The sequence below is a fragment of the Methanosarcina soligelidi genome (assembly GCF_000744315.1).
Classification (GTDB): domain Archaea; phylum Halobacteriota; class Methanosarcinia; order Methanosarcinales; family Methanosarcinaceae; genus Methanosarcina; species Methanosarcina mazei.
In genome coordinates this window covers 230,687-287,621 of the sequence record NZ_JQLR01000001.1, presented here as the reverse complement: position 1 = coordinate 287,621, position 56,935 = coordinate 230,687, and the positions used below count along the sequence as shown (strand labels likewise).

Genomic DNA, 56,935 nt, shown 5'->3' with positions numbered 1-56,935 from the left:
GTGAGCATGTGGATGGGCAGCTTGGCATCCTTTCTGTAAATGTACTCGGGAGTTTTATGCTGGGTATGATAATGTATGATGCTGAGTACCTGAGCTTCATAGGTCCTAAAGGAAGACTGGCATTTGGGACCGGTTTCATAGGGGCGTTCACAACCTTCTCGACGTTTGCAGTCCAGTCTTTCAGTATGGCTTTTCTTCCTGCCCTTGGAAATATCAGCGCCAACCTATTTCTTACCCTTACAGGTGTATTCTTTGGCAGGAGCTTTATAAAAGCTCTCTCAAGCAGGGAGATTTGATCCATGCTTCCTGCGGCAAACATCGGAGATCTTTTTTTGATAGGCACGGGCGGTTTTATAGGGGCGTCTCTTCGCTATACTATTTCAAGCCGAATGCCAAAAATCCGGAGTATCCCGGCAGGAACCCTTACAGTAAATTTTCTGGGAAGCATTGTGCTTTCCCTTCTTACTTTTTCCTCTGAGCCCGAGTCCGTGGTCTATCTGGTAAATATAGGGATTCTCGGCTCCTTCACGACCTTCTCAACCTTTGCTTACGAAACCTTCAAGCTACTGGAAGACGGACAGAACGTTTCATTTTTTCTGAATATTTTCCTCAATGTTATCCTCTGTCTTCTGGGAGTAGGCATCGCATACTTTGCTCTCAGGCTTTGATTTTGAATTTTTAAAGCGTCAGCTTTTGAGAGCAGGAATCCAAAACTCCATATCGAGAATCAAAAAAGCTATTTTTAATCAAAAATATCATTTTTACTCAACAAAATTATTTTAATCAAAGAACTATTTTTTTATAGGCAGGGCTGGTAGAAATAACCTTCCAGTGATAGAAAAAGACCTGAATTGATTAAAATTCAGTGACCTAAAAAAAATTGATAATTAAAAATGGTAAAATGAAAAAGCCCGATTATTTTACAAGGGCTTTTGCAGATCTTCTTATGAAGCGCCTCTTGTGGCCTGAAGAGGTGAAGCGCTGTGCAGGTCCGGGGTGTGCTTTCTGTGATTTTGATTTCTGGACCTTGATTACTTTGCCTTTTCTGCCTTTTACCTTTACCCAATCAATGCTGCCGGTTTTGCCCATTATCATTCCTCGCTGATTTTGATTTGAATTTATCTATATTTGCTTTAATTCATTGATGATTTATTCACATACCGTATCCGCCTTCTCGCCTATCGCTGCTGTTTGCCGCGGATTTTTTCCTTCAGCAGCGATTTGGCAAAAAGGTAATCTGATTCGATGATTATCAAATAGGTAATCTTTCAATGATCTTGATCGGAATATCTGATATTCCTTAAAAAGCCTGAAGTAAGAGACTATGGTTTAATCAAGCCTTGAGTTTATCATAAAGAGAAATGCTACTAGTTAAATGTTACGGATATCCGGAGGAATTCAGGCATAAAAAAATGGCAGATATACGTAAGGTATAAATAATTCCGAAGATGCGTATAAATCCGACTGAAACTGGCTTGAACCTTAAAAGCTCTTCTGAAAGCCATATTCTTTTTCTGGAGAGGTGATTCCCGTAAAAAATGACCCAATTGACACCAGGCTTGCCGAAATGCACGAGGAACTTCGGGATTTAAGAAATTTTCCTGACTCCGAATTTGTCGGCATAATCAGGGAACTAGGGTTCAAATGTGAACTCTGTGCCCGCTGCTGCACCAGAGAGTTTAACGACCATGTGTTCCTGCTGGACTCGGACCTGGAACGAGTAAGAAGCATAGACCCTGATGCCGTCACTCCTGCCCCGTATTATGAGTTTTGCGACCAGAACGGCAGGTTCTATGTATCAGGCTATGCCCTGAAAACAAAACCTGACGGCTCCTGCATTTTCCTTGAAAATAAAAGATGCAGGATTTATGAAAGCCGCCCTTCAATCTGCAGAGTATACCCACATATGCTGCACAGGGAAGCCGATGAAACCGGAAAAGTGGACTGGCGGCAGATAAGCGGCTTAAACGAGCACGGGAGTTATCACTCAGATCTCGACGATCCGGCATGTAAAGAAATTGCACTGGAGACAAGGGCTTATGAAGAAGCTTATCTCCAGCAGGTGATTGGCTTTTTCGAAGCTGTGAAGGCTCATTTCAGGACAAATGGTTTAAAACACATCCAGAGAACCTATGACCGAAAAATGCGTGAATTTCTTAAAGGTGAATGTGACCTGGAAATTTTTGTATATTGCAAAGGCGGGTTTGAAAAACAAAAACTCGCAAAAGAGTCTGAAAGATAAGGCATAACTGATGCCGAAAAAGGCAATTTTGTAAACATAAAAAAAGAGAATATTTTTAAAATAATTCTATGAAAATAAGAAAAGAGAGTACTTTTAAAATGATTCTATAAAAAAGGTTTTCAGTTCTTCTTCCCTTTGACCTTCCACTTCAGAAGTATTCCATCTTCAATTTTTTCAGCTGAAGACAGTTCAAGCCCGAGGAGTTCGTTTTCTGTAAAACCTTCCCCGTCAGTAAAGGTTGGAGCTGTTTTCCCTCCTATGATAAGGTTTCCAACAAAAGTATATACCTCATCAACAAGACCTGCGGAAAGCATGCCCCAGTTCAGGGTTGCGCCTCCCTCGACCATGAGGCTGTTTATACCCATTTCCTTTAATTTTGCTGCAAGCTCGGTAAGGTCAACTCTAAAGGCTCCTGTTTTTATGACAAGGGCTTTTTCTTCCAGCATCCTGATTTTTTCTTCAGGGGCGGAATTTGAAACAGCAATTATCCTGAGCCCTTCACCTTTTTTGAAGATATCGGCATTAAGAGGTGTCCTTGCTGAGCTGTCAACAACAACCCTTACGGGATTTTCACTTTTTCCGGCAGCTTTTCTGGCTGCCTTTCTTTCAGGGGATTTTACTGTCAGGCTGGGGTCATCGGCAAGTACGGTCCCTATTCCCACCATAATCGCATCTGCATGAGCCCTGAGTTCATCCATTCTCTCAAAATCAAGTTTTCCGGAGATCTTTACCTGCTTTCTTTCCTTTGTTGAGAGCTTGCCGTCAGCTGACATAGCAGAATTTATAAAAATAAAGGGCCTGTCCATTTTTTAGCTCCTGAAAAAAAGTATTGAATTGAGAGTCACGTAATTGAGAATCACGTTTTTATTTTTTAGCTGTTTAATTTTTTAGCCATTTAATTTTTTAGCCGGGCAGGTTTGAACAGGGGAAATGATATCTCCTCCCCCGGCTCAAAACTGTCTTTTACCACTATTCAGGCTTCTATAAGGGGCTTCAGCAGGTCGTGGTCTCTTAAGAGCCCCTGAAGCTTGCGGTTTGAATTAATTATCGGTATCTGGTCGATCCTGTTACGCTTCATTTTTCTTGCACAGTCGCTTATAGAGGCAATATAAGTAGCAGTGATCGGTTCCCGGATCATAATGTCGCTTCCTATCAGATTGGGGACTTTGATTCTGGATACGCTGTAGTAAATACTCATGGTATCTCTCATGGACTCCCATGTCCAGGCATCGTCGTCCTGACCTGCGGACATGTCTGACATCTCAACGCTGTCCTCAATAACGCTGGCAGAAATAATGTCGCGGTCCGAGATAATTCCTATGAGTTCAAGGGCAGCATCAAGTACAGGTACAGCCTTGACACAAGCCAGTTCCATGATCCTGGCTACTACAGGCAAAGGTGTTTCACTGAATATTGCCACCACTTCCTTTTCCACATAGTCTTTGATAGGAGTGTCTATATTCATATCCGCAATTGCGCCCACAACATCAGCAACCGTTACAAGCCCCACGAGCTTTCCATCGTCTACTACCGGAAGCCTTCTGATTCCGTGCTGAAGGAGCAGGCGGGCAGCGGACTGCAGGTCCGATCCAGGGGATATGGTTATCGGGTCCCGTGTCATAAGAAGGGCAAGCTGTTCTTCTTCGGGGTTCTGCAAGAGGTTTGTCCTTGTCACTATCCCGACCACTTTGGAATCTTTGAGTACAGGAACCCCCGAGATGTGTTTGTTCTTAAGGATTTTAAGAACCTCGTCCCTGGAACCAGGCAGGGTTGCGCATGCGACGTCCCTTACCATGATATCTTCTATGAAGATGTTTTTTGGCATATGATCTACACCTGTGTTATCCTCTGAATCCTGGATTTTCTTTTATCATTTCTCTACGGAGGGCTTCAGCTCAGCTCTCTTCTCCACTCCGAACGACCATTACCGGAACCTTTGAGCCCCTGGCAACTTTTTCTGCAACGCTTCCGAGAAGGAACCTGTCAAGTCCGGTTTTTCCAAGTGTTCCCATAATTATCAGGTCAACATTGTTATTTTCTGCGAATTCGATAATTGCACTGCTCGGGTTTCCTTCAAGGACAACTTCTCTTACTTCTACCCCTGCTGCTTCTCCCTGGCTCTTTACGGCAGAAACTGCTTTTTCACCCTCGGACTTCAGGATCTCGTACATCGCTTCCCAGCCGACTTCCGAGCTCATAGGTATTGATGAAAAAGAAGATATGTCCACCACATAAAGTGCGTGAATCGTAGCCCCGCTGAGTTTTGCAATCTCAATTCCGTGAGATATTGCCTTCTGGGTATTCTCGGATCCATCTGTTGCAATTACTATGTTCCGGTAAAATTCGCTATTCATGTTTCGTTCTCCATTTGATTTACGAATGAAGTACCGCTAATATATCATCGGGCCTTGCCCGTTTTGTAATTCCACCTACAGGGTCCTGTATACCTGCAAGATTATTAGAATCCCCGTTCAGGATCATTAAATTGGCTTTATTCCCCTTTTCGATAGAACACATGGAATCTGGTCCCATTACAAAAGAACCATTAAGTGTGCAAATTTTAAATACTTGCCTATCATCTATAGAAAATATTTTTGACATAAATTCCATTTCAGCAAACATATTTACAGAATTTAACATTACATTATCTGTCCCGGCTGCTACCCGAATACCCGCTTCAAGCATTTCAGCTATTGGAGCCATCCCTGCCCCTGTTACGAAGTTTGACCTCGGGCAGACAACAACCGGAATTTTTGCCTGAGCAATTTCATCGAGGTCTTTTTTTCCTGCATGTGTTAAATGAATTAAAAGGTCCGGCTCAAGAGAAAGGGCTTTTTCAATGTCGCTTCTATTCTTTTCACCTGCATGGATTGCAAAAAGTTTTTTTCTTTCCCGGGTGCAGGCTGTAATCTCCTGAAGGAGGTTCATGTCGAGGTCATTTGCTCCACTCATTCCGAGCCCATCGGAACGAAGTAAAATCCTTCTTACTTCGGAAAGTACTACTTGCAGAGGTAGATCCGGTTCTGCAGGTCTTCCGAATATCAATGAACGCAGCTCAAGTCCTTCAAGGGCTTTATTCAGAGCTGCAACCCCCAAAAACCCTCCTTCCCTGAAATCAGCAAAAGCACAGGTCCCGGTATCTATCATGTCCAGTAAAGACCTTCTTATGTGCCCTACAAGGGTTTTATAGGGAGTTTCCCTGAGAATCCTGTGTTTTAATCCGTCAGGCGGCTTTACAAGAGAGTCAAGGTCTCTCTGGACCCGAAAACCGGAAGTTTTTCCAAGTACAGGGTCTTTACAAACGGAGTCCCCAAGATGAGTGTGAGCATTGACAAAACAGGGAGCTATTATATTTTTTGAATTTGTACGTTCTTCTCCAATTTCCGTAATTATTCCATTTTTTACACAGATGTACCCCTCTATGGGCAAAATCTCGGGACCTGCAATAATTGTTCCGGAAATTATTTGTTCAGTGCCGTACATCTATAAGCACCTCTGCTGTTTATCAACCTTCTGTGCTCAGCTTATGGAGACCAAACATATACATCATATATAATCTTTCCTTAAGCCTTTTTATATTATTCAGGCATTTTTTCTTCTATTCTGGGCACGCTGGAGTATTTTTTTCGTCTTTTTGGTTAGAAGTTTCTGAATATATATACAAAACAAAAATTCTTTTCACCGACATATTTATTAATTATCAAATATATATATGGGTTTCAGTCGCATTGTATAGGTCCTTGCACGAGATAATGGAAAATCCTGACTGTGAGTGTACAGACAACCCCAATGCGATACATCGATAGTGTGATATTGCCCGGCACGAGGGTAACTGAAAGGGACTGCGGAAAACCAGAGTATGATCTTTCGGAGTTAGTGCGTCCGGGTTACAGCACTATTTTATGTTAATTTATTTTTATAACTCGAGTTTATAATTTATTTCATACCTGGTGTTTTTATATATGGAAAAATTCAGTACCTGCCCAGCCGTCCAGGGTTCGCCATTCCATGCGTGGTTATAACTTATTCATTTCGGCTGCTTTTTATTTATCCTCTGCCTTTTGCTAATGGCTCTTATTACAAATTCCCAGGTTTCGTCACTAATTTATATAATATATTTTAAAAGATGAGATCCATGTCCTTTGAAGAGGCAATAAAATCTCTGGATTCCGGTATTATTGTGGATATCGAAGTCACTCCGGGTTCCAGGTCGCTTTCTGTCCCGAGTGGCTATAATGAATGGCGAAAGAGAATTGAAGTAAAGCTGACCAGAAATGCCCAGAAAGGAAAGGCAAATGAGCAGCTTATTGAAAGCCTTGCAGAGCTTTTCAGCATAAGCAGTTCTGATATCCTTATAAGTAGCGGAGCCACAAGCAGCAAGAAATCCTTGCTGATAAAAGGGGTATCCTATCAGCAAGCTGTTCTGGTTTTCGGGAAACACTTAAAGGGTTGAAGCCAGGAGTTTTAGACAGTTTTCCTGACTGGCAGGCTTTCTTACCACACTTCCTGTTTAACGAAAAAGGTTGAAGAATAACGTGACTGATGTTGATGTCTACAGAAAAAGGCTGGAAAGGATTGAAGAACTGCTTCTGGAACTTTCAGAATCTGCGGAAAGAGGGGCAGTAATTATCGTAGAAGGAAAAAGAGATATTCTTTCCATGAAAAAGCTCGGTATTAAAGGCAGCTTCGAGCTTGCAACCCGGCATTCTCTTTTTAATTTCTCAGAGAGGATAGCCAGCCTCGGCTGTGAGGTTATCATACTTACGGATTGGGACAGGAGAGGTGACCTGCTTGCAGCCAAACTCTCGGAATATTTTGAAAATTTTGGGGTAAAGCCTGACCTTCAAATCCGAAATAAGTTGAAACTGATTTCCCAGAAAGAAATCAAAGATATAGAAAGCCTGTATACTTATGTTTCCAAACTCAGGGTAAAAACAGGTTCTTCTCTAAACTCCGAATATGAAACGAATCTGGAATTTGAAAGATAGTAACGTTACTATCCGGTAAAGTGCCCTTATTCTCAATATATTTTAAAAAAGAAAAAATGAAGATTTGAAGATTATTTGAAGATTAATACTTACATCCGGTTAAAAAACTTTTATCCCTTATGCGTTGGATGATTCTCCTTTCTCCTGAATCATATCCAGGCCTTGAGGGTTCTTTTGATGATTGAATGTCCTGTCAAATTCCGGATATTTTGGAAATTTGCCAGCCAGTTCTTCAAACATTTTATGTCTTGGACTGATAATTATTATATGCGCAGGGGGGTGGATCTTCTTCAACCTGCTTATCGCCGCTCCCGCGTGGTTATTTAACTCTACAAGGGCTGCAGAGTTGCATTTTGACTTGAGTGATACGCCCATTACACTCACAAGAAGTTCATCAGCATAATTTGGCTCAATACATTTAGGAGTCGCTGAAAATTGAATATGTCCGTATCTTTCTAGGTCATGTAATGCTATTTTTACTTTATCCGAGTCGTCTGCCCGGACTAACGCGAATGATTTCATTTTTTACACACCACCAATCTATAAAGTTATCCCCATTTCGATATGGATTTACCCCTATAATAAACTTTGTGTATGAAATGGCTTAGCAGGCGACCATTATTCCCTTGCGAATGCGGCGTCCTCATCATATTATTTTAACTAAAAATGGTCATTTACGGAGTCGTAATATATTGTACGCCTTTCTCCTATACTCAAAAATTACAGGGCTATTCCATAATTGTCTTTTTTCAAGATTTAGTATGCGTCTCCATGATATGAAGCTGCGTATTCTATACTTATATGCATCGTATATATATTCGTTTTGAAATAATATTTCTTCTCAAGAAAACTTTACTTAAAGTTTTTTTAGTTGCGTTTTTTTAAAAAATTACTTTTTTTCTTTTATTAATATATTATTATTTTTTATTCCTCTCTGCCTATTTTAATATGTCCTGATTCAGCATGATGAATTTTTCACAAAATCAATCACTGACCAGAGAATTTTTTATCCTCAATTTATTTTATTGACTTATTAAATATCATTTATAATTAAATAAATACTTTAATATATTATTTTTTCCAGCCTGATGTTACTACAGGACCGGAATATACTCCCTCAAATGGTATCTTTTATTTAGGACCTTACCATATCATATACCTAAACAGTATACAAAAATATTTATCCCAGGACTCCCTGTGTCCTTTTTTCATTTCCATCTATGAAAAAGCTCAAATGTTTCGGGACTAAGTCCTTACCCCTTAATTCAGTTTAACTCCATGATTCAGTTAATTATATCTTATATAGCCCTTTGATTTTCAGGTCTGAATAGATAATTGAATCTGGTCCAGAACCTGTTTCAGGCTTATGTGGGCAAAGCCCTCGCAATTATTGCAAAGACGGTGAGTATATGGCTAATGATATTGAATCTAAAGTAATTAAAGCAAAAAAAGCTTCAATTGAGCTTGCCAGTGTAAGCTCCGAGGTAAAAAACAGGGCTCTTGAAGCTATGGCGGAAGCCCTTGATAAAGAGAGAAAAATCATCCTTGAAGCGAATTTAAAGGATCTTGAATATGCAGCCCAACTGAAAAAAGCCGGAAAGCTTACTCAGGCTCTTGTAGACCGGCTTAAGGTTACGGACTCAAAAGTTGACGGGATGATTGCAGGAATCAGGGACGTAATAAAACTTAAAGACCCTGTGGGAGAAACCCTTTCCACTCTTGAACTCGATGACGACCTGATCCTCTACCAGGTCAGCTGCCCTATAGGTCTTATAGGGGTAATTTTTGAGTCCAGGCCTGACGTGGTGCCCCAGGTAATGTCTCTCTGCCTGAAAAGTGGCAATGCAACCATTTTCAAAGGAGGAAGCGAAGCCAGGGAGTCTAACCGTACTATTTTCGATATTCTTGTAAGAGCCATAGAGTCCACCGGGGGCATGCCTGAAGGGGCGTTCCAGCTTATGGAAACCAGGGAAGAAATCATGAGCCTTCTGAGCCTTGATGCGTATGTCGACCTCCTTATCCCCAGAGGGTCCAATGAATTTGTCAAATTTATCCAGGACAATACAAAAATCCCTGTACTCGGGCATACAAGCGGCATCTGCCACATCTATGTGGACGAATTTGCAGACCCTGATACAGCCTGGAAGGTCTGTTTTGATGCCAAAGTCCAGTACCCCGCAGTCTGCAATGCCATAGAAACCCTTCTTGTGAACCGCAATATTGCAGAAGTTTTCCTGCCCAAAATGGCTGAAATGTATCTAAAGGCAGGGGTTGAACTGCGCTGCGATGAAGGTAGTTATTCTCTGCTCTCAGAAAAAGGGCTATCTCCCCTTTCAAGAGCAACTGATGAGGACTGGAGCCTTGAATACAATGACCTTATCCTCTCAATAAAACTCGTAGATACCATTAAGGAAGCAGTTGACCACATAAACACCTTTGGTTCCCATCACACAGACGGGATAATCACGGAAAACGCTTCCCGCAGGAAGGAGTTCATAGGGCTTGTTGACTCTTCAAGCGTTATGGTGAACGCTTCAACACGTTTTGCTGACGGTTACAGGTATGGAAAAGGTGCCGAAGTCGGGATCAGCACAAATAAGATCCATTCGCGCGGGCCTGTCGGTATGGAAGGGCTGTTAATTTACAAGTATATCCTCATGGGTAAAGGGCAGGTTGTTGCAGACTATGCAGGAAAAAATGCAAAACCCTATACTCACAGGAAGCTTGACCTTAAGTTCGAGGATGTGAATTAACACATCCCTGATAATTTCTGATATGTTTATATATTTGAATCGAAATACCAGCGCAGGTTAAGTGCAAAAACCGGAAACCCGGCTGTTACAGAGATCAACTGCAGCCGCTTTCCAAATAACTTTAAGAGGCACTTCTATTGACAGAAAGAGAACAATTTTTCCGTGATGTTAGTAAAATCGTCATTAAGATCGGAACTTCTTCAATTACCAGAAAGGGCTGTGACCATACCAGGGAAAACTGCAATATTGACCCGGCATTTATGGAAAGCATAGCCTTCCAGGTCTCAGAGCTCCGAAAGCAGGGGAAAGAAGTAATTATTGTGAGTTCGGGAGCAATAGGTGTCGGGCTGAATGAGCTGGGCATAGCCCCCAAACCCCGTGAGATCCCTATCAGACAGGCAGCTGCAGCGGTCGGGCAGAGTATGCTGATGCAGGACTGGAGCAGAGCTTTTTCCAGATACGGAATGAAGGTTGCCCAGATCCTTCTTACCTATGAATTCTATTCTGATAGAGTAACTTATCTCAACCTGAGAAACAGCATCTCAACCCTGCTGGAGTATGGTGTTGTCCCGATAATAAACGAAAACGACTGTACCTGTACAAACGAGATTGAAGCAATCTTCGGGGACAATGACAAGCTCTCCGCAATGGTTGCGAGCAAAATCGATGCTGATCTTCTGATTATCCTTTCGGATATTGATGGGCTTTTTGACAGGAACCCGAAAACTCACATTGACGCAAAGCTTCTGACCATTGTGAAAAAGATCACGCCTGAGATTGAAAGTTATGGGGGCGACCCTACAAGCTTCAAAGGCGTTGGCGGGATGCGGACCAAAATAAAAGCTGCAAAAATCTGCAGTATGGCAGGCTGCTATGTAGTTATTGCAAACAGCGATGTAGAGGACGTCATCCTGAAAATAGCCTCAGGGGAAGAAATAGGGACCCTTTTCCTTGCTGAGCGGCATATCCAGAAAAACCGCGCTCGCTGGATTATCCTTGCCAGGGCTTCAGGAACGGTCCGTGTAGATGCCGGAGCAAAAGCTGCTGTCCTCGGGAAAAATAGCCTTCTCCCGGCAGGCGTTGTGGATGTGGAAGGGACATTTGATAGGGGAGATGTCGTGAAACTCGAATGTGACGGCAAAATATTTGCAAAAGGGATTACCGACTATACCTCTGAAGAGTTAATTAAAATAAAAGGAGTTCATACAGACCAGATTGAAAACGTTCTGGGCTACAGTAATTACAACAACGTGATAAAAAAGGAAAATATCGGCATACTGGAAGAGTTAAATTGAGCATCGGGTTTGTAAGAGTTTCAGGACCTTCTGGTTCTTTACAGGTAATTTACGGTAATTTAAGGTTTATTTAAGTTTATTTAAGTTTATTTTTCTGGAAATAAGGAGATTTTATACATGATAAATCGAAAAATAGGATTCATCGGGGCAGGGAAAATGGGTTCTGCTCTCATGCAGGGCATAATTAAAGCCGGAATCGTGCAGCCTGAAAATATCGGTGCAAGCGATGTATACGAGCCTTTTTTAAAAGAGCTTCAGACAAAGCTGGGGATCAGGGTATCAACCGATAATACCGTTATTGTCCGGGAGTCGGATATCCTCATTCTTGCAGTAAAGCCCCAAACGCTTGGTTCTGTGCTTGAAAACCTGAAAAATGAAATTACTTCCGAAAAACTCGTAATATCAATTGCTGCAGGAGTGCCTCTTTCAACTTACGAGGGCGCTCTTCTTGAAGGCACCAGGGTTGTCCGTGTCATGCCCAATATAGCAGCAACAGTTTCGGAGGCTGCTTCGGGAATTTCCCCCGGGAAGAACGCGACCCCTGAGGATATGAAAGATGCTCTTACTATCTTTTCTGCGGTTGGTACTGCAGTTCAGGTTCCTGAATCCCTGATGGACGCAGTTACAGGTCTTTCCGGCAGCGGGCCTGCTTTCATTTTCCCTGTCATAGAGGCTATGGCTGACGGGGCTGTACTGGAAGGCATGGACAGGAAAAGCGCTCTTACCCTCGCAGCCCAGACCGTGCTCGGAGCCGCAAAAATGGCACTTGAAACAGGCATGCACCCCGGAGAACTCAAAGATATGGTTACATCTCCTGCCGGTACCACTATTCAGGGAGTTCATGCTCTCGAGGAAGCAGGAATCAGGGCAGCTTTTATGAATGCAGTTATAAGAGCAAGTGAACGCTCAAGAGAACTTGGGAAGAAGTAATAATATCGGTTTCTTCCTTTTCTTAAATCCTCTTCCTTCATCTTTAATTCCTTTTCATCCTTTTTCTTTTTTATAAGTCTTCAATGCGTAAATTTCTTAAGACAAATTTTGCTTTCTAGACAAAAATTCCTTTCTTTTCGCTTTCTAGCGTCCTTTGTGCTATTTACCTCTTATTTTCTTAGTTATAGTTCATGATTATTTGTTATAAATTTGGGTAAATTTTATATATCAGTGGAATCAATATTATTTTCTACCTGATAAAAGCTGAGCATGCATAAATGGAGCTAGTGGGGGTCATAGTTCCTGTCCCATGCCTTACTCTCGTTTATGAGATGTTCCAGTCCGGGATATCCTGTATAAGTTCTCTAAAACTGAGGATTTTTCACCTATATTGTATTCATCGGTGAACCCGGAAAATCATGCTTAATTTGAAAATAAGAAGCGAATAAATTACGATAAATTATGGTGGAACGGGGTACTGGACCTTCTCTGTTCGCCATGAGGGGGATCTCTTATAGGGGGATAGGAGATTCCTCTCCAGACCCCTCTTATTCTCGCCTGAAAGATTATTCGCTACAGGCTTTTTATCTTAAAAAATAGCAGTGTATTTTATGTATTTAATAAATAAACTAATGTTTTTAAAAAAGTAAAATAATGTTTTTATTGTACCCAAATTATTTCTGGGTATCTTTTTTCAGGCACATAAACCAGTCAAGGCAGCGCTTTCCTTCCTCTTCTTTTCCCATCCTTTCTTTTACTGCTTCCATTGAACTGGGAGGTGGAATGATAACGTCTTCTCCTGGCTGCCAGTTAGCCGGGGTTGCAACTTTTTCGGCTGCATTTTTCTGCAGGGCGACTACTATTCTCTTGATTTCCTGCATATTCCTTCCGGTTGACTGCGGATAGTAGAGTATTGTCCTTATTTTCGCCTCTGGGTCGATAATAAATACCGCTCTTACAGCCTGGGTGGTTGAGGCTTTTGGCTGTACCATGCCGTATTTCTTTGCAACATCCATCTTCAGATCTTCTATCACCGGGAATTTGATCTCCAGATTTTTCATTCCTTTATATTCTATTTTCTCTTCAATCCTCTTAAGCCAGGCGATATGGGAAAAGACGCTGTCTATGGAGAGCCCTATAAGTTCCGTGTTCATGCTCCTGAACTCTTCCTGCATACTGGCAAAAGTCATGAATTCAGTAGTGCATACAGGTGTAAAGTCTGCAGGGTGGCTGAACAGAATGACCCATTTTCCTTTATAATCATCCGGGAATTTGATAATTCCCTGTGTGGTTACTGCAGTAAATGAAGGGGCATCGTCTCCAATGAGAGGCATGTGTATCTGTTCTGACTCTGTTTCTATTATGTTCTCACCTCATTTTAGTTTGCAATCTTTTTCCGTTATCCGAAGTACGATGTCAGGCACTGGTGCTCGAACCCTAAAAAGCACTATCCGTTCCCTCTATCGTCCCCAACAACTACCTTACTATTATTTTCCATTGTTATAAATCATTTACTGATTACTGAAAAAAATCTTTGTTTCTGGAAATACTGCTTTTAAATTCTTTTTATTTTCTATATTTTGTTTGGCATGAAAGTACTTCCAGATACTTTCATTTTTTGGGCATGTTATTCCAGGAATATCATGAGCGTTTTTTATTTTTCTTATTCTTTATATCTTATTTTTTATCACTTATTTTTACATTCTTTCTATATTTTACATCCTTTCTATCTTTGCATTCTTTTTATATTATCATCACTTATTTTTTCAGTAAGTCGCATGATCCTTTTTGTCTGGAAAACAATTTATCCAAGTAACTCCTTTTTGTATGGGGGTTAAATGAGAGAGTTTTCTCGACCGAAGATTGTAATTAGCAGGTGTCTTGAGTTTGATCACTGCCGATACAATGGAGATATGATCAGCAGTCCTGTGGTGGTAAAACTCAAAAAACACGTTGATTTCCTGCCCGTTTGTCCTGAAGTGGAAATAGGGCTTGGAGTACCAAGAAACCCTGTGAGAATAGTCCTTGATAAAGGAGATCACAGGCTTGTCCAGCCTTCAAGTGGGAAGGATGTAACTGAGGATATGAAATCTTTCTGTTCCAATTTTCTTAATTCTATAGACGAAGTTGACGGTTTTATTCTTAAATTCAGGTCTCCTTCCTGCGGTCTCAAGGACGTGAAGGTTTACCCGTCTGCAGGGAGTCATGGAGGTGCAGTTGAAAAGATTTCCGGATATTTCGGAGGTGCTGTTCTGGGAAGGTATCCTTTCCATCCTGTTGAGGACGAGGGCAGGCTCAGAAACGCCCGGATAAAAGAGCATTTCCTTACGAAACTCTTCACATTTGCAGCTTTTCGGAAAGTAAAGTCCGAGGGCAGTATAAAGGATCTGATAAATTTCCATGCGCAGAACAAGTTTCTTCTTATGGCTTATAATCAGGCTGAACTCCAAAAATTAGGAGAAATTGCTGCAAACCGAGAAAAAAGGCCCTGGAAAGAGCTGATTTCCGATTATGAAAATCACCTGTACAGCGCCCTTTCCAGAGCTCCAAGGTACACTTCAACCATAAACGTGTTAATGCACGCTCTCGGATTTTTTTCAGACCAGCTTTCAAGCCGTGAAAAAGCCCTGTTTTTTGATTGGGTTCAGAAATACAGGGAAGGTAGGGCTTCGGTCTGTCCTGCAATAAACATGATCAGGTCATGGATTGTACGGTTTGAAGACGGCTACCTCATGAGCCAGACTTTTTTCGAACCGTATCCTGAGGATTTAATAGAAATAAATCCTGTAGAATCCCACCTGAGGGAAGATCTCTGGAAATAAAGTTTTATTAAGATATTTCTGGACGGAAGTAAATCATGAAAGCTAGAATTAAACTGACTTTTATTTTCTTACTCGTATATATGGCTGCAGTTCTTTTTTTCTGGCCTTTTTCTGAGGGATCCGCAGTTTCTGGCAACAAAAAGATAGATAAAAACCTGCCTCGAGAAACGGGTGGTAATTATAACTCTTCTGAAGCTCTGGTTACGGAAGAACTCATAGAACCAGGGAAATCTTCCAGATCTTACTCATGGAATTATGAGGGATACCGGTGGCACCTTACTCTGCTGCTTGATGATAAGCTGTACAGTGCATATGAGTCAAGGACACGCAAAAGAGACTATGACCTCTTCGCTTCCGACCCTTATGATGACTGGTTAATAAAGAATATCGCAGATACTCTTATTTCTCTTTCAAATGAATACGGGCTTGAAGAAAAAAAAATACCCGGGCTTTGTGTTTCTTTTATCCAGTCCCTTAACTATACTTCAGACCTTACAAGTTCGGGATATGACCAGTACCCCCGTTTTCCTTATGAGACTCTCTACGATAACGGAGGAGACTGTGAGGATACTTCCATCCTATCGGTGGCAATTCTTCAGGAAATGGGCTATGATGTTGTCCTGCTGGAACTTCCGGAGCATATGGCTCTGGGAATAAAATGCAGCCCTGAAACAAGGGGCAGGAGCTTTGAATACAATAATAATCATTACTACTACCTGGAAACTACAGGGAGCAACTGGGAGATCGGGGAAATGCCTGAAGAATATAAGGATGAACCGGTAGAAGTTATCCCTGTATATAGAAGGCCCCTTGTTAACCTTGATTTCAGTGCTCAGTGCGAATACTCCCAGAAAGAAGGGGTTGTGGACGTTAATGTTACTCTGAGAAATGTGGGCTCCGAGGTAGCAGAAAATACAACTGTTTATGTTGCCCTTCAGGCAGAGGACGGGAGTAAAATATGGGACCAGATCGAGAGCGACCCTGTAATAATAGAGCCTGAGGGAGCCTATCAGTTCACCGCAAAAGGACTCAGAGTCCCTGGAGGCAGGACCTTCAGGGTATATGTGAGAGCTCTCGGGGAAAACCTGTTCTCTGAAGAAATTACGAGCGAATGGGTGAGTATCTGATGGAGATGGTGGAGTATCTGATGGAAATGGTGGAGTATCTGGTAGAATGGGTATGTATCTAATATAAATGGGAAAGTATCTGATAGAAACATTTCCCCTTATTCATGCAAAGGGTTAAGCGCACAGGGTTAAAAACTGAAACAAACTCTGAAAAATGGAGAGTTACTTATAAATCGTATATATTTAATCCATTATATACGGGAAATCAGGCAAAATTCGGAACAACCAAAAAATCTGATATCCTTCAGATGACTCAGGTATTTTTCTGGAGTGGAGGCACTGATATGAAGAAACTGTACAGGTCAAAAAGAAACAAGATTATTGCCGGAGTATGTGGGGGTATAGGCGAGTACCTCGGCGTGGATCCTACGCTAGTAAGGCTTTTATGGGTGCTACTTTCTTTGCAGGGAATTGGAATAATCGGTTATGTCATAGCCTGGATCATAATCCCTGAAGAACCTTAAAATCCGGAAGCTTTCATATTTCTTAATTTCTTCTTCCTTTTTTCATATTTCTTAATTTCTTCCCTTTTTCTACTTTTGCAGTAAACCCGTAAAAAAATGCTGCAATACCATTTTTGTAATTTATTCTATTATTTTTCAGTAATTGAGTTCCCGGAAGCGGTTTCCCGGGAATTTTCTTTTTACTGATATTTCCGTTTGTGACCGGTTTCAGTTTACTCATATCTATCCTGAACATTCCTCATCACAAATCGGGCATGGAAGATTTATGACTGCCCGAAAAGCTGATCTACAAACCATTCGGGTTCGAATTTTTTGAGGTCTTCATATCCCTGGCCTACTCCGAAAAAGAGGATCGGCTTGCCTGTGATGTAAGCAATGGATATGGCAGCTCCTCCCTTGGCATCAGCATCAATTTTTGTCAGGATGGACCCATCGATAGGGACAGCGTCATTGAACTGGGCAGCCCTTTCCACAGCATCGTTTCCGGCTACGGCTTCGTCCACGAAAATAATAAGGTCAGGGGAGCTTACCCTGCAGATCTTTTCCATCTGGGCCATGAGGTTCATATTTGTATGCATACGTCCTGCCGTGTCAGAGAGGACAAAATCGATATTATGCGCTTTTGCATACTGGACAGCATCATAAATAACTGCTGCAGGGTCGGCTCCTGCCTGGTGCTTTATCATCTTTACCCCGAGCCTGTCCGCATGAATCCCCAGCTGGTCAATAGCACCTGCCCTGAAAGTGTCTCCGGCAGCAAGCACCACAGAATAACCCGACTTAAGCAGTCTGTGCGTCATCTTTGAAATGGACGTCGTCTTTCCTGTCCCGTTAATTCCTACAAAAACAATATGTACTGGCTTTGGCCGGTTTTTGACATACTCATCAAAATCAAAGGTATTGGCAGATACCACATCAAGAATCGCTTTCTTCAGGGCTTCTTCAACTATATCTCCGGTATTGCTCCCAATCCTTTTTGTCGTTCCGGTGAGCTGGTTCTTCACGGACTCAACAATTGCCTCAGATACCGATACCGCAAGATCGCTTTCAAGGAGGCCCATTTCAAGTTCCCAGAGGGGTTCTTCAAGGTCTTTTTCATCCAGATATACTTCCCTGTTAAACACAAGGGCTTTGGCTTTCTGGGTAAACCCGACTTTCGGGGCAAGCTTTTTGAAAAAAGACTTTTTCTCTTCAACGGGTTTTACTTCTTCTTTTTCCTCTTTTTTCTTCTCTGCAGCCTTTTTTCTGTCTTCAACTTTTTTCCTGTATTCAGCTTTCTTCAGGTCCTCTACCGAAACATGGGAGATTACCTCAGGAACAGCACCCTTTTCGGGAATTTCTTCTTCAAGAGCAGCCTCGATAGTCTCTTCCTCTATTACGGGCTCGATTTCCTCTTCGAGGCTTTCTTCGCTTTCAGGCACCTGCTCGATGATTACCGGCTCGACTTCCACTGCTTTCTCATCAATCGTTTTGCTGAATGCCTTCTTAAAACTACCAAGTTTCTCTTTAAATTTATTGAACACAGGATCCATCCCGAAAAGATCAGTAAAAAATAGGTAAATAAAGTTCACGAATGATTGAAATTATCAATAATTCGAGTTAGTTAAGTTTACGAACTAATTAAAGTTAATGATATTATTCGATCATTGAATGTGGCTTCCGGATTCCTGCAATCCGTGACCTTTTCCTGAGCCAGGGCTTATTTATGCCTGGCCAGGTTGAATTTTTGCAGCTTCTGTTTCAAGGGCCTGCATTCCCTGTGCAATTTTAGTCAGTGAAGCATTCATCTGCTCAAGGATTTTTGTAAGCTGCTCCTTGCGGCGATTAAGAGTCTCAACAGCTGCCTCTGCAGTTTCTTCTGCACTGAAACCCGCTCCGAGATTTACAACAACCTTATCCGGATTCTTAACCTCAGCATAAACGTAAGAGCCAAAACCCACCGGTACCATGGTCTCTGCAGCCCTGCCAGCTTCTGAGGCTGCTTTCAGCTCATTTATCGTTGCAATGGCCTGGTCGCAGCTGGCAATGGAAGCCTGTACCATGCTCATTTCCTGCCTGAGCGCTTCAGCCTGCCTCTGGAACTCCTGATGCCTGGCTGCCAGATTCCTGATCTCTTCACTGACTTCTGCCATATCCTTCACTCCTCAGCTACGCTTTCGATCTGGATCTGGTTTCTTTTGACGCCGTGCTTGCTTCCGAAGATCGAGTATGTCTTATCTGTTGCGTTCTTTTCGTTCTGGCTTTCGATCTTCTTTGTGAATTTTTCCCAGGAATTTCCTGCTTTAAATTTACCTTTAACAATAAAACTCTTCATCATTACCACTCTCTTGCTGTAACTTTTTTCTGGAACAGATGGATGATGATGCTCACTCCAGGAACCCAAGGGCTTCTTCAATTCTTCCGAGTTCCGGTCCTGTTGTCTCTGAGCCCGCTACAAAGTTCTTTGAATTTGCAAGCAGACCTGAACCAAGCATCTGGGTTCCGAAATTAGTAGTCCCTATATTTACCGGAAGCCCAAAGATCTCTTCCAGAGCCTCTCTTTCCGAAACGGTCACTTTAGGGTGTACAAGAAGCCCTTTATTTGTAACGACTCCTGCCATTCCTACATTCTTTATCCCGGCAATTGTTCCCCTGTAAACCTCTACCTTGAGGGTTCTGGCGATAATTTCGAGAGCTCTGTCTGAAAGCTCTGGGTGAACAAGGGCTGCAGAGTCGTTTGCAAGCACAATGTTTCCAACTGCATTCAGCCTGTCCGGAAGTATGCCTGCAGGAACACCTGTCCTTTTCTGCATCTCCTCGACACTGGACCCGTATGGAAGTAAAAACCCATTTGAGTTGCCCCTTGAAAGGGCTCCTACCACAGTGCTTCCGTTTATAAGAGTTTCAACTACCCTTACATCCAGAGCCTCTTCGAGTATAGTGCAGACCTCCGGCTTTGTAAGAGGAGGAACGAGAGCAAGATCTTCTGTACAGGTTGCAAATACCCCTATAATCGAGGTATCGTAGATATCCACTGTTCGAATCATATTCTTTGATTTTCGCTTTAACGGTTATTTACTGGGCAAGCTCTGCCTGTACTTCACCATCTGCGAATTTGACAGCCCTTACCCTGATTGATAGAGGGGGCTTTTCGCAGCCCTTTTCCCAGAGGCATTCATTGATGGTTTTGTCAAGCTTAACCTGCTCAGCTTCGGTCTTCATGTGCCTTACAAGAAAACCTCTTACTTCTTTAACTGCCCTGCCGGCTCTTTTCCATGCAGGGACCTTCCTTACTTCTCTAAGTGGAATTGTATATATCTGTTCTTTTACCATGTCGTCTGCCATTTTTCCCACCATCCTCGCTTACTTCACATCCAGGCTTCCTCTTCTCCAGTGCCTGCGCCTGGGATGACTTACTACCTTCCGGTTAGTTTTTACTATAGCCCACACAGGGACTCTCGAATTCTGCTTGTGCGCCTTTGCAAGACGCTTCTTCTGTCCTTTCATGTTATGACTCAAGTGGATCACACCTGTTGACCTGTAGCAATTTAATTCTATTAATTTACGTTATATCCCGTAATTAGCTGATTGTGATTTTAACCCTTATAATTGCGGCTCTCCAATGCCTGAATGGCCATGGTCTGCAAACCGTATTCTGTAAATTTATGATAGTATGTGGTTAATCTGCAGCAGTATAGGGGTTGAATATAACTCGATTCTATAAATCTTTATTCCAGAATTTTTCCCTTCAGGGAGGCTTCCGATTTTTAAACACACAGGCTTCTTCAGGGAAATTTCTTCCTTGAAAGTACATGGGACTGGAAATGAACAGGGAATAGTTCCCTTATCCTCTCGTCTCCCTGCCTCTGACGGATCAACTCCCTGAGTTCTGTTTCGTAATCTGCTTTCTGGGTACTCTCACTCGGCCCCTGTTCAATATTCAGGTAAGACCTGACCAGAGAGTCCACAACCTTTTTGCCGTAGCCTTTAAGGGGGCAGAAATATTGAACTCCCAGCCTGTCTTCGATGCTTCTTATCTGTGAAATAGAAAGCACCGGGACCCTGTCATCCCTCCTGGTCCCGTCGGCAATCAGTTTAACTGCCGGGTCCAGAGCGAGGGTTTCAACAGCTCTTCCATGAATGTAATTAATTGCGCTTCTGGGGAACCCGTCTCTAAGTAACAGCTCGTATGCCTTTTCCAGAATTTCTCTGTCAAGAGAAACAGTCCTGTGAGGAAAATGTAACTCTTTTGCAGTTTTTGCTGCAATTTCTCCTGTTGGGAGCAATCCAAAGTTACAGGTTACGAGTTCGACCTCGAAAAACGGTTCCAGTAAAAGGGCAGAGAGCGAACTGTCTTTACCTCCACTGAAGAGGACCGAGACTTTCATCGTGCTTAAACCCGGGTTATGGACGTTTTGCGTTTCTTTGGCTGCATCCGCATCAGGAGTGTTTTCAGCTGCTCGTCGTCTATCTGAGACTGGAGCCTTCCGCTCTGGGCAAGCGAAATTAACTGCAGCTCAAGCTGTTCTCCCAGGGCTGGCCTTGACATTTTAAGGGTTGTCAGGCGTTCCCTCGCCTCCGGAGTCAGGATCTGCCTCAGTATAGACTGCTTTTGAGCTTCCATTTCAGCTCTTGCCTGCTCCTGCTGATATGCTGCCTGCATATCGGATGGCTGCTGCGCCTGCTGCCTCTGAATTTCTGCAAGTCGTCTCTTTCGGATTTCTTCGAGTTCGTCATCATTAGACATGGCAATCACCGAAAAAACCGGTTTTCTGGAATATGGTTATGGTATATCGAAAGGGGGTCCGGATTTTAAGGTCCCTTTCTGAAGGATTTTTCATCTCAGTATTTTGCAAGTTCCGGGATTTTCTCAAGCAGCTCCTGTTTAAGTTCGTGTGCTGCGTTATCCATCATGGAACGTCCTTTTGCAGATACTGTTCTTCCGTCCTTTACTTTCTGCAGGAAACCTGCAGCCTCAAGCTGCTGGACTGACTTCCTTGCAATAGAACCGCTACCCTTTGCCTTGTGGTAAGGCTGGGAGCCGTTGTCCTTCTTTCCTCCGTAGACTGATCTGAGCCTCTCGATTCCGATTGGTCCATCGGTGTAGATCTTTCTGAGGACTGCTGCGCACCTTACGTACCACCAGTCATCGTTGGTCGGCGGAAGGTCTTTGTGAACTCCGGTCTTCACGTTCCCTGCCCACTGGGGGGGAACGACATTTTCATTTTCCTTAAGAATACCTGCAAGCTTGTCGATCATTTCTGCTGCAGGGACGTCAAACACTGTTGTCATGTATCCTCCTCATGCGAATTAATTTTTTGCAGGTTCGGGCGATAGCGCCGATTCTTCCCCCCGAATCTGTCAGGAATGTAACTCTTGTTCTCGGATAGAGGTAACTCTTTTGCTCTTCCGAGTTGTCCATTGCTGGTTTATTAGCTGGCTACGGACTCTTAAAATTTGGGCACGAAGGCCCGATAATGCCGGTTAATATGAAGTTAGTCTAAACTGGAAAATGGGGTTGATAAATTTATTGGTTAATATATACATTTTTCGGTAATTTGCTGGACTGGCTTACTAAATGTTAGTCCTCTTTTTTAAATGTTTGTGCCCTCCCCGGTCCTACGGAAATATAATTGACAGGGACTTTCATGAGCTCTTCCAGCTTCTCAACATAATTTCTGGCATTTTCCGGGAGCTCATTGTAGGCTTTGACCTCTGTCAGTTCTTCTTTCCATCCTGGCAGGTCTTCATACACAGGGCTGCATGCCTGGAGGTCTTCCGTAAGTTCCGGAGGATAGTCCAGTTTTTTCCCTTTATACTCATAACCTGTGCAGATCCTTAGAGGGTCAAGCCCGGTAAGTACGTCCAGTTTCGTAAGGGAAATTTCCGTGTATCCATTGAGAGCAATAGCCTTCTTGAGGAGTGGGAGGTCAAACCAGCCGCATCTTCTTCCTCTGCCTGTAGTTGTCCCGAATTCTCCTCCGGCTTTCTGTATTCTTTCTCCAAGTTCTCCAATGAGCTCTGTCGGAAGCGGGCCTTCCCCTACTCTGGTTATATAGGCTTTTACTATGGCAATGACATTGTCCACTCTTGTTGGACCTACCCCGAGGTTTGCACATGCAGAACCTGCAATTGTAGAAGAAGAAGTTACGAACTTCTGGGTTCCGTGAATAACGTCGAGATGTGTGCCCTGGGCAGCTTCAGCCATTACATTTTTTCCTTCGTCAAGAGCCTGGTTGATTTCCCTGGAAACATCAGTAATATAAGCAGCAAACTGCTCTCCCAGTTCCAGGTACCTCTTTATAAGTTCAGGGTCTCTTACGATCCTGGGGTCACCGCCCATTGCTTCAATTTCTTTTTCTTTCTGGGGGGCGAGTTCTTCAAGCCTTGCAAGGAAGCGCTCTTTATCCACAAGTTCAGCCATGCGGATCTCGTCTCTTGCCACCTTGTCAATATAAGCATAACCGATTCCGCGTTTTGTGGTCCCTATTTTTGTTTCCCTTGAAGCTTCTCTGAGGCCGTCAAGCTCTATGTGGTAGGGCATAATAATGCTTGTCTTGGCGTCCACTCCCAGCTTTTCCGAATTGACCTTTACTCCGTGCTTTTCAAACATTTCGATTTCTTCAGCTAAAACCTCAGGGTTAAGGACAACCCCAGGCCCGATAAGGACCCTGGCATCAAGCAGGATGCCTGAAGGAATCAGGTGCAGTTTGTAGACCTCATCTCCTACCTTTACTGTATGGCCCGCGTTATTCCCTCCCTGGAAGCGGGCAACAACGTCATAGTCTTTTGCAAGAAGGTCGACAATCTTACCCTTTCCTTCGTCACCGAACTGCGCGCCTGTGATTATCGTAAACATAAGCCCTGAATCGGGCTTAACCTTAATAAGGTTTTGTCCGGTTTGTTTTACCTTCTTCTCAGCGTATTTTCAACCTGAAATTTCTTCTCAGTTTCTTTCGAGATCCGGTCTTTTGAACACATGCAAATTTAGAAAAGCACGCCTCTGAAAATAAGCAGGCTGAGGACCATGAGGATTATCGCAAGAATTATTGCAGTACTTGCGCTTTCTTTATCGCTTCCAAAGATGATCGGGATAGGACCGAGCATGATAACTCCTCCTCCCTTGATTTCAGGTCTGGCTTTTTCCGCATAAGGCTCTTTTTCATTTCCTGTGTACCTGAAAGAGTTTTCCGATTCAGCTTCTTTTCCGTACTCTTTCATTCTTTTTTTGTCTTCAGTTTCACTCTCCGAACCTCTGCGCAAGCCTGTGGCTATTCCGATTATAAGCATTAAAAACCCGATAAGTATTATGAAAAATCCAGTCAGAACAAGTAAGTTTCCAATCAACGTTTAGTCTTCCACAGGAATAGATAGAGAATTGTTACCAGTAATCCTAGCCCCAGCATATTTGTTGTAATTTCTGGTGTGGAACCGAAAACTATCGGAATGGGTCCGAGCATTATCAATCCGCCCATCTGGGCATTTGAAGGGTGCTGTAACATGGTAAGAACTATGCCTAACAATACTATAATGAAGCCAATAAATGTAACTGTTGCGCCTACTCTTAGAAAATCTTCTGATGCACGCATGTGGAATGATATTGTGCTTTTATTATTAAATCTATCCTTTAAATTTTTTATCTCAGTCGAGAACTTTGCTCTTCTTTTTCAAAACTATACTTCTTTTCTGGAATTTCTGGTTAATTTTTTAAAAAAACGGCGAATTAACAGGCTATTCTTGAGACTTTTAATAAGTTAATCTTCTCTATATTCAATCGCATACATTCTTATGTATAAACGTTTATATATGGCCCTCCTCTGGCGGACATGTATGAATAATGCCGCAATTTTTATTTTTACTCAGGAGTTCCGTTTCTTTCTGGAAAAATATAAGGATGCTAAAAAGCGTTAACTACTTGCCTGCAAATTGAAGGAAAAATATATGATTTGAAAGAAACATAAAAAGATGGGTCGAATACCTGCTGCAAGGTAATTTCCCGGGGTCATCAATGTAATTATTAAAGAAACTTATATGTGCCCATTTTATATTTATAGATATATATTTATGTACCTTCCCTTAATATGTTGTATCTCAGTACCCGGCATCTTAATATATACTGTAAACACGATAAGAACCTCTTCAGTTGCATTTTAACCTTTGATATATGCAGTTCTGTATAGGGCAGGTATATAAATTGTTAAGTTGTCCTAATATAGTATACTTGAGTCAATTGCCTTTTAACCGTTATGTCTGATAAGTATGTTTGATAACTATCTTTATCCGCAATGGTTCAGACTGCCTGCAGAGGCTTCGGTAATGAGGCGCAGTACTTTGTTCGAAATAGCATTTATCCTGTTTCGGAATAATATTACAACTCGATCAGATTAATCGAAATATACCGATATCATACCGGTTTAGAGGCCAGCTGGCTTGAAACCGAATAAACAAAATCAATTTTATACGATAAAACAGGTGTTTTCAAATGTCAGAAGACAGTGCCATAAGATCCTCCCTGGAAGATATTAAGTCCAGGGTAGAGTTTCAGCTTGAGTGCGGGGAGATCATCCCGGAGGATGTGAAAACTCTCTTAACAGAGATAGAAATACTCAAGGTCCAGAACGAAAATATGAAGGCACGGCTCCTTGAAGCGAGCGTAGCTACAGGCAGGCACCTTCAGGAGATAAACAAATTAAAAGCCCATCTGGAGCAGCTTACCGAACCTCCTCTTTTCATTGCAACCATTCTTGAGGTAAACGGGGAGATTGCCCTTATCAGGCAGCACGGAAATAACCAGGAAGTCCTCACCCAGATCCCGGAAGAGTGCCTCGGGAAAATAGAGCCCGGGATGAGGGTTGCTGTAAACGGAGCTTACTCTATCATCTCCATAGTGAGCAGGGCTGCAGATGTGCGGGCTCAGGTTATGGAGCTTATCAACTCTCCGGGCATAGACTACAGCATGATCGGAGGGCTGGATGATGTACTTCAGGAAGTCCGTGAAAGCGTGGAACTCCCACTCACCGAGCCCGAACTCTTCGAAGACCTGGGAATCGAGCCTCCATCCGGAGTTCTTCTCCACGGGGCTCCGGGTACCGGAAAGACCCTTATTGCAAAAGCCATAGCCTCTCAGGCAAAAGCCACCTTTATCAGGATGTCAGGCTCTGACCTCGTCCAGAAGTTCGTTGGAGAAGGCTCAAGGCTTGTCAAGGATATTTTCCAGCTTGCAAGGGACAAGTCCCCAAGCATCCTCTTCATAGACGAAATCGATGCAGTGGGCAGCATGAGGACCTATGACGGGACAAGCGGCTCGGCAGAGGTAAACAGGACAATGCTCCAGCTCCTTGCCGAGATGGACGGCTTTGACCCCAAAGGCAACGTAAAGGTAGTTGCTGCAACCAACAGGATTGACCTTCTTGACCCGGCTCTCCTAAGGCCAGGCAGGTTTGACAGGTCGATTGAAGTCCCCCTCCCTGATGACAAGGGCAGGATCGAGATCCTGAAGATCCACACCCGAAAGATGAAGCTTGCAGATGATGTGGACTTTGAGAAGCTTGCAAAGGTCATGTCAGGCAGAAGCGGTGCAGAGATCAGCGTAATTGTCAAGGAAGCCGGAATTTTCGTCCTGCGCAGGCGTGGAAAAGAGATCACCATGGCAGACTTCATGAAAGCCTACGACAAGGTCGTAAACGTTCAGGAACCCACAATCCCGCAGGCTATGTTCGTATAAATTTGAGAAGCAATTCTTTTTAAACTGCCGGGAAAAGGCAAATTCCTTCCCGGCTGCTTTAAATTTTTTCTAAAATCAGTCGAAAGGTTTATATTTTATAAATCACTTGAAGGTATGCTGTCTTAGGGACAGAGCATAATTAACAGCGTGCTCCGATAGTGTAGCTCGGCCAATCATTCAGGACTCTCACTCCTGCGACTGGGGTTCAAATCCCCATCGGAGCACTTTTCCTTTTTACAGTTTTTTTCATGCTGTATGCTTATAACTTTTACAGTAACTCATGAATTAATTGCGTTAAATTTTAAAAATTTGAACATCTAAATCTGAACAGATATTTTTTGTTTTATCTATATCAGGCATATAGTCCTCAACTTATAAAAAGAGGAAATATTTAATTCCGGTAAAAAACAGCATCATACGAATAAATCAGTAATTGGTTATCTAAAATCGGTGAAGTTAAGGTTACTAATTGCTAATTTTTAAGTATTTTCATGAAAATCGTTTTTACTGAAACGATACTCTCTGGCTTGACTCCGTAAGTTTTGAACATGTTTTCAATCGAAGTTGCAAGTAATTTCGAAAATGCAAAACCAAGACCGTGTGTGATTATAAGCTTATAATAGCCTCCGTTATCTATATATTCTATAGTATCAACCCAGTTAGTTATGTTAAGATTAATAACTAGACCGTCTATAACTTCATTTAGGCTGCATTCTTCAAGAGACTTTTGAAAGTAAAGCTCAATTGTATATTCTATCGTTTTGTTTTGGCTAAAAAGTTCATCTAGGAACTTAATATCAGCGGTTTCTATTAGATATTTAAAGGCAGTCTTTTCAATGATAACCAATGATTTTGCCCTTCTAAGGCGCATCCAATATTTCTCTTCAAGGGTTAATTCCTGAATCTGTTTTGAGCTCTTTTCCAGACTTTCTAATGCAAGCTCCAAGGCTTTTTGCTGTGTTTCATATTTTTCGGCGTGCTTTTTTAATAATTCCCAGTGTTTATTCGAAATTGTGGTAGAAATGCGGTGAGTTTTCAAAACAATACATCCTGGGATTTCATTTTTTTAAATTCATTAATTTCTATGCGCATATCAAACGCATTATGCGCATGTTAAACGTATATTACCTGCATTACCTATTTTTACTTACGTATTTTATCCTAGTACAGTTAACAGTAAAGAATTACTGTGGGATTAACTCTTACTTTTTCCATCCACATATTAAGTGAATCATGTGCAGTATGCACATATGTTATCTGGATAATCTATTTTTATCTGCGTATTTTATTTTAGCATAGTTCTCAGCGATAAATTGCTTGAGGCTTACGTAGTTGAATTAAAAACCAAGTACTAAATCTTCAACTGTGTAAAAGCAAATGTAGAAAGAAAATGAAATACATTAGACAAGAAAACCTCTTAGAGCCAGTCTTAAAATCAATTTGATCCTATTATTGAGATTGGATCTGTACATCGAAACTAAAAACAATAGAAATTAAACTGTTAAATGTCTGAAATATAAATTTAAACCATGATGTTTAACATATTTGATTTCAACATCGAATGCAAAATCCTATGATGAGAAGTATTTCTTATAAGGTCATAGCACATGATTTTTTGAAGGATTTGTGGCTTGACTTTAGAGTTAACACTGGTCATCATTCAATAGAGATGAGTTGAATTTTAAGATGAGCCCTTAAAAGTATTAGTGGAAAGGGAGTTTTCAAATGGAAAAGTTAGAAGGAACACTAGCAGACCACATCAAGCAAAACATAAGTGCCAAACCTCGAGAACTTGATGACTGTATCGATTTTTCTGTCAGTATTTATGATGTGTTCGGAGTAGGAGGAAAAATCTGTAAAAATGGAGAACTTACAATAAAATCCAAATTTTTAGACTTCACAGTTGCTCAACAGACTGTTAATATATTGAATAAGGAATATTGCAACACATTAAGCATTGGCTTTGAAGAAATCAGGTACTGCTTTTACTTGAAGGGGTCCTGTCTTTGGACAAAAGGGTACATAGATGGATGGTTCCACGAAAAACAGGAATGGAATGAACAAATTGTCTGTTTATGATTTTTTTATTTTTCCCTTTGGTGCATTCTGTGGTAAACACATCTAGCTTATGGAGAACGATTCAAAAGGTCTTTGAATTATAATAAGGAGTGATTTTTAATGGAACAGTTTCAAGGAACAATAAGCGAATATCTAAAACAAAGTGTTGAAACCGGTAAACTTGCAGACTCAGATTGTCAGGAGTTTAAGTTTGGTGATGTGAAAATAGGAATTGAAATAAAAGGTAAGGTTTGTAAATCAGGAAAGGTAGAAGCATGCATTACTATCGCAAATGCTACACAATGTATAACAGCTGATTTGTCTAAGGGAGAAGCTTGTGGCAGCACAGATTTAAAAGTAATAGAGGTTAAATATTGCCTCTATCTCAAAGGATCATGCTTGTGGACTAAGGGTTATATAGGCAATCGGTTTTACAAAGATACATGGGATGAACAAATTATTTGTCTGCAAGTTCCTGTACCTTAAACTTGTGATTACTAAAATATCTTATATGTTAAACATGAGCAATCCCTCAATAAATTGTTCGTATGGATATAATCCATACTTTTTATTTTTCTAACTCTATACTGACTCTGTATAGTAAGATAGAACATATAATTTATACAGTAAGTTGAGATATGCGTTTTCTACCAAAATCGCAATATTCACATCATGATATTGATTTCTTCAGCTTTCTTTTTATTCTACTTTATGAATCTGAATCCATTTTTTTCTCTGACAGCGGACAAAATACTTTAAGCTAAACCCAGCTATCTTCTATTGCACGTATACTTTTATCTGCATTTCAGGCTTCATATCCGTTGACACTATGTAAGTTATGAGCTCAGCTATAATTATGTAGATATCTGCCTTCAGGTTGATTCTTATAGAACTTTCATACAATGATTTTTTAATACGGTTTAACCTGTAAAAGATGAGATCAAGAGAAATAAAGGATTGCAACAATGAAAACGAGAAACACACAAGCGACTCCAGATCTCGAAAGTAAACTCCGCGGCTACCTTTTCGGCACAGCCTGCGCAGATGCTCTGGGGCGTCCGGTGGAACACCTGACCCTTGAGCAGATAAAGGAAAAATACGGAGAACAGGGAATTCTCGAACTTCCTCCCGAATCCCCCTGGACAGACGATACTCAGTTGATGCTTGTTCTAGCCAGAGGACTTCTTCAAGGAGCAGAACTTGAATTGCCTGAGCTCATGGATAAAATTGCAGGTGAGCTTGTTCTCTGGCTTGATGAGCCTGATCTTGGAGCAGGAGCAACCACAAAAGGTGCAGCTTTAAGTCTTAAGGATGGGATTCACTGGACTGAATCCGGACTAAATTCAAAAACATGTGGAAGCCTAATGCGGGTTGGAATTCTTGGCTTCATCTTCAGTAAAGATCCTGAAAAATTGATTGAAGCTGCTTCCCTTTCCGGCAGAATTACTCATAACCATCCGACTGCGGATGCAGCATCTATTGCAGGGGCGTATGCCGTAAAACTGGCTCTTGACGGGGTGGACCCCGAAGATATGTTTTTACCTCTTCTCGAAGTAACGGAAGGAATTTCTGACGAGTTTACGGAAGCCCTCAAAAGTTCTTACGAGCTTGCCCACAGTAATTTAAGCGATGAGGATGCTCTCAGGAAACTTGGTCAGGGATGGTATGCGGATGAGACTTTTGCACTTGCCTACTTCTGCATCCTGCGGTATCCTGATAACTATAAAAAAGCAGTCCAGACCGGAGTGAACATAACAGGAGACTCGGATTCCGTTGCCAGTGTTGCAGGTGGGATTCTTGGGGCAAGGCTTGGAATTGAAGCAGTTCCGATCTCATGGATTGAAGCCCTGGACGGAAAAGAGATATTGGAAGAAATGGTAGTACCTCTGCTTGAGAAGTATTTTGAGGTCTCTGAAAACAAAGCAATGTCTTAAGAGTGGAGACCTTAAAATTGTGAGGTCTTAAGTATTGAGGTCTTTAGATGGATTTTTCCGAAAAAGGTGTTTACTGTCTGGTGTTCGAAAACAGGGGCTGTGTGGTGGAGGTCGGGAAAAAAGGAACTTTTTCTTTTCCTGAGGGCTTTCATATTTATGTGGGGTCAGCCCTCGGGTCAGGGGGAATGAAGCGGGTAAAAAGGCATATTGAGCTATCCTTAAAGAAGGACAAAAACCCCAGGTGGCATGTGGATTATCTACACCTGAATCCTTCATTCAAATTGCTGGGGGCTGTCTGTGCCAGCACTTCTGACAGGCTTGAGTGTGAAATTGCACGCAGGGTTGGGGGTGATTCAGCTCCGGGTTTCGGGTGCACGGATTGTGCCTGTATATCCCATCTTTTTTACAGAAGAGAAGATCCCTTTCCTGAAGTCACAGAAGTTTTTGAAGCACTCGAACTGCTTCCGGTCGTTTTTGAGTGTTAAATTTCTATTAAATCTGTTAAATAGATCCTATTAAATACTGAATTTTTTATTATTCCCTTTTTCTTTCTCACAGGTACAGGAAAGTTTAAAGTAAGGCAGGATTTTATTTTAATTATCAGAAAAAACGTTCCAATCTGATCAGGGGATGTTTCATGGAACAGTTCTCTTTTATTGCCTCAATGCCTGATGAGCCAGGAGCACTTCACAGGGCAGCCGAGATTATCACACGGTATGAAGGAAACATCAACCGGATACAGTATGACCGGAGAATTGACAGGAACATTGTCTTCTTTGAGGTAGCTGCTGCTTCAGGGGCTTATGAAAATATTCGTGAGGAGCTGGAAAGAATAGGTTACCTCCAGACCTCTCTGCATCCCGTAGCTTTCCTTAAATTCAATGTTTATCTCCCTAACTGCCCCGGAGCTTTATTTGATTTCCTGAACCATACCACTTCTTCAGGGGCAAATATTACTTTCCTTGATTTTGATGATAGGGGACATCATCCCGAAAGGCTTGTCGTGAGCCTGAATATTGAAAATACTGACCTTATAGATTCTCTCCTTAACAGGCTCAAGTCAAAGTACAGGCTTGAGATTGTAGAGTATGATACAACAGGCGAAAAGCTCGATGATACGGTTTTTTACCTCCGGCTTGCCCAGAAATTGAGGTACTATCTTAGAAATGCTGAAGACGATTTTTTAATGAAATTTCTTCATGATATCAACCACATCGCTCAGGAGCTCTCAAACCTGAAAAAAGACCCTGTAGAGGTCTTTGAGAATATCCTTAAAGTCGGGGAAACCCTCCGCAGGACCTCAGGTGAAGGGTTTTATGCCGATGTGCAGAGGGTCAGGATAAATAAAGAGATTGAACTTTTCTGCTTCCAGCTTCCCTGTGGGGGAAATATCTATCTTTTCGATACCCCTGGAGAAAAGGTCATGATTGATGCCGGTTATGGAATATACCAGCCTGATGTCGTTAACATGCTCCAGCACTATGGGCTTGGGGACCTGAGCCTGCTTAAAAGGATCTATATTACTCATGCAGATGCTGACCACTGCGGAGCTGCCGGCTTTTTCTCTGCCCCTTCCTATCTGAACCGGGAAACCCTGAAAATTACACGGGAAACCAGCAGGGCTTATGGGTCCAGCAACCAGGGATGTATCCTGGAAGAAGTTTATACGAAAATGATTAACCTCTTCTCAAGGTTCACCCCTCCTTCAAATGTAATCCTTTTTCCGGAAATTTCATCCCAGGATAAGGAAATAGAGAAAAGGGGCGCTTTTCCGGTTGTTTCCTGTTTTACTATAGGAGATCTTGAGTTTGAAGCTCTTCAGGGCCTTGGAGGGCACATGCATGGGGAAATATTCTATCTCTGCCCGGAAGAAGGCCTGCTTTTTCCTCAGGACGCTGTGATCAATTTCAGGAGCTTAAGCCCGGAGAGGACGGAATATAATGTACTGGCTGATTATCTTATGACTTCGGTAAATGTGGACAGCAGCCTTGCAAAAGAGGAAAGGAATGCTCTACTTTCTCTTATACAGGAACTGGATTCCGAACTTGTTAAAAAAGGCAAGAAGTGTCTTGTTTGCTGCGGTCACGGTTCCATATCCGTGCTTGAAAACGGGAAACTTGTTGAACATTCTAGCTCAGAGAGGTACTTTGCAAGAAAAGCTCTGTAAATTTTAATGGATATTAATAAATAATAATGGATAATAATGAACAATTATTCTTCTGATATCCCTAAAACCTACTATCAGTTTTACTGACAAATGACTGAAGCAGGTTCAAAATCGGATAAATGGGAAATCCGATTTTTTTCTGTGGTTAAGTTTTCTGCGAATGGGTTATGAATAACTCATACAATATCGTATTAAAAATTTAGATCTCGGTTACTTTAAATATAAGTGCGAGGGGTGCGATTCGAACGCACGAATTCCTACGAAAATGGGTCCTAAGCCCATCGCCTTTGACCTGGCTGGGCAACCCTCGCACTAATGTTGTTTAGTTTATACAAAACAGTAAGAAAAGATAGTTTAAAACTAATTGAAAAATATTAAATGCGCCGACCGGGATTCGAACCCGGGTTTTGGGCTTGGAAGGCCCAAGTCATAGCCGCTAGACCATCAACGCAAACTGCAACACACTAGAGGTATTTGTCAAATATAACGTTTTCGCTTGAAATTGCCTACTTTTTATACATCTCAAAGTTTTTGTAGTTTTTTTCCTTCTTTTACTTCCTTTTTTCTTCTTTTTTATTTATTTCACTGTGTTTATAGACTTTCGTGATCGTCTCTGAAAATCCTCTTCTTTAATTTCGGGTGGCCCCGGTTATTTAGCTGGCAGGTTGATCAGGATCAACTTGCTGGTTGTTCCGTATTTCTGGAAATTTTCTTTCTGGGTTTCATCCTGCAATTTGAATTTCTGGCTTATCCGGTTTCATTCAGGAAAATGCTCCTTTTCAGGAAGATACTATGATGTTGATTTCTCAAAAACCATATCTATGTATTTATCTATCATATCTATCTATCATATCTATCTATCATACCTATTGTTCTTTTCCCGGTATTTTTGTTCCTTTTCATATGTTTGGTATTTTGTTTCTTTTCATATGTTTTTCTCCATGCTGCATGCAGCTTCTCATGCCTTCAAGTTATAGTTATTATGCCGGACTTTGATTACAGGTTGCTAAATCTTCTTATTATTATATATTTTAGTTTTATATGGACAATTATATTTTATTGTTAACCTTGCTTGCCGTAAAAATAGAATTTTTAATACAAATATCCTGGAGTAAATTACACCAAATATATCTTTAACTGAACAATATATTTTCTCCTTATAATTAACCGGTTTTTCAGTTAAACTCTCTATTTTTGCTACATTATGGAAAAAAAGTACTTAATTTCAATAGTTTTCTTTGTAAATAATCTAAATTATAATTATTCACCCCTGATGCTTTTACTGTGAAAACAATATTCTTCTCTTCCAGGGAAAGTCGATGTTATTATTCCAAAGGTTAAGAAGTAAACCTTGCTTTTTTTCTGCTATCCTATCAATTTATTTCTTGATAAGGAATATATACTCTTATATAGGGCCAGACATAAGTTCTCAAAACCATCTTTCTTCTCTTATGCTGCCCTGGCTCCAGTAGAAGTTGAAGAAACTGATAATGTAAAGACGTGATATGAATGGAACCCTCAATTCTGGCATTTGCAGTAAGCTGGATTCTTATATTTGCATACCTCCTTTCGCTATTCAGGACATATGCAGAGCTTAACAAAAGGTTAATGTAATGATTGAGTCATACGGGATTTTAGTATGAATAAAAAAAAGAAATCATTGCTTGCAGTTTCTTTTATTGCTGGTGTGATTCTTATAGGGCTCTATGGAGTTGACTCTTCGGAAAGATACATCGCAGTATCTGAGCTCCTCGCCAATCCCCAGGACTACTCCGGGCAGAATATAAATGCTATGGGAGTTGTAGAAGACAGGAGCCTTCATAAAGACCCCGGTGTGACATCATTCGACCTGAAAGATGAAAACGATGAAAACCTTAAGATACATGTAAATTATGTAGGAAACTTACCTTCCAACCTTGCTGAAGGAAAACAGGTGACCATCAGAGGATCAATGATTTCCGAATCTACCTTTGAGGCAAATAAGATAGTTACCGGATGCCCGTCAAAGTACACGGAGTAATACTGATGAATATTGAAGAATGGGAAGAATACAGATATGTAGAAGCCGGAATAAAAGAATCTATCACTCTTATAGAGGATCCTGGCTTAAAAAAAATGGTTGAGCATGTCTGTCATTCCGGAGGAAAAAGAATTCGGCCAATTATCCTCCTTCTGGTCAGCGAGATCTGTTCAGGCTCGTATTCCCGGAGCCTTAATGCAGCTCTGGCAGTTGAAATGATGCATTCGGCTTCCTTAATTCACGATGACCTGCTGGATCAGGGGCTTGTCCGAAGAAACCTTCCTTCGGCTCCTGAAAAATTCGGGCCTTCAAGAGCCCTGCTCTGCGGAGACTATCTTATTGCAAAATCAATTGCTTTCATTTCTCCTTATGGGGAAAAAGTTATTCAGGACTTTGGGAAAGCAGGGATGGACATGGCAGAAGGAGAAGTCCTTGACCTGAAGCTTGAAGATGAGAGTTTCGGAGAAAATGATTACTTTAAATGCATCTATAAAAAGACGGCTTCTCTATTCGCAATCAGTGCATCCATCGGGGCTTATACGGGCGGAGCTGAAGAAGAGCTTGCAGAACGTTTCAGTCATTTCGGAAATGCCCTCGGAACGGCATACCAGATTGTTGATGATATCCTTGAATTCCTTGAGGTTGTCGAGGGAAAGGAGTCTAAATTCACATCCGAAACCCTGCCGCACATCTATATGAAAAGCACGTCAAAGGAAGAAGCTCTCAAAAAGTCAATTGACTGCGTAAAGTTGCATGTTGCTGCCGCAAAAGAAACCCTCGAAACGTTCAGAGAATGTCCTGCAAGAGACAAGCTGTTCCAGATTACGGATTATATAACCGTCGACATGCTTGAGAACCTCTGACAAACCTTAAACTGTCCTGAAAAATGAATTGGTTCTTTAAAATGAATTGGTTCTCTAAAATGAATTGGTTCTATCTAATTTCTACATCTACAATCTTAGAATGATATTATTTGATCTCTTAACTAAAAACCCTGGCAGGCTTCAGCTTTGCCATTAACTTTACCAGGTGTATCCATGAAAGTGTATGATAGTCCGGTGATTAAGGTAAACGCCAGCACTGAAAATGAAAAGGTGGTGCTCGACGCAGAAGGACCTCTTTCCCATATTGTAAAACCCTTTCTGAAACGTATAAATAATATTTTTTCGGAAGAAAAACCAATTTCAATAAACGAAGACGAGATTATATTTTCTACCTGGATTCCTCCTATTCCCGGCCCTGTTTTTAGCCGGGTTATAAGCGCTGAAATTGCAGCCATAAGGAAAAAACGTGTCCCGGATCAATTTACAATAGGGATTACTGCCCGATGTCCAAATAACTGTATCCACTGTGGGGCAGCCGGCATAAAGCCTGAAAAGGAATTGACGCTTGATGAAATCTGCAATGCTGTTGATCAGAGCATTGAACTTGGGTCCTATCTGGTCGCCTTCGACGGCGGAGAGACGATGATCAGAAACGATCTCGTTGATATGGTCTCAAGGGTAGACAAAACAAAAGCAATTGCCACATGTTTGACTTCAGGCTTCAAACTATCCGAAGAGCGAGCTGCTGCACTTAAAGCTGCAGGCCTGTATGCCGCCAGGATCAGCCTGGACAGTCCTCTTGAAGCCGAGCATGACCGTATCAGAGGTCGTAACGGCGCATACAGAGACGCGATCGACGGGATTAAAAATGCAGATGCTGCCGGAATCCTTACAGACATGTTTGTTGTTGTTTCCCCGCACAATATTGATGATCTTGAAGATTTCTATTCCCTCGCAGCTGAGCTGAACGTAAAAGAAATGTCAATTTATGAAATCATTGCAGTAGGACGCTGGCTTGAACACGAGGATGAAGTAATAAGCGATAAGGATGTATCCAGGCTTAAGGATTTCCAGATAACAATGAACAACAAACCTGAAGGTCCCAGGGTCACAGCTTTTCCCTATTTTATGGGTCCTGAGCTTTTCGGGTGCTTTGCTGGAAGGCGCTGGATGCATGTTGCATCTGACGGAGAGGTCATGCCCTGTGCGTATACTCCGCTTTCTTTTGGAAACATATGCGAGGAGCCTCTGGAAACTATCTGGAAGCGCATGGGTAAACACAGCGCGTATAAGAAAGATAATGCAGCTTACTGCATGATGCGAAATCCGGATTTCAGGAAGAAGTATATACATACCATCCCCACCGGATCCAGAATTCCATACAGGGTTAAATAAAACCTTTTAAGTTAATTAAATCTTTAAAATTTAATTAAAGATTTTAATTCACTTATTTTAATTAATCTATTTTTAATTCACTTATTTTAACTAATATATTTTTAATTAAATTATTTTAATTAATTTATTTTTAATTAATTTATTTTTAATTAATTTTTAAAAAGTTTCTATTTATCTATCACTTCTTACTAATTTTTACAAATTTGAATTGATTTCTCACTTTTAATTAATTTTTATATATTTTAATTAATTATGCTTTCAGTCGATTTTTTTCATGTTTTAATTAATTTTTCTCTCTAATTATTTTTTAAAGATTTTTTAAAATTTTATAAAAATTTTAATTTCCTTTCAAAAGAGATTTACCTGTTCCCTGTCTTTTTTCTTTGGCTTTGATCAGGAAGTTTTTTCTTTTTGTCATCCCTTACCCCCTTTTCTCTCCTGCAGTTTTTTTCCTGGTTTTAAAGCCAGGTTTAAATTTCCAGTAATTATATTATCATTTTCTTTCTAAAATATTGTTCATTCATTAACCCTTTATCCTGTCTCCTTTTTATTTCAACGGGGTTCTTTAACCTCAGAATTTGTGGAAATATTTTTATTTTTAGAATTCCACAATTTATTTCTGTTTAACGGATCTATTTAAATAAGTTTTATTTCTTCCTAAAATAATATTCACACTCTGTGGAGAAAAGGTCTGAGCCTTCAGGCTCTAAATTATTTGATTACCCGTATTGTAATAATTCCTTACTGTTAATAAATTTATTTTTTTCTTTTTTAAATCTGCTTTAAATATTCTGATCCTGAGCGCAGTGAGAGATATGTTTTCTTACTAATTCTTAATTTGGAATTTATTTTACAAAGTCTTACGTCAATTCAGTAACTTCTTATTTATTTTAAAAAGATCCTTAAAAGCATCTCCTGAATACAGGTTTGGAGAATAGATTTATTCCGTACTCTGATCTTTTTTTTTGGTGGTGAAACCTGATTTTTTATCATTTAATTATATTCTACTGTTTCTATTTAATTATTTTTTACTGTTATATTTAATCTTTTGGATTTTAACCATATATTTTGTTATTTATATTTTTTAATTTCTTAATAATTTCCTGCAAATTTAATATATCATGAATAATCATTACAGTTATTTTAATCCTCTTCGATAAAACCGAAGCTGTTATATAGTTCTTTCACGAAGGATTTGTTAACTACCTCCATTGGAGTAGGGATTTTTAATTATTAATTTATATATTAAATTTTGAGAGACGGAGATTCACATGGCTAAAAATGAAATCTTATCCGAAATAAAAAAAGCGGAAGAGAGCGCTAAATTAATGGTTGATGAAGCCATTGAAGCGAAAAACAAGCGCATCTCCGATGCCAGGGCCGAAGCCAGGGAGATCCTGAAACAGGCCGAAATTGATGCACATAAAGCTGCACAAGACTCTTTTAAAGTAGGTGAAGAAAAGATCCTGGAGGAAAGAGATAAGATCGTCAACGATGGTGAAAAAAACGCAATAGCCATGTCCCAAAAAGCTCAAGCTAATATCGACAAATCCGTCAATTACCTAGTACAGGAGTTTGAGAGGGCGGTCCTTAATGAGTAGACCTAAAGAGATGACAAGGGCCGTTATTGTCGGGCATAAAAGCATTTTAGAAGAAACCATCGATGCATTACATGATATTAATCTCTTTCACATAGAAGATTTTGTCGAAGACGAGTCTGGTTTTAAGATCAGCAAGCCATTTAAAAACGGAGAAGAAGTCTCGAAAAAGCTTGTGAAGATCCGTTCCATCGCCAATTATTTGGGGATTGAAAGCAAAAAACCGGTAGTTCAGAAATCTGACGCTGTTCTGCGCGAACTTGACACGAAGTTGAATGAACTGGATAGGACAATTTCAGCTAAGACGGAAACAATCTCCCAGCTTGAAAATGAATTGAAAGACCTGGATGCCCAGAAAAGGGAAATCCTGCCTTATCTGTCCATTAATCTCGACTTCGAATATTACCGTGGCTACGAAAGCCTCAAGGTTTTCGCAGGTACTGTAAAAGGTAGCCTGGAAGAAAGTCAGATTTCGAGCATCACCAAAGCTTACGAGCTGTACTATGACCCTCAGTCAAAAGCAGTTGTACTGTTTGTAGCTAAAAATGATGCCGACAAAGTTTACGAATTACTTCAGGGTCTTGGATTCAAAGAACTTAGAGTTCCGGAAAGAGGTGGTGTCCCAAGCGAGCTGTTAAGGTTCATTGAACAGAAAGAAGCCGAAGTCACCAGAAGGATCGAATCCTTAAAAGGCGAAATCGAGTCCTTGAAAGTCAAGTACGCCGATTTCATCCTTGCCAGCGACGAGGTTCTGAGTATCGAGAGTCAGAAAGCAGAACTGCCTCTTAGAATAGCTACATCTGCAAACGCATTCATAATCGACGGATGGACTGCCACCGAGGATTTTGATAAGATTGTAAGTGTAGTTAACAGTGCCACTAATGGCAAGGCATATGTTACAAGCCTCGAACTTCATCACGAGGAAGAAGAACATGCCCCTGTCAAATACAACAATTCAAAAGTTGTGGCACCGATGCAGGAAATTATGGATCTGTATTCCAGGCCCAAATATACTGAACTCGACCCATCTTCAGCGATTTTCATAACCTTCCCGCTGATATATGGTATGATTCTCGGAGACATCGGATATGCAATAATACTGGGGTCACTTGCTCTGGCAATTAAAAAACTGGTAAAGTCAGATGCAGTGAAGCCTCTAATGAATATTCTTATCTATTGTCAGATATGGACAATTATCTTTGGAGTTCTTTATGGTGAGTTCCTTGGATTCTCGCTTGCAAGTTCACATACCGCACATGGTATGGCAGCAGGTTTGATTCCGGGCTGGGAAACTATAACTCTCTTCGAAAGCATAGGAGGCGAGGAATTTACTTTCCCAATCCACAGGTCTCACATGGTAATGACTATGATAGCAATAAGTGTCTTGGTAGGACTGATTCACTTAAATCTCGGTTTCCTGTTCGGGTTTTCAAACATCGCCAGGCACCACGGGATTAAACACGCGGTCCTAGAAAAAGGCAGTTGGATCATTATCGAGCTTGGTGTGCTCGTTGCAGTTCTCGGCTATTTTGGCGGCATTCAAGTGTTCACCTATGCAGGTGCTCTTATTCTAGTTATCGGAGTTGTGATGCTCACCATGGGTGAAGGTATCAAAGGTCCGATCGAGTTGCCATCTCTTATGGGTAATGCACTTTCGTATGCTCGTATTATCGCAGTCGGTCTGTCTTCGATTTACATTGCAGGTACGGTAAATGATATTGCTTTCGAAATGATTTGGCCTGATCACTCTCAGATCGGTGCCGCAGCAATAGCTGCAATAATTGTATTCATACTCGGACATGGTCTTAACACTATTCTGAGTATCATCGCTCCTGGACTGCACGCACTCAGGTTGCAGTATGTAGAATTCTTTGGAAAATTCTATGAAGGCGGGGGCAGAAAATTCAATCCATTCGGATACATAAGAAAATACACGGAGGAATAAAAACATGGTAGACGCAGCATCAACAGGTCTCTTTTTGGACGCAGCAGGAATGAAAGCACTCGGTGCAGCAATCGCAATCGCAGTAACTGGTCTTGCATCTGCAATAGCTGAAAAAGACATCGGTACAGCAGCAATCGGCGCAATGGCAGAAAACGAAGGATTATTCGGTAAGGGTCTTATTCTTACTGTCATTCCAGAAACCATCGTTATCTTCGGTCTTGTCGTTGCATTGCTTATCAACCAGTGATTTTACTTAAATTTAAGAGCGTATTTCGCTCTTAAATTTCTTAGAGCATTGCTTTAAGTTTACCTGGACTTTTTTCTCTACCAGGCAGACCTGGAGCGTTAATAATGCTCTAAGTTCCCCTTAGGTATCGTTGCACTCTAAGCAGCTTAGAGTTTTGCTCTAGGCTTTAGAGCACTTTTTTGCTCTAAATTTATTTGGAGGTGTAAGCATGGGACTAGAGATCGTTGTAAAAGACATCCAAGAGGGTGCAAGAGCTGAGGTTTCCCGTATTAAAGCCGAAGGCGATGCAAAGGCCTCCGAGATAATTAATGAAGCTAAAGAAATTCAGAAGAAGACGCTCGGAGACAGCCTTGCCAAGGCGGAAGAGGACCTCCAAAGTCTGCACCAGCAGGTCATATCAAGTGCAAACCTGGAAGTTAAAAGAATTACGCTTAACAAGCGTAAGGAACTTCTAGATACCGTTTATAACCAGACAGTTGAAAATATTAAGTCAATGCCGGCATCCAAAAAAGAAGAGCTGTTAAAAAGTATTCTCGACAAGCATGAAGCTAGCGGCGCTAGAGCTTATTCTTCTAAGGAGTCAGAAGAGCTTGTTAAGAAGTTAACTTCTCTATCTTATGCTGGCAATATAGATTCTATTGGCGGAATTGTTCTGGAAAACGAGGACAGGACAGTCAGGTTAGATTTCACATACGATTCAATCCTGAAAAGCGTTTATGAACGTTCATTGAAGCAGATATCTGATATATTATACGGGTGATGTTCGATGCGGCTTTTGGAGAATCTCTGGGGGAAAAAACCCTCACGAAAATCCGATAAAAAGAAAAAGGGCAGTTCAAACTATGCTTATGCCGTAACCCGTGTCCGCGCGATGAAAAGTAAGTTGCTCCCTAAAGAATCGTATCCCCGGCTTCTCAACATGGGAATCGATGAAATTACCCGCTTTATCCAAGAGTCTGAATACAAAAACGACGTTGACGAACTGGCAATGAAATACAGTGGTGGCGACCTGGCAGAACACGCATTGAACAGGAATCTTGCGCTCACTTATGATAAGTTGGTAAGAATTACCTCCGGAGAATTAAATTATCTGATTGTCGCATATCTGAAAAGATACGACATCTGGAACATTAAAACACTTCTCCGTGGGAAAATCTACAACGCATCTGTTGAAGATATCCTGGAATCTCTTATTGCTGCCGGGGAGTTTACTTACACTTCTATGTCAGAACTTGCAGCCAAGGCCACATATCAGGAAATCGTTGAGGCCCTGAAACATACTGAGTACTATCCCCTGCTGCAGAAGTTTGACGGAACTAACCTAGCATACATAGAAAACGAACTTGACAAGATATATTATGCAGACTTGTTTGAAGCAATCGGGAAACCAAGATCTAAGGACCGTAAGCTTTTCGCTCAGGTTGTCAGATTGGAAGTAGACGTTAAGAATCTAATCAACCTGTTCAGGCTGAAAAAAGCAGGTGTTATGCAGCCTGATGAAATCATGCCTCTCATGATTGAAGGTGGTCTCGAGCTAAAGATCGAGAAACTGGCAGCTCTACCATATGACGAATTTGTCAATGAGCTTCAAAGAACTCAATACTGGGAAGCGATTTCAGGCGTTGTAGGTCCGGATATGATTTCTCTGACTACCCTTGAAAGCAGGCTCACTAGATATTATCTTGAATCTTCAACAATTCTTTCGCATGTATCTCCGATCACAGTTGTACCTATTCTGGACTATATCATTCATAAAAATAATGAGGCTACAAATCTCCGGATCATTTTCAGGGGTAAAGAGACTGGCCTCAGTGATGAGTTAATCAAAGACCAGTTGGTGATTATCTAATGGAGTTAGCAGTGATCGGAAAGAGCGAATTCGTTACAGGGTTCAGGCTGGCCGGCATCAGTAAGGTTTATGAAACCCCTGATATCCCGGCTACTGAGTCAGCTGTAAGGTCTGTGCTTGAGGATAAAAGTGTCGGGATTCTTGTAATGCATAATGATGACATTGGTAATCTGCCGGAAGTTCTAAGGAAGAACTTAAACGAGTCTGTCCAGCCTACAGTAGTAGCGCTAGGAGGCAGCGGATCAGGCTCAACGAGTTTAAGAGAAAAAATAAAACAAGCGGTAGGTGTTGATCTGTGGAAGTAAAAGGTGAAATTTATCGTGTGGCTGGGCCTGTCGTCACCGCTATCGGCTTGGATGCAAAGATGTATGACCTTTGCAAAGTCGGTAACGAAGGGCTGATGGGCGAAGTCATCCAAATAGTAGGAGACAAAACCATCATCCAGGTATACGAAGAGACAGGCGGCGTCAGGCCGGGAGAACCCTGTGTCACTACAGGTATGTCTCTTGCCGTGGAGCTTGGTCCAGGTCTTCTTTCCAGTATTTATGATGGGGTTCAGAGGCCACTGCATGTCCTTCTGGAAAGGACGGGCGGTTTTATTGGTAGAGGTGTCACTGCAGATGGGCTTGACCACAAAAAACTCTGGGAGTTTAAGCCCGTTGTCAAAAAAGGCGACCGTGTAATTGGTGGAGATGTTATCGGTGTTGTACAGGAAACTGTGAACATTGAACACAAAATTATGGTTCGTCCTGACATTTCCGGAACAGTCGCCGACATAAAGAGCGGAAGCTTCACTGTCGTAGATACCATCTGTACCTTGACTGATGGAACAGAACTGCAGATGATGCAGAGATGGCCAGTCAGAAAACCAAGGCCGGTAAAGAGAAAACTTACTCCTGAAAAGCCTCTGGTCACAGGGCAGAGAATCCTTGACGGACTTTTCCCTGTCGCAAAGGGAGGAACTGCTGCAATTCCAGGACCTTTCGGGTCGGGCAAAACCGTTACTCAGCAGCAGCTTTCAAAGTGGAGTGACACTGAGATTGTGGTCTACATCGGCTGCGGTGAACGTGGAAACGAGATGGCAGATGTTCTGTGGGAGTTCCCGGAACTTGAAGACCCGCAGACCGGAAGGCCGCTCATGGAGCGTACCATCCTTGTCGCTAACACTTCAAACATGCCTGTGGCTGCAAGAGAAGCATCTGTTTATACAGGAATGACACTTGCGGAATACTTCCGTGACATGGGCTATGACGTCTCCCTGATGGCAGACTCCACCTCAAGGTGGGCAGAAGCCATGAGAGAAATTTCCTCCCGTCTTGAAGAAATGCCTGGTGAAGAAGGTTACCCGGCATACCTGTCTGCAAGGCTGGCAGAATTCTACGAGCGTGCCGGTGTTGCCGAAACACTCTGCGGTGAGAAAGGTTCAATTACTGCTATCGGTGCAGTATCTCCACCTGGCGGTGACTTCTCCGAACCTGTTACTCAGAACACTCTGCGTATCGTGAAGGTGTTCTGGGCTCTGGATGCAAAGTTATCCCAGAAGCGCCACTTCCCGGCAATTAACTGGCTGAACAGCTACAGCCTGTATAAGGAAGACCTCAATGACTGGTTTACCGAAAATGTGGCTCCGGACTACGTCCCTATGAGAGAAAGGGCAATGGATATGCTGCAGACAGAATCCGAATTGCAGGAAATCGTGCAGCTTGTCGGTTCTGATGCTCTGCCTGAAGAACAGCAGCTTCTGCTTGAAATTACCCGTATGATAAGGGAAATCTTCTTGCAGCAGAATGCATTCCACCCGATCGACACATACAGCCCGTTCGAAAAACAGTATAAGATCATGAAAGCCATCATGAAATGGGGAGACGCTGCAATGGACGCCCTGAAATCAGGTGTACTTTCTTCGGAAATTCTCAAGATGCAGTCAAAGGACGAGCTTCCCAAAGTTAAGTTCGAAGAGGACTTCGAAGGCTCTTTGAATGCTGTTCTTGCAAAGATGGATAAAGAGTTTGCAGCCCTGGGAGGTAAATAAGATGGCAAAAGAGTACAAGACGATCACTCAGATTGCAGGGCCTCTTATTTTTGTCGAGAAAACAGAGCCTGTAGGTTATAATGAAATCGTTAACATTAAGATGGGTGATGGAACTGTTCGCAGAGGACAGGTGCTGGACTCTTCCGCTGACATTGTGGTTGTCCAGGTTTTCGAAGGTACTGGTGGGCTTGACAAGGACTGCGGTGTAATTTTCACCGGTGAAACTCTGAAGCTTCCCGCATCCGTCGATCTTCTCGGCAGGATCCTGTCCGGTTCAGGAGAACCAAGGGACGGTGGACCTAGGATCGTTCCAGACCAGTTGCTGGACATCAACGGTGCCGCAATGAACCCTTACGCCAGGCTGCCTCCAAAGGACTTTATCCAGACAGGTATCTCCACAATTGACGGGACAAATACCCTGGTTCGTGGGCAGAAACTGCCTATTTTCTCAGCATCAGGTCTCCCACACAATGAAATCGCCCTGCAGATTGCAAGGCAGGCTTCTGTGCCCGGTTCCGAATCTGCTTTCGCAGTAGTTTTCGCAGCAATGGGTATCACCAATGAAGAAGCCCAGTATTTCATGAGCGACTTTGAGAAAACCGGCGCACTGGAAAGGGCAGTTGTGTTCCTTAACCTTGCAGACGACCCTGCTGTCGAACGTATCGTTACCCCGCGTATGGCTCTCACAGCAGCCGAATACCTCGCGTACGAACACGGCATGCACGTTCTCGTAATTCTGACTGACATTACAAACTATGCAGAAGCTCTCCGTCAGATGGGTGCCGCCCGTAACGAAGTTCCTGGTCGCCGTGGGTACCCGGGTTACATGTATACTGACCTTGCAACCCTCTACGAGCGTGCAGGTATTGTCAAAGGTGCCAAGGGATCCGTTACTCAGATTCCGATCCTCTCAATGCCTGGTGATGACATTACCCACCCGATTCCTGACCTGTCCGGTTATATTACCGAAGGCCAGATTGTGGTTGCCAGGGAACTGCACAGGAAGGGTATTTACCCGCCAATTAATGTGCTGCCGTCCCTGTCAAGGCTGATGAACTCCGGTATCGGAGCCGGCAAGACAAGAGAAGACCACAAGGCGGTTTCTGACCAGATGTATGCAGGTTATGCAGAAGGGCGTGACCTGAGAGGTCTGGTGGCAATCGTCGGTAAGGAAGCTCTGTCAGAAAGAGACACCAAGTTCCTCGAGTTTGCCGACCTGTTTGAGGACAAGTTTGTCCGTCAGGGCAGAAACGAAAACAGGACAATCGAGGATACTCTGGAGATCGGATGGCAGATTCTCACTCACCTTCCTGAAAACCAGTTGGGTAGGATTGACAACAAATATATCCAGAAATATCACCCGGCACACAGAAAGGCTAAGTGATTGCCATGGCTCAGCAGGACGTAAAACCAACTCGTTCGGAGTTAATTAATCTCAAGAAAAAGATCAAGCTCTCTGAAAGTGGGCACAAGCTCCTGAAGATGAAAAGAGACGGTCTGATCCTTGAGTTCTTCAAGATCCTTAACGAAGCAAGGAATGTCAGAACCGAGCTGGATGCTGCCTTTGCAAAGAGTACTGAAAAAATCAATCTTGCCTCTGCTGTAAATGGAATGGTTGCAGTAAGGTCAACCGCCTTTACAGCAAAAGAATCCCCTGAAATCCAGCTTTCAGGGCACAACATCATGGGTGTTGTGGTGCCAAAGATCAGCTCTACAGGTGTCCGCAAGTCCCTCTATGAGAGGGGATATGGTATTATCGGAACAAATTCATATATTGATGAAACTGCTGATGCCTACGAGGACCTTGTAGAAAAGATCATCACTGCAGCAGAGCTTGAGACTACAATGAAAAGGCTCCTTGATGAGATCGAGAAGACCAAGAGGCGTGTTAACGCTCTGGAATTCAAGGTGATTCCCGAACTCATTGATACCATGAAGTACATCCGCTTCATGCTTGAAGAGATGGAAAGAGAAAACACCTTCAGGCTGAAGAGAGTCAAGGCAAGAATGAGAGATTAAGTTTGATTTGAACATGGCAGAATGCGACGATCGACCTAATCTGGTTGAAAGAGCAGTAATGAAGTTAGGTGAACCCAAAAACCAGGCCCGCCTGTTGCAGGTGGCCTGGAGGATTTCCCTTTTAATGATGGTTATAGGGTTCATCATTATAATTAAAACAATTTCTCCAAATTTTATGTGACATGACAGGGCAATTTTATCCTGAATCATGTCACAAATTTTTGTTTCAGGCTCTCCAATTATACTTGTAATTATTATGCTTTTTTAGTCCAAGTTATCAGTTTTTCTAAACAGTTTTATCGTTTTTCCTTGATAATGTTGTCATTTTTCCTGAATTGTGTTATTGTTTTTCCTGAATTGTGTTATTGTTTTTCCTGAATTGTGTTATTGTTTTTCCTGAATTGTGTTATTGTTTTTCCTGAATTGTGTTATTGTTTTTCCTGAATTGTGTTATTGTTTTTCCTTATATTGTTATCGTTTTTCCTGAATATTGTTATTGTTTTTTCTGTTCACCTGATTGTAACTTGCGTGTTTTCTACGCATTCAATCCCTGGTTCATATTTTAATCTATTAATGATATATTACTAATGATGTATTGCTGGATGTTTTTATTATTTAGAAAGCTATTTTAATGACAAACGGTAATCTTTGCATATATGCAAAACGAGTCAAGGCTTCTCCATATTACCGGTATTGTACAGGGTGTAGGTTTTCGCCCTTTTATATATCAGCTTGCAAAAGCCAATGGGCTTTCCGGATACGTGAAAAATCTGGGAAACTACGTGGAAATCCTTATAGAAGGAGATCGGGAATGCCTTGATAATTTTCTTAAAGAACTTCCTGAAAAAAAACCTCCTCTTGCTAAAATTACTGAACTCAGAACAAAGAACGTGCCTTTTTCAGGATATTCCGGATTTATTATCGTTCCCAGTGAATCCGGAGTATTTGAAAATTCCATAATTCCTCCAGATACGGCTATTTGTGAACAGTGCAGGTCTGAGATTTTCGATCCTTCTTCCAGGTATTACCATTATCCTTTTACCGTATGCACAAATTGCGGGCCCAGGTATACAACAGTAAGAACCCTACCTTACGACCGGGAAAATACCACTATGGCAGATTTTCCCCTCTGTCCGGAGTGCGAAAAAGAGTATACTGACCCTCTTAATCGAAGGTATCACGCGCAGCCTGTTTGCTGCCCGAAGTGCGGGCCTGAGATCTGGCTTTCCGATCGTGAAGGAAATGTACTGTCAAGAGGTTATGAAGCAATTGCCAGTGCCTCAGACCTCCTTCAGGAAGGCTCGATTCTTGCTGTAAAAGGCTTCGGAGGTTTCCATATTGCCTGCAACGCACGACAGGAAGAACCCGTAAATGAGCTCAGGAGACGGTTAAAGCGTCCGGAGCAACCTTTTGCGGTCATGGCAAAAAATGCAGGTGTTGCGGAATCTTTTGCAGATCTTGAAGGCGCAGGCAGGGAATATCTCACCTCTCACCGCCGGCCTATCACAGTGCTTCCCAGGTCAGAAGAATTCAATCTGGCAGATTCGGTTTCTCCCGGACTGCACAATATAGGGGTCATGCTCCCCTACACAGGCACACAGAATCTGCTTTTTGACCGTGTGCCTGATGCTGTATATGTTATGACCTCGGCGAATCTCCCGGGAAGGCCAATGGTCGTTGATAACAGGGAGGCTCTCGAAAAACTGAAAGGAATCGTCGACTTTTACCTTCTGCACAACAGGGTCATTGCAAACAGGAACGATGATACGGTTATCCGTATTGTAAATGGGCAGGCTGCCTTTATCCGGCGTTCCCGCGGATATGTGCCTGAACCCGTGGAACTGCCTTTTGAAATAGAAGCTTCTATAGGGGTTGGCGCTGAGATGAATTCTACCGTTACCGTGGCAAAGGGAAAACTTGCCTATATATCCCAGTATATAGGAAATACCAGCCATGTGGAAACCTACAGGTATCACTCCGAGGTTGTCAGGCACCTTATCCGGCTTACCGGAATTGAACCTCTCCACTGGAGCTGTGACCTTCACCCTTCATTCAACACAACCCGTTTTGCGCTGAAAATGGGAGGGGAGAATACACTCAAGATCCAGCATCATTACGCCCATATGCTGGCACTCATGGCTGACAACTCCCTGCCTCTGGGTTCCAGAATTCTCGGAATCGCTCTTGATGGGGTAGGATATGGAGGTGACGGGACAATCTGGGGCGGAGAACTCTTTGAATCATCTTACTTCGGATACGAACGTATAGGGCATTTACTCCCTCAACCAATGCCGGGCGGAGACCTTGCTTCCAGGGTACCTTCAAGGATGGTCCTTGGTATCCTTTTCGAGAAGCTTGGGAGACCAGAACTGGAAAAACTCCCCCTTGTTTTTCCTCAGGGGGACAGGGAGCTTTCAACTGTGTTGAAACAGCTTGAAACCGGGATAAATGTTGTCCAGAGCAGCAGTACCGGGAGAGTACTTGATGCCGCCTCTGCACTTCTTGAAATCTGCAAAATAAGGACCTATGATGGAGAGCCTGCAATGAAGCTCGAATCTGCCGCAAAGAAAAGCACGCATGTTGTCGATCTTCCCATAGTATTCAAAAAATACGGGGGCTCAGGAGTTCCTGTGCTTGATACTACCGAGCTTCTTCTTGGGGCATATGAGCTTTCCGGTAAGTATTCTCCTGAAAATCTTGCTTTTGCGGTTGAGGAAAGCCTTGCAAAGGGAATTTCAGAACTTTCCTTATCTCTTGCCGCAAAAAGAGGGCTTGAGAAGATAGGTCTGAGCGGAGGAGTTGCCTATAATGATCACATCACCTCGTGCATTGCAGGAACTGTTGCAGAAGCAGGTTTTGAGTTCCTCGCCCACCGCCAGGCGCCGTGCGGAGACGGATGTATTTCATTCGGGCAGGCAATAGCAGGCGGGCTCAGAACAGATCCAGAAAGTAATCAGGTTCCGGAGAGAGTTTAATAGAGGAAATAACCAACTTTCACAGCTTCTGATGTTTCCCGTCAGGGGCTTACTCATCCAACATACTGAAATTTGATCCTGAAAACTGGAATACAAAATTAAATAAATGATCCGTGCTTACATATAGGAGTGGGAGCATAAAATGGGGCTAGGTAGTATACGAATTAGAGTGGTAACAAACAGGGATGAAATCCCTAGCCTTGAACAGGAAGAGAGGGCAGTACATCTCGCTTTTCGGCCCTCGGATAAGGATCTTTTCAGTCTTGTCAAGACATGTCCTTCAATTGAGATACTTCAGCTTCCAGCGTCTTCCTATGACGGGCTCTCAAAATTTATAAAAATGTATTTATCCTCTTCGGGCATCCATCTTGTAAAGGGGGATGTCAGCGGGCACTGGCATGACCTTAATAATTATTTTGTAATCCCTTCTTATGTGCTTGAAAAAATAAAGGAACTGGAGGTTCAGGGAAGGACCGAAGAAGAAATTATTGGTGAGGTAACGAACCTCAGGAAAATCAGCCCTGATATGATTCTCCATCTGCTTCACAGTTCTTTCCTTTCACCGGGCTCTGAAAGACCGGAAATGAATAGAGTTTAAGTTTTGAAGCCAGTTTTAAGAAAAAGTGTTATTTCAGGCTTAAAGGCGTTTCCACCACTTCTTTGAGGCTTTTTGCTCTTCTATCTGCTTTAATCCTTCAGATGAATATTTCTGCTGCAGCCTGTATCTTCTGTTTTCTTCGTTAAGCCGGGAAACTTCTTCTTCTTTACTTACGAGCGTTCTTTTAAGCTGTTTTACCAGCTCGTCTTTTTCCATCAGCTCTTCTGCGAGTTTTTCTTCCCCTTTATATTCCGAGATCTGCTTTTCGAGCTTTTTTACTCTTTCTCCGCTCGTTGCAAGCATGGATTCCAGTGTATTTATCTTTCTCTCTTTAGCGGTCAGTTTTTCCTCAATTCTCTTCATTTCCCCGCTCTTTGTGATTACCTCGTCAGCAAGAGTTTTAATGTCCCTGTCCCTCACTGAAATGCTTTCTTCAAGCTTTTCCACAGCTCTTTCTTTTTCAAGGAATTTTTCATGAATGACTTTTATTTCTTCTATTTTTGCCCTGAGTGACTCCTCAAGGTTACTTTTCTCCTGTTCTTTTTCATCAAGCCTGGACTCAAGTTCTTCTATTCCCTTATTCCTGTCTGAAATAGTCTCACTCAGTTCCTGAATTCTTGAGCCTTTTTCCTGAATATCCTTTTCATAAACGGTTATGGCTTCTTCCCTTTCATTCAGCCGGGATTTTAGTTCTTCAAGAACACTGCTTTTTTGAGCGATCCTGCTTTCGAGTCCATTTATTGCTTCCTCTTTTTTAATGAGCTGACCTTCCAGGTCTTTTACAGCTTCGTCCCTTTTAGCAAGGCAATTCCGAAGGTTTCCTATTTCTTCTTCCTTTTCAATTCTTTCCTGTTCGAATTTCCCGATTTTATCTGCCTTTTCAGAAGTAAGTCTGTCAATTTCTTTGATCTCTATTTCTTTCTCTTTAATCTTTTCTTCAAAGTCTTTTATGATTTCCTGTGAGCTCGACAGGGATTTCTCAAGAATATTCACGTTTCCTGTTTTTGCTTCGAGCCCTTCTTTCAGGGTGGCAATCTCCCTGTCCCTGCCTGCAACCTGTTCTTCAAGTTCTTCAATTCTCTGCAGGCTTTCCGAAAGCTTTGTTTCCAGGCTGTTTAGCTCGGAATCCTTTTTTAAAAGCTGGATATTAAGGGCATTTATAAACTCTCCCTTTTCTCTTCCTTCTTTTTCTGTAAGAAGGACGAGCTGCCCCCTCGTGTTTTCGCAGATTTCAGCCCAGTCGAGAATAGAGGCTATTGATGTTATCCTCTTAAATACGGTTTCTCCTGTTTTGCAGCCGTAGACTTCACTGGCAATATACCCTTCAACGGTGTTCAGGTCAAGGTTTGTATCTCCCAGCCTTGAGCCTGTCGCATTTCCTTTTTTTGCCTTTCCACCATTTTTTTGAAGGAAATTAACTGTCTCGTAAAATGCTCTCCATGGGAGAAAAGGCTGATTTTTCAGGTTGTCAACATAGATTCCGTCATTTTCGGCTCGGGCTTCAAAAAACTGCTTCCCGCTCATAAGCGGAATCTTTGCCGGATTTCCTTTCTTATCAAACTGGTTTTTTATTCTTGAGATAACAGGATCTTCCATGCATGAGCCTCTTTAAAGTAGTGTCTGAAGTATAATGAACACGACATTTTATAAAAGTTATGTGACTTTCAGGGCATTTTTAAAGTTAGCCAGTTGCATTTTTCAGAAGAAGCTCTCCTGCCTTTTGAAAGATCCATTATTCAATCTGAAGTTCAATCTGACAGGCGCAAAACACGGCAGTTATGGAAATATATAAATATTTTTTAGGCGCGGGCAGAACTACATTCTTACTTTTCCACTATCGTACAAAATGGATACATTTATTAAAGATTATTTTATTGATAACAGATCAAATATGTCCTGAGAAATCGAGTATCTGCTCAGATTTTTTCCTTTTCGTTATACTTGCTTTTTGCCTGCAAAAAAGAGTATTCAGATGGTTTAGAAAATTTGATTCATAAATACGAAAACTATTATAATTAATTGAGTTTCAGCCGGAAAATACGTGATTAAACGTGATTAAGTTAGATCGGATAATCCGGCTATTTAATCATATATCTCCTATTTGCCTGTTTATTATCAAAAGTTGCCTATCTATAGTTGCCTGTCTATAGCATGACATTTATGTCTATTTAATGAGGCAGTTGTCTCTTATATTGGGGGACCTGTCTCTAGTAAATATTGAGTAACTACTTTCTGGAGGGTTGAACTTCTCTCGAGAACCTCAGTAATACTTCACATACCGTGAGAGTTTTCATAAAATACAGGGGTTTATCCAGAGTTTGCATCAATACGCGGTAAAATATTATAGATGCCCTGACCTGTGACAAAAGAAATAAAATTTCACTATATTCTGGTTTTTTCTTAGTTTTACTCCCCATGGTTTTCAGAATGTAGTATTCTCTATTTATTTAGTATGTTTAACTAAGTGGGGCACTAGATATCGTTTATATAAATATATCTGAAAACTGCCAAAACTAAAAGAAAGTATGTAAATACTAGTTCTTTACAAATAAATCATGTAGTTATAGAAAAATATTTAATGAAGAATTTTTTATCTTCAGATGAAAAAAAATCAATAGATCGGGAGGACAAACTTTGAAAATAAGGGTTGTGAGTTCTAGAGAAGAAATATTTACATTGAATCCCAACGAAAGAATAGTTCACCTGGCATTCAGGCCTTCAAACAAAGATATTTTCTCTTTGGTTGAGAACTGCCCGAAGATTGAGGTAATACAGCTTCCTAAATCTTACAGGCGCACGGTGTCGAAGTCCATAGAGATGTTCCTTGAAATGCAGCGCATTCAGCTCATAGAAGGAGATGTCTGGGGACACAGAAAAGACATAAACGAATATTATCGCATTCCTTCCTCTATAATTGAGGAGATAAGGGAATTGAAGGTTGAAGGCAAATCCACTGAGGCTATTGAAGAAAAAGTCTCAAGGGAGAGCAAACTTAACCCCGAAATGGTTGCTTACATCCTCAGAAAGGATGTCAGTGCCTGAGCCTCAAAAGTTTATTTTAAGGCTCCCATTTCATTTTTCTTTTAATTTTTATTGCTTTGTAATTTTATTATTTTTTCATTTTGTGTTACTTTTTAAGTGCAACCTCATAACGCTTTATTACTTTTAAATTTTTATTATCACTTTATTTTTACTACTTTTTATTTTTAATTACTTTTTTATTCTTGTTGGCATCAGTTTTATAATACTTCTTTTTTAAACCCCCTGTTATGGTGAATATTTAATTTCCCTAATCTTGAAAAAGTAACAGTTTACTGGAAGGAAAAAAGCTTAAGATCTGAAGTACTCAGAAAGGATTAAAGTATTCAGGGAGGACCAAAGTATTCAGGGAGGACCAAAGTATTCAAGGAGGACCAAAGTATTCAAGGAGGACCAAAGAATTCAAGGAGGACTGAATGTGGTAGTTACAGATGTGCTTTCTGTACTGGATATTCCCGCAATCTACAGTTTTTTCCGAGGTAGATTAAGTCGAATATGGTGGAGTTCGTGATCTGAAAATGCTGTATCTGTGGATAAATAAAATTGTGTGATTCTGAGAACGAATGAGTGGTCCAAGTTAATGGATAAAAGAATTGTATGATAAATCTTTTTTACCTTTTTCTAAAGGAGACTGCCCTGAAAGAAAACCTCCATTCTATAAACAACTAAAATCCCAGAAACTAAACCGGAATTCCAAAAACCGATTATAAATTTGAATATCAAATTTCAGTCCTTTTCTACCCAGTTACCTTCAGAATTCTTTTCATATTTCTTTTTAACCGCACTCCAGGCAACCCTGTGTGCCGTTTCTTCCCTTGAAGAATCCCTTTTTCTTTCCGAAGGGTCTTTATATTCTTCCCACGCACTGTTATAAGCTTCTCTATAAATATCCTGGCCGTGCCCGGGCAGATTATCTTTCACACTGTCTGGAAGTTCAGAATTATTTTTATATGGTATTTGTTTCTCCGGCATTTGTTTCCCCCATTTTCTGCAGGAGACTATTTTTTAAAAACATTCTTGCGGTTCTGCGGTCATTTTTATTACTTAATTGAGTATGGGATGCGGTCAGGACTATTAACAGGTCCCTTAGAGCATCAGGTTATGATGAAACAATCAAAATAAAGTATTTGATAGGGTTTGACAAAATTTGATAGGGCTTGACAAAAATAGTAAGAAGAAACCCAGAGGCACTGTATCCTTGCCGTATCCCCCAATACAGTCTCCAAATCAATATATGCTCCCCCAAGCATGTGGATTTGAAGAAGGATCAGTGACCCCCAGGTGATTCTTTATGTGGTAGATTGTACCCCTCTACTTCCCAACTCCAATCTATAATAAATAACATAAATTATTTTAAATTAATTATATCAAAAATCATCCCCTCGAATAATATTTCTTAATACTGAAAATTTCAAAGCAAACGGCCTGGATATGTACTCTGGCAATCTCAGTCACTCAATCAGGGATACAGAATTAATAAATCAATTTAAGCTGGAGACCGGATGACATAAGGCCTGCACGCTGCTGTCTATCCAGTCCCCAGTAAGAGACTCACCAGCTTTTTTCGCATTTGAACTCAGAAAGAAGCTTCTTTGTTCATGATATAAGCGACCATCCCGGGGTTAAGCTTGCTTTCCCGTGCAATTTTTTTCTCAATCTCCTCAGCAGCTTTTCCTTCATTTTTCATTTCCTTGATTTTTTCAATCACTGAGGACGGAATTGCATAATATTCGTTTATGTCCTTTCTGTGTCCCCAGACGTCCCCTTCTATGAGCTGAACCCTCTGCATCTGAAGGAACATTTCTATGGACTTTGAGACAGTAGCCATATACGATTTGGGTAACTGAATTACCTCAATCTTCGGACAGGTTTCAACCAGTCCAAAGATATCTTTGTTGGACGGCCTGAATGCCAGGTGAACAAGTCGCTCATTCGGATTAAGTGTAAAGATTTCTTCTCTTGAACTTACTACTCGTATTCTCATATTTTTCCCCCACTGTCAGGTTCTTTTTTGATTGTTCTTTGATATAAAGTACATACACTTATTATAAATAGTTATCTCATTAAGCTAATATTATTTAGATAGTATTCTTGAGAGATCATCCATATTATATTTGTTTAATTGATATTTGAAGTCAAAAGCAGGTATTAGAGACTATTTAGTATTATTTCCCTTTTATTCTCCTCTCGATTTCTATTCTTTTTCATGCTATAATTTTTTCCCACAACTGATAAATTTATTTTGATCAATACTTCTTTCAGCTTCAGATTTTCATCAGGTTTTCCTGTCCATTCAGGCTGAGGAAAAACAATCTCAGGGTCAGGCACGAAAATAAAAAAGAATGGTTTAAAATGTTAGTTTTTTAAAATTGATAGTTTTAAAATCGATAGCCTTGAAACCTATATAATGAGTTATTCTCTTTTTAAGCCTGAAAAAATGAGTAAATTCCAATTTTCAGACCTGACTAAAAAGCAGGCCTGGAAAATCTATATTCTTTTTCTGGAACCCGGCTGCGTTCTTATGTCCTCCACCGCCATACTGCTGAGCAATTTTTGCACAATCGGGTGAGTCCGGATTTCCCGAGTCAGACCTCAGGCTGAATACTATCATGTCCTCTACAGCCTGCCACATTACGGCAATATCATATTCAGGCTTCCTGTATATAAATTCTCCAAGTTCGGAAATATTCCCTGTGGTGTTAACAAGCCTGGCTTTCCAGTTATGAAAAGTATAATCCACTCCCCGGTCAAATGCTTTCTGAAGCTTGTAATTCTGGGATTCCAGGAGTAATTCACCAATTGATATCATTCTGTTTACGGTTTCTTTATATCCGGAACCGAGAAGCATGTCCCATAGTGGGTCATCAGGGGTTTTTACCATCAGACTGAAGCCTGCACTGAAAGCTCTGGTCTCAGGGTATTCAAACCTCCACATGTCCTTATCCCCGATATAGGCGACAGCTTCAGGAGGTGAAACATGATCTGGATGCGTGTACTCCCATGTAAGTACACAGGCTGCCTTTTCAATGGACCTTATTCCAGGAATGCTTTCCGAAGTCCACAGGTCCGGAAATTTCTCCATAGCTGTCCTGTGGTGATCTATCCATATCAGCTTGGACCCGCAAACCTCTGCGAATTCTTCCATTTTATCGCTTGTGAAGTCAAGAAGCCATACCTTTTCTGCTGCCCTTATTTCTTCCTCATTCCATGACTCTTTACCGTAATTTATAGCAACGAACTTTATGGCAAATTCATTCCGGTCATAGATATTTCCAGCCACTGCAGCCGAACAGCATCCGTCATTATCATCATGGTAATAAATTAAAACGGTACATTTGTTATCGGTTATTTTTATTCCCCCTTGTTTTACAGTATGTCCTCAATATATCGTATTTTCTATTGCTGTTTTATTCCATAATACTATTTTCTAACCTTTCGAGCTGAAAAAAGCTATATCATAACCGTTCAAACTACTCGGGGAAGGAAAAACATTACTCTCATTACTGATAAAGATATTGAGCAAGCGGAGAATCCTGTACAGTTTTAAATTTCAGGTTTGTAGATTTTAAATTTCAGGTTTGAAGATGCTGATTAGGATCTGCAGATGTGAAGTGCGAATTTTATCTTAGAGACGGTTAAAAATAAAAGCAGGCGCGCAAACAATGATGCCGTTTTAAGAACGGAAGGTAATATGCTGATTAGGGATTCGTGCCGGCTTTCCGGAGAGTTGATGCAAGCGTTTTCTTCCGGAAACAATGAATGATAAGAAAATGTATAATTAAATGAGATCACTCATCAAGTCGAGTATTAAATGAGATAACTCCTCACATCTTAAACGAGATCACCAATCAAGTAATGAGCCCGGTAGGAAGTCTGATTTAACCTCATTTTTGAAATCGGCTCAATGAGAA

General features: G+C 41.5%; 60 protein-coding genes and 3 tRNA genes (1 of these 63 only partly in view). 35 read left to right on the top strand and 28 right to left on the bottom strand.

Annotated features, from left to right (window positions below):
• Together crcB (M886_RS01345) and crcB (M886_RS01340) are read left to right on the top strand one after the other, a co-directional pair.
• A protein-coding gene (crcB, locus tag M886_RS01345; protein WP_011032779.1) for a fluoride efflux transporter CrcB crosses the window boundary here: on the top strand, window positions 1-296 show its 3' portion. The gene continues 85 nt to the left of window position 1, outside the view; 296 of the gene's 381 nt are visible here — the last part of the coding sequence; the start codon falls outside the window, past its left edge; it ends in the stop codon at window positions 294-296.
• Between the two features lie 3 nt (window positions 297-299).
• The gene (crcB, locus tag M886_RS01340; RefSeq protein ID WP_011032778.1) at window positions 300-668 is read left to right on the top strand and encodes a fluoride efflux transporter CrcB; all 369 of its coding nucleotides are present in this window, start codon (window positions 300-302) and stop codon (window positions 666-668) included.
• 247 nt (window positions 669-915) lie between these two features.
• Here the strand turns inward: crcB (M886_RS01340) and M886_RS18170 are convergent, their stop codons facing one another.
• Window positions 916-1,089: a DUF5350 domain-containing protein gene (locus M886_RS18170; protein ID WP_015411380.1), complete on the bottom strand. Its 174-nt coding sequence runs from the start codon at window positions 1,087-1,089 to the stop codon at window positions 916-918.
• Window positions 1,090-1,522: 433 nt separating this feature from the next.
• Here M886_RS18170 and M886_RS01335 point away from each other — a divergent pair, with 433 nt between their 5' ends.
• The gene (locus tag M886_RS01335; protein WP_011032777.1) at window positions 1,523-2,242 is read left to right on the top strand and encodes a YkgJ family cysteine cluster protein; all 720 of its coding nucleotides are present in this window, start codon (window positions 1,523-1,525) and stop codon (window positions 2,240-2,242) included.
• Between the two features lie 119 nt (window positions 2,243-2,361).
• On the opposite strand, the gene M886_RS01330 is transcribed toward M886_RS01335, so the two are convergent.
• The 4 genes from M886_RS01330 to M886_RS01315 all read right to left on the bottom strand — a co-directional run bounded on the left by M886_RS01330 (window position 2,362) and on the right by M886_RS01315 (window position 5,725).
• Window positions 2,362-3,048, bottom strand: coding sequence for a 2,5-diamino-6-(ribosylamino)-4(3H)-pyrimidinone 5'-phosphate reductase (locus M886_RS01330; protein ID WP_011032776.1), 687 nt, complete (start codon window positions 3,046-3,048; stop codon window positions 2,362-2,364).
• 167 nt (window positions 3,049-3,215) lie between these two features.
• Window positions 3,216-4,067, bottom strand: a complete 852-nt coding sequence (locus M886_RS01325) for a CBS domain-containing protein (protein ID WP_011032775.1) — start codon at window positions 4,065-4,067, stop codon at window positions 3,216-3,218.
• Between the two features lie 70 nt (window positions 4,068-4,137).
• Entirely contained in the window at window positions 4,138-4,596 is a 459-nt protein-coding gene (locus M886_RS01320) for a universal stress protein (protein ID WP_048050510.1), read from the bottom strand.
• A gap of 19 nt (window positions 4,597-4,615) precedes the next feature.
• Window positions 4,616-5,725: an amidohydrolase family protein gene (locus tag M886_RS01315; protein WP_015411379.1), complete on the bottom strand. Its 1,110-nt coding sequence runs from the start codon at window positions 5,723-5,725 to the stop codon at window positions 4,616-4,618.
• Between the two features lie 652 nt (window positions 5,726-6,377).
• Here M886_RS01315 and M886_RS01310 point away from each other — a divergent pair.
• Both M886_RS01310 and M886_RS01305 read left to right on the top strand, forming a co-directional pair.
• Complete coding sequence (locus M886_RS01310) at window positions 6,378-6,695, top strand: DUF167 domain-containing protein (protein ID WP_449288740.1); 318 nt, start codon at window positions 6,378-6,380, stop codon at window positions 6,693-6,695.
• An 82-nt stretch (window positions 6,696-6,777) separates the two neighbouring features.
• Complete coding sequence (locus tag M886_RS01305; RefSeq protein WP_048050508.1) at window positions 6,778-7,230, top strand: toprim domain-containing protein; 453 nt, start codon at window positions 6,778-6,780, stop codon at window positions 7,228-7,230.
• A 117-nt stretch (window positions 7,231-7,347) separates the two neighbouring features.
• Here the strand turns inward: M886_RS01305 and M886_RS01300 are convergent, their stop codons facing one another.
• Window positions 7,348-7,752 carry a DUF356 domain-containing protein gene (locus tag M886_RS01300; RefSeq protein ID WP_048050507.1) on the bottom strand — a complete coding sequence of 135 codons (405 nt, stop codon included), beginning with the start codon at window positions 7,750-7,752 and terminating at the stop codon, window positions 7,348-7,350.
• Window positions 7,753-8,639: 887 nt separating this feature from the next.
• Between M886_RS01300 and M886_RS01295 the strand changes: the two genes are divergently transcribed.
• From M886_RS01295 to proC, 3 genes are all read left to right on the top strand, one after another.
• Window positions 8,640-9,983 (top strand): glutamate-5-semialdehyde dehydrogenase, encoded by a 1,344-nt coding sequence (locus M886_RS01295; RefSeq protein WP_048050506.1) that lies wholly within the window; start codon window positions 8,640-8,642, stop codon window positions 9,981-9,983.
• A 137-nt stretch (window positions 9,984-10,120) separates the two neighbouring features.
• Complete coding sequence (gene proB, locus M886_RS01290; RefSeq protein WP_048050505.1) at window positions 10,121-11,278, top strand: glutamate 5-kinase; 1,158 nt, start codon at window positions 10,121-10,123, stop codon at window positions 11,276-11,278.
• Window positions 11,279-11,395: 117 nt separating this feature from the next.
• Window positions 11,396-12,208 carry a pyrroline-5-carboxylate reductase gene (gene proC / locus M886_RS01285; protein WP_011032767.1) on the top strand — a complete coding sequence of 271 codons (813 nt, stop codon included), beginning with the start codon at window positions 11,396-11,398 and terminating at the stop codon, window positions 12,206-12,208.
• A 674-nt stretch (window positions 12,209-12,882) separates the two neighbouring features.
• Here the strand turns inward: proC and M886_RS01280 are convergent.
• The gene (locus tag M886_RS01280) at window positions 12,883-13,548 is read right to left on the bottom strand and encodes a peroxiredoxin (protein WP_264357983.1); all 666 of its coding nucleotides are present in this window, start codon (window positions 13,546-13,548) and stop codon (window positions 12,883-12,885) included.
• Between the two features lie 498 nt (window positions 13,549-14,046).
• Here M886_RS01280 and M886_RS01275 point away from each other — a divergent pair, with 498 nt between their 5' ends.
• The 3 genes from M886_RS01275 (at window position 14,047) to M886_RS01265 (ending at window position 16,621) form a co-directional block, all read left to right on the top strand.
• On the top strand, window positions 14,047-15,030 hold the full coding sequence (locus tag M886_RS01275) for a YbgA family protein (RefSeq protein WP_048048238.1): 984 nt from the start codon (window positions 14,047-14,049) through the stop codon (window positions 15,028-15,030).
• A gap of 35 nt (window positions 15,031-15,065) precedes the next feature.
• Entirely contained in the window at window positions 15,066-16,157 is a 1,092-nt protein-coding gene (locus M886_RS01270) for a hypothetical protein (RefSeq protein WP_048050504.1), read from the top strand.
• 248 nt (window positions 16,158-16,405) lie between these two features.
• Window positions 16,406-16,621 (top strand): PspC domain-containing protein, encoded by a 216-nt coding sequence (locus tag M886_RS01265; RefSeq protein WP_015411372.1) that lies wholly within the window; start codon window positions 16,406-16,408, stop codon window positions 16,619-16,621.
• 22 nt (window positions 16,622-16,643) lie between these two features.
• Here the strand turns inward: M886_RS01265 and M886_RS01260 are convergent, their stop codons facing one another.
• The 13 genes from M886_RS01260 to M886_RS01205 form a co-directional block, all read right to left on the bottom strand.
• The gene (locus M886_RS01260) at window positions 16,644-16,841 is read right to left on the bottom strand and encodes a hypothetical protein (protein WP_048050503.1); all 198 of its coding nucleotides are present in this window, start codon (window positions 16,839-16,841) and stop codon (window positions 16,644-16,646) included.
• Between the two features lie 43 nt (window positions 16,842-16,884).
• Window positions 16,885-18,144: a signal recognition particle-docking protein FtsY gene (gene ftsY / locus M886_RS01255; RefSeq protein WP_048036278.1), complete on the bottom strand. Its 1,260-nt coding sequence runs from the start codon at window positions 18,142-18,144 to the stop codon at window positions 16,885-16,887.
• Between the two features lie 180 nt (window positions 18,145-18,324).
• Window positions 18,325-18,753 (bottom strand): prefoldin subunit alpha, encoded by a 429-nt coding sequence (pfdA, locus tag M886_RS01250; protein ID WP_048036279.1) that lies wholly within the window; start codon window positions 18,751-18,753, stop codon window positions 18,325-18,327.
• Window positions 18,754-18,758: 5 nt separating this feature from the next.
• Window positions 18,759-18,935 carry a 50S ribosomal protein L18Ae gene (gene rpl18a / locus M886_RS01245; RefSeq protein WP_015411369.1) on the bottom strand — a complete coding sequence of 59 codons (177 nt, stop codon included), beginning with the start codon at window positions 18,933-18,935 and terminating at the stop codon, window positions 18,759-18,761.
• 52 nt (window positions 18,936-18,987) lie between these two features.
• Window positions 18,988-19,647, bottom strand: a complete 660-nt coding sequence (locus M886_RS01240; protein WP_011032757.1) for a translation initiation factor IF-6 — start codon at window positions 19,645-19,647, stop codon at window positions 18,988-18,990.
• A 28-nt stretch (window positions 19,648-19,675) separates the two neighbouring features.
• The gene (locus tag M886_RS01235) at window positions 19,676-19,945 is read right to left on the bottom strand and encodes a 50S ribosomal protein L31e (RefSeq protein ID WP_048036285.1); all 270 of its coding nucleotides are present in this window, start codon (window positions 19,943-19,945) and stop codon (window positions 19,676-19,678) included.
• 18 nt (window positions 19,946-19,963) lie between these two features.
• Window positions 19,964-20,119 (bottom strand): 50S ribosomal protein L39e, encoded by a 156-nt coding sequence (locus M886_RS17605; RefSeq protein WP_011032755.1) that lies wholly within the window; start codon window positions 20,117-20,119, stop codon window positions 19,964-19,966.
• 266 nt (window positions 20,120-20,385) lie between these two features.
• A complete protein-coding gene (locus tag M886_RS01230; RefSeq protein ID WP_011032754.1) occupies window positions 20,386-20,988 on the bottom strand; it encodes an alpha hydrolase in 603 nt (200 codons plus the stop codon).
• A gap of 5 nt (window positions 20,989-20,993) precedes the next feature.
• On the bottom strand, window positions 20,994-21,356 hold the full coding sequence (locus M886_RS01225; RefSeq protein ID WP_011032753.1) for a DNA-binding protein: 363 nt from the start codon (window positions 21,354-21,356) through the stop codon (window positions 20,994-20,996).
• A gap of 86 nt (window positions 21,357-21,442) precedes the next feature.
• On the bottom strand, window positions 21,443-21,892 hold the full coding sequence (locus M886_RS01220) for a 30S ribosomal protein S19e (protein ID WP_011032752.1): 450 nt from the start codon (window positions 21,890-21,892) through the stop codon (window positions 21,443-21,445).
• A 289-nt stretch (window positions 21,893-22,181) separates the two neighbouring features.
• The gene (locus M886_RS01215) at window positions 22,182-23,459 is read right to left on the bottom strand and encodes an adenylosuccinate synthase (protein WP_015411365.1); all 1,278 of its coding nucleotides are present in this window, start codon (window positions 23,457-23,459) and stop codon (window positions 22,182-22,184) included.
• A gap of 128 nt (window positions 23,460-23,587) precedes the next feature.
• Window positions 23,588-23,947, bottom strand: coding sequence for a TIGR00304 family membrane protein (locus M886_RS01210; RefSeq protein ID WP_015411364.1), 360 nt, complete (start codon window positions 23,945-23,947; stop codon window positions 23,588-23,590).
• Window positions 23,944-24,189 carry a TIGR00304 family membrane protein gene (locus M886_RS01205; protein WP_011032749.1) on the bottom strand — a complete coding sequence of 82 codons (246 nt, stop codon included), beginning with the start codon at window positions 24,187-24,189 and terminating at the stop codon, window positions 23,944-23,946. The genes M886_RS01210 and M886_RS01205 overlap by 4 nt, the downstream gene beginning before the upstream one ends.
• A gap of 893 nt (window positions 24,190-25,082) precedes the next feature.
• On the opposite strand from M886_RS01205, the gene M886_RS01200 reads away from it, so the two are divergent.
• Both M886_RS01200 and M886_RS01195 read left to right on the top strand, forming a co-directional pair.
• A complete protein-coding gene (locus tag M886_RS01200) occupies window positions 25,083-26,324 on the top strand; it encodes a proteasome-activating nucleotidase (protein ID WP_011032748.1) in 1,242 nt (413 codons plus the stop codon).
• A 149-nt stretch (window positions 26,325-26,473) separates the two neighbouring features.
• Window positions 26,474-26,548, top strand: a tRNA-Glu gene (locus M886_RS01195).
• Window positions 26,549-26,796: 248 nt separating this feature from the next.
• Here M886_RS01195 and M886_RS01190 read toward each other — a convergent pair.
• A complete protein-coding gene (locus M886_RS01190; protein ID WP_048050502.1) occupies window positions 26,797-27,363 on the bottom strand; it encodes a hypothetical protein in 567 nt (188 codons plus the stop codon).
• A 686-nt stretch (window positions 27,364-28,049) separates the two neighbouring features.
• Here M886_RS01190 and M886_RS01185 point away from each other — a divergent pair.
• From M886_RS01185 to M886_RS01160, 5 genes are all read left to right on the top strand, one after another.
• On the top strand, window positions 28,050-28,403 hold the full coding sequence (locus M886_RS01185) for a hypothetical protein (RefSeq protein ID WP_048050501.1): 354 nt from the start codon (window positions 28,050-28,052) through the stop codon (window positions 28,401-28,403).
• A gap of 99 nt (window positions 28,404-28,502) precedes the next feature.
• Window positions 28,503-28,868, top strand: coding sequence for a hypothetical protein (locus tag M886_RS01180; protein WP_048050500.1), 366 nt, complete (start codon window positions 28,503-28,505; stop codon window positions 28,866-28,868).
• A 479-nt stretch (window positions 28,869-29,347) separates the two neighbouring features.
• On the top strand, window positions 29,348-30,316 hold the full coding sequence (locus tag M886_RS01170; protein WP_048050498.1) for an ADP-ribosylglycohydrolase family protein: 969 nt from the start codon (window positions 29,348-29,350) through the stop codon (window positions 30,314-30,316).
• A gap of 47 nt (window positions 30,317-30,363) precedes the next feature.
• Complete coding sequence (locus tag M886_RS01165) at window positions 30,364-30,801, top strand: GIY-YIG nuclease family protein (RefSeq protein WP_048050497.1); 438 nt, start codon at window positions 30,364-30,366, stop codon at window positions 30,799-30,801.
• Between the two features lie 152 nt (window positions 30,802-30,953).
• Entirely contained in the window at window positions 30,954-32,483 is a 1,530-nt protein-coding gene (locus M886_RS01160) for an MBL fold metallo-hydrolase (RefSeq protein ID WP_048050496.1), read from the top strand.
• Between the two features lie 226 nt (window positions 32,484-32,709).
• Here M886_RS01160 and M886_RS01155 read toward each other — a convergent pair.
• A tRNA-Leu gene (locus tag M886_RS01155) sits at window positions 32,710-32,794 on the bottom strand.
• Window positions 32,795-32,862: 68 nt separating this feature from the next.
• Window positions 32,863-32,934, bottom strand: a tRNA-Gly gene (locus tag M886_RS01150).
• 1,058 nt (window positions 32,935-33,992) lie between these two features.
• Between M886_RS01150 and M886_RS17600 the strand changes: the two genes are divergently transcribed.
• The 16 genes from M886_RS17600 (at window position 33,993) to M886_RS01075 (ending at window position 49,985) form a co-directional block, all read left to right on the top strand.
• Complete coding sequence (locus M886_RS17600; RefSeq protein ID WP_080503024.1) at window positions 33,993-34,097, top strand: CcmD family protein; 105 nt, start codon at window positions 33,993-33,995, stop codon at window positions 34,095-34,097.
• Between the two features lie 25 nt (window positions 34,098-34,122).
• Window positions 34,123-34,503: a cytochrome c maturation protein CcmE domain-containing protein gene (locus tag M886_RS01145; protein WP_015411355.1), complete on the top strand. Its 381-nt coding sequence runs from the start codon at window positions 34,123-34,125 to the stop codon at window positions 34,501-34,503.
• A complete protein-coding gene (locus tag M886_RS01140; RefSeq protein ID WP_015411354.1) occupies window positions 34,479-35,366 on the top strand; it encodes a geranylfarnesyl diphosphate synthase in 888 nt (295 codons plus the stop codon). Before M886_RS01145 ends, M886_RS01140 begins: the two co-directional genes overlap by 25 nt.
• 174 nt (window positions 35,367-35,540) lie before the next feature.
• Window positions 35,541-36,722, top strand: a complete 1,182-nt coding sequence (locus tag M886_RS01135; protein ID WP_015411353.1) for a radical SAM protein — start codon at window positions 35,541-35,543, stop codon at window positions 36,720-36,722.
• A 1,271-nt stretch (window positions 36,723-37,993) separates the two neighbouring features.
• On the top strand, window positions 37,994-38,323 hold the full coding sequence (gene ahaH / locus M886_RS01130; RefSeq protein ID WP_015411352.1) for an ATP synthase archaeal subunit H: 330 nt from the start codon (window positions 37,994-37,996) through the stop codon (window positions 38,321-38,323).
• Window positions 38,316-40,265 (top strand): V-type ATP synthase subunit I, encoded by a 1,950-nt coding sequence (locus M886_RS01125; protein ID WP_175413370.1) that lies wholly within the window; start codon window positions 38,316-38,318, stop codon window positions 40,263-40,265. The genes ahaH and M886_RS01125 overlap by 8 nt, the downstream gene beginning before the upstream one ends.
• 4 nt (window positions 40,266-40,269) lie before the next feature.
• Window positions 40,270-40,512 carry a hypothetical protein gene (locus M886_RS01120; RefSeq protein ID WP_011032734.1) on the top strand — a complete coding sequence of 81 codons (243 nt, stop codon included), beginning with the start codon at window positions 40,270-40,272 and terminating at the stop codon, window positions 40,510-40,512.
• 208 nt (window positions 40,513-40,720) lie between these two features.
• Window positions 40,721-41,272: a V-type ATP synthase subunit E gene (locus tag M886_RS01115; RefSeq protein WP_011032733.1), complete on the top strand. Its 552-nt coding sequence runs from the start codon at window positions 40,721-40,723 to the stop codon at window positions 41,270-41,272.
• Between the two features lie 6 nt (window positions 41,273-41,278).
• Entirely contained in the window at window positions 41,279-42,361 is a 1,083-nt protein-coding gene (locus M886_RS01110; protein WP_011032732.1) for a V-type ATP synthase subunit C, read from the top strand.
• On the top strand, window positions 42,361-42,666 hold the full coding sequence (locus M886_RS01105) for a V-type ATP synthase subunit F (RefSeq protein ID WP_011032731.1): 306 nt from the start codon (window positions 42,361-42,363) through the stop codon (window positions 42,664-42,666). Before M886_RS01110 ends, M886_RS01105 begins: the two co-directional genes overlap by 1 nt.
• Window positions 42,657-44,393, top strand: coding sequence for an ATP synthase subunit A (locus tag M886_RS01100; protein ID WP_011032730.1), 1,737 nt, complete (start codon window positions 42,657-42,659; stop codon window positions 44,391-44,393). The genes M886_RS01105 and M886_RS01100 overlap by 10 nt, the downstream gene beginning before the upstream one ends.
• A gap of 1 nt (window position 44,394) precedes the next feature.
• Window positions 44,395-45,777, top strand: a complete 1,383-nt coding sequence (locus M886_RS01095) for an ATP synthase subunit B (protein ID WP_015411348.1) — start codon at window positions 44,395-44,397, stop codon at window positions 45,775-45,777.
• A 5-nt stretch (window positions 45,778-45,782) separates the two neighbouring features.
• Window positions 45,783-46,412: a V-type ATP synthase subunit D gene (locus M886_RS01090; protein ID WP_175413404.1), complete on the top strand. Its 630-nt coding sequence runs from the start codon at window positions 45,783-45,785 to the stop codon at window positions 46,410-46,412.
• Window positions 46,413-46,425: 13 nt separating this feature from the next.
• The gene (gene atpG, locus M886_RS18165) at window positions 46,426-46,593 is read left to right on the top strand and encodes a V-type ATP synthase subunit G (protein ID WP_048037701.1); all 168 of its coding nucleotides are present in this window, start codon (window positions 46,426-46,428) and stop codon (window positions 46,591-46,593) included.
• Window positions 46,594-47,068: 475 nt separating this feature from the next.
• A complete protein-coding gene (gene hypF, locus M886_RS01080; RefSeq protein ID WP_011032727.1) occupies window positions 47,069-49,387 on the top strand; it encodes a carbamoyltransferase HypF in 2,319 nt (772 codons plus the stop codon).
• 142 nt (window positions 49,388-49,529) lie between these two features.
• Window positions 49,530-49,985: a DUF1699 family protein gene (locus M886_RS01075; protein ID WP_011032726.1), complete on the top strand. Its 456-nt coding sequence runs from the start codon at window positions 49,530-49,532 to the stop codon at window positions 49,983-49,985.
• Between the two features lie 39 nt (window positions 49,986-50,024).
• Here M886_RS01075 and M886_RS01070 read toward each other — a convergent pair whose 3' ends face one another.
• Window positions 50,025-51,581, bottom strand: a complete 1,557-nt coding sequence (locus M886_RS01070) for a chromosome segregation ATPase (protein WP_048039701.1) — start codon at window positions 51,579-51,581, stop codon at window positions 50,025-50,027.
• A gap of 1,038 nt (window positions 51,582-52,619) precedes the next feature.
• Here M886_RS01070 and M886_RS01065 point away from each other — a divergent pair.
• Window positions 52,620-53,027, top strand: coding sequence for a DUF1699 family protein (locus M886_RS01065; RefSeq protein WP_011032724.1), 408 nt, complete (start codon window positions 52,620-52,622; stop codon window positions 53,025-53,027).
• Window positions 53,028-53,750: 723 nt separating this feature from the next.
• Here the strand turns inward: M886_RS01065 and M886_RS01060 are convergent.
• The 4 genes from M886_RS01060 to M886_RS01050 all read right to left on the bottom strand — a co-directional run bounded on the left by M886_RS01060 (window position 53,751) and on the right by M886_RS01050 (window position 56,346).
• Complete coding sequence (locus tag M886_RS01060) at window positions 53,751-53,996, bottom strand: ChaB family protein (protein ID WP_011032723.1); 246 nt, start codon at window positions 53,994-53,996, stop codon at window positions 53,751-53,753.
• A 604-nt stretch (window positions 53,997-54,600) separates the two neighbouring features.
• A complete protein-coding gene (locus M886_RS01055; RefSeq protein WP_011032722.1) occupies window positions 54,601-55,008 on the bottom strand; it encodes a DUF1699 family protein in 408 nt (135 codons plus the stop codon).
• Between the two features lie 164 nt (window positions 55,009-55,172).
• Window positions 55,173-55,352 (bottom strand): hypothetical protein, encoded by a 180-nt coding sequence (locus tag M886_RS18160; RefSeq protein ID WP_054869727.1) that lies wholly within the window; start codon window positions 55,350-55,352, stop codon window positions 55,173-55,175.
• Between the two features lie 127 nt (window positions 55,353-55,479).
• Complete coding sequence (locus tag M886_RS01050; RefSeq protein ID WP_226987728.1) at window positions 55,480-56,346, bottom strand: hypothetical protein; 867 nt, start codon at window positions 56,344-56,346, stop codon at window positions 55,480-55,482.
• Between the last annotated feature and the right edge of the window lie 589 nt (window positions 56,347-56,935).

Excerpts from the sequence above, each read along its gene's own strand:
- crcB (WP_011032778.1), top strand. The coding sequence starts at position 300 with ATGCTTCCTGCGGCAAACATCGGAGATCTTTTTTTGATAGGCACGGGC.
- M886_RS18170 (WP_015411380.1), bottom strand. The coding sequence starts at position 1,089 with ATGGGCAAAACCGGCAGCATTGATTGGGTAAAGGTAAAAGGCAGAAAA.
- M886_RS01330 (WP_011032776.1), bottom strand. The coding sequence starts at position 3,048 with ATGGACAGGCCCTTTATTTTTATAAATTCTGCTATGTCAGCTGACGGC.
- M886_RS01325 (WP_011032775.1), bottom strand. The coding sequence starts at position 4,067 with ATGCCAAAAAACATCTTCATAGAAGATATCATGGTAAGGGACGTCGCA.
- M886_RS01320 (WP_048050510.1), bottom strand. The coding sequence starts at position 4,596 with ATGAATAGCGAATTTTACCGGAACATAGTAATTGCAACAGATGGATCC.
- M886_RS01315 (WP_015411379.1), bottom strand. The coding sequence starts at position 5,725 with ATGTACGGCACTGAACAAATAATTTCCGGAACAATTATTGCAGGTCCC.
- M886_RS01310 (WP_449288740.1), top strand. The coding sequence starts at position 6,378 with ATGTCCTTTGAAGAGGCAATAAAATCTCTGGATTCCGGTATTATTGTG.
- M886_RS01300 (WP_048050507.1), bottom strand. The coding sequence starts at position 7,752 with ATGAAATCATTCGCGTTAGTCCGGGCAGACGACTCGGATAAAGTAAAA.
- M886_RS01295 (WP_048050506.1), top strand. The coding sequence starts at position 8,640 with ATGGCTAATGATATTGAATCTAAAGTAATTAAAGCAAAAAAAGCTTCA.
- proC (WP_011032767.1), top strand. The coding sequence starts at position 11,396 with ATGATAAATCGAAAAATAGGATTCATCGGGGCAGGGAAAATGGGTTCT.
- M886_RS01275 (WP_048048238.1), top strand. The coding sequence starts at position 14,047 with ATGAGAGAGTTTTCTCGACCGAAGATTGTAATTAGCAGGTGTCTTGAG.
- M886_RS01270 (WP_048050504.1), top strand. The coding sequence starts at position 15,066 with ATGAAAGCTAGAATTAAACTGACTTTTATTTTCTTACTCGTATATATG.
- M886_RS01265 (WP_015411372.1), top strand. The coding sequence starts at position 16,406 with ATGACTCAGGTATTTTTCTGGAGTGGAGGCACTGATATGAAGAAACTG.
- M886_RS01260 (WP_048050503.1), bottom strand. The coding sequence starts at position 16,841 with ATGAGTAAACTGAAACCGGTCACAAACGGAAATATCAGTAAAAAGAAA.
- pfdA (WP_048036279.1), bottom strand. The coding sequence starts at position 18,753 with ATGGCAGAAGTCAGTGAAGAGATCAGGAATCTGGCAGCCAGGCATCAG.
- rpl18a (WP_015411369.1), bottom strand. The coding sequence starts at position 18,935 with ATGAAGAGTTTTATTGTTAAAGGTAAATTTAAAGCAGGAAATTCCTGG.
- M886_RS01240 (WP_011032757.1), bottom strand. The coding sequence starts at position 19,647 with ATGATTCGAACAGTGGATATCTACGATACCTCGATTATAGGGGTATTT.
- M886_RS01235 (WP_048036285.1), bottom strand. The coding sequence starts at position 19,945 with ATGGCAGACGACATGGTAAAAGAACAGATATATACAATTCCACTTAGA.
- M886_RS01230 (WP_011032754.1), bottom strand. The coding sequence starts at position 20,988 with ATGAAAGTCTCGGTCCTCTTCAGTGGAGGTAAAGACAGTTCGCTCTCT.
- M886_RS01220 (WP_011032752.1), bottom strand. The coding sequence starts at position 21,892 with ATGACAACAGTGTTTGACGTCCCTGCAGCAGAAATGATCGACAAGCTT.
- M886_RS01215 (WP_015411365.1), bottom strand. The coding sequence starts at position 23,459 with ATGTTTACGATAATCACAGGCGCGCAGTTCGGTGACGAAGGAAAGGGT.
- M886_RS01205 (WP_011032749.1), bottom strand. The coding sequence starts at position 24,189 with ATGCGTGCATCAGAAGATTTTCTAAGAGTAGGCGCAACAGTTACATTT.
- M886_RS01200 (WP_011032748.1), top strand. The coding sequence starts at position 25,083 with ATGTCAGAAGACAGTGCCATAAGATCCTCCCTGGAAGATATTAAGTCC.
- M886_RS01185 (WP_048050501.1), top strand. The coding sequence starts at position 28,050 with ATGGAAAAGTTAGAAGGAACACTAGCAGACCACATCAAGCAAAACATA.
- M886_RS01180 (WP_048050500.1), top strand. The coding sequence starts at position 28,503 with ATGGAACAGTTTCAAGGAACAATAAGCGAATATCTAAAACAAAGTGTT.
- M886_RS01170 (WP_048050498.1), top strand. The coding sequence starts at position 29,348 with ATGAAAACGAGAAACACACAAGCGACTCCAGATCTCGAAAGTAAACTC.
- M886_RS01165 (WP_048050497.1), top strand. The coding sequence starts at position 30,364 with ATGGATTTTTCCGAAAAAGGTGTTTACTGTCTGGTGTTCGAAAACAGG.
- M886_RS01160 (WP_048050496.1), top strand. The coding sequence starts at position 30,954 with ATGGAACAGTTCTCTTTTATTGCCTCAATGCCTGATGAGCCAGGAGCA.
- M886_RS17600 (WP_080503024.1), top strand. The coding sequence starts at position 33,993 with ATGGAACCCTCAATTCTGGCATTTGCAGTAAGCTGGATTCTTATATTT.
- M886_RS01145 (WP_015411355.1), top strand. The coding sequence starts at position 34,123 with ATGAATAAAAAAAAGAAATCATTGCTTGCAGTTTCTTTTATTGCTGGT.
- M886_RS01140 (WP_015411354.1), top strand. The coding sequence starts at position 34,479 with ATGCCCGTCAAAGTACACGGAGTAATACTGATGAATATTGAAGAATGG.
- M886_RS01135 (WP_015411353.1), top strand. The coding sequence starts at position 35,541 with ATGAAAGTGTATGATAGTCCGGTGATTAAGGTAAACGCCAGCACTGAA.
- ahaH (WP_015411352.1), top strand. The coding sequence starts at position 37,994 with ATGGCTAAAAATGAAATCTTATCCGAAATAAAAAAAGCGGAAGAGAGC.
- M886_RS01125 (WP_175413370.1), top strand. The coding sequence starts at position 38,316 with ATGAGTAGACCTAAAGAGATGACAAGGGCCGTTATTGTCGGGCATAAA.
- M886_RS01120 (WP_011032734.1), top strand. The coding sequence starts at position 40,270 with ATGGTAGACGCAGCATCAACAGGTCTCTTTTTGGACGCAGCAGGAATG.
- M886_RS01115 (WP_011032733.1), top strand. The coding sequence starts at position 40,721 with ATGGGACTAGAGATCGTTGTAAAAGACATCCAAGAGGGTGCAAGAGCT.
- M886_RS01110 (WP_011032732.1), top strand. The coding sequence starts at position 41,279 with ATGCGGCTTTTGGAGAATCTCTGGGGGAAAAAACCCTCACGAAAATCC.
- M886_RS01105 (WP_011032731.1), top strand. The coding sequence starts at position 42,361 with ATGGAGTTAGCAGTGATCGGAAAGAGCGAATTCGTTACAGGGTTCAGG.
- M886_RS01095 (WP_015411348.1), top strand. The coding sequence starts at position 44,395 with ATGGCAAAAGAGTACAAGACGATCACTCAGATTGCAGGGCCTCTTATT.
- M886_RS01090 (WP_175413404.1), top strand. The coding sequence starts at position 45,783 with ATGGCTCAGCAGGACGTAAAACCAACTCGTTCGGAGTTAATTAATCTC.
- atpG (WP_048037701.1), top strand. The coding sequence starts at position 46,426 with ATGGCAGAATGCGACGATCGACCTAATCTGGTTGAAAGAGCAGTAATG.
- hypF (WP_011032727.1), top strand. The coding sequence starts at position 47,069 with ATGCAAAACGAGTCAAGGCTTCTCCATATTACCGGTATTGTACAGGGT.
- M886_RS01075 (WP_011032726.1), top strand. The coding sequence starts at position 49,530 with ATGGGGCTAGGTAGTATACGAATTAGAGTGGTAACAAACAGGGATGAA.
- M886_RS01070 (WP_048039701.1), bottom strand. The coding sequence starts at position 51,581 with ATGGAAGATCCTGTTATCTCAAGAATAAAAAACCAGTTTGATAAGAAA.
- M886_RS01060 (WP_011032723.1), bottom strand. The coding sequence starts at position 53,996 with ATGCCGGAGAAACAAATACCATATAAAAATAATTCTGAACTTCCAGAC.
- M886_RS01055 (WP_011032722.1), bottom strand. The coding sequence starts at position 55,008 with ATGAGAATACGAGTAGTAAGTTCAAGAGAAGAAATCTTTACACTTAAT.